Source organism: Oerskovia enterophila (assembly GCF_001692445.1).
Taxonomy (GTDB): Bacteria; Actinomycetota; Actinomycetes; order Actinomycetales; family Cellulomonadaceae; genus Oerskovia; species Oerskovia enterophila.
Genome location: NZ_MAQA01000002.1, coordinates 115,344 through 171,513, shown reverse-complemented (window position 1 = coordinate 171,513; position 56,170 = coordinate 115,344). Strand labels below are relative to the sequence as shown.

Annotated in this window: 53 protein-coding genes (2 of these 53 only partly in view); 11 read left to right on the top strand and 42 right to left on the bottom strand. The window is 72.6% G+C overall.

The genetic code is table 11. The annotated features are described in order from the left end of the window. The 16 genes from nuoN to OERS_RS01510 form a co-directional block, all read right to left on the bottom strand. A protein-coding gene (gene nuoN / locus OERS_RS01585) for an NADH-quinone oxidoreductase subunit NuoN (protein WP_068623811.1) crosses the window boundary here: on the bottom strand, window positions 1-1,487 show its 5' portion. It extends 304 nt beyond the left edge of the window; 1,487 of the gene's 1,791 nt are visible here — the first part of the coding sequence; its start codon is at window positions 1,485-1,487; the stop codon falls past the left edge of the window. Further along, window positions 1,484-3,049 carry an NADH-quinone oxidoreductase subunit M gene (locus tag OERS_RS01580; protein ID WP_068623809.1) on the bottom strand — a complete coding sequence of 522 codons (1,566 nt, stop codon included), beginning with the start codon at window positions 3,047-3,049 and terminating at the stop codon, window positions 1,484-1,486. Before OERS_RS01580 ends, nuoN begins: the two co-directional genes overlap by 4 nt. 7 nt (window positions 3,050-3,056) lie before the next feature. After that, complete coding sequence (gene nuoL, locus OERS_RS01575) at window positions 3,057-5,126, bottom strand: NADH-quinone oxidoreductase subunit L (protein ID WP_082848797.1); 2,070 nt, start codon at window positions 5,124-5,126, stop codon at window positions 3,057-3,059. A gap of 10 nt (window positions 5,127-5,136) precedes the next feature. Then, window positions 5,137-5,436, bottom strand: coding sequence for an NADH-quinone oxidoreductase subunit NuoK (nuoK, locus tag OERS_RS01570; protein ID WP_056649827.1), 300 nt, complete (start codon window positions 5,434-5,436; stop codon window positions 5,137-5,139). Between the two features lies 1 nt (window position 5,437). Further along, entirely contained in the window at window positions 5,438-6,265 is an 828-nt protein-coding gene (locus OERS_RS01565; protein ID WP_056649825.1) for an NADH-quinone oxidoreductase subunit J, read from the bottom strand. Beyond that, entirely contained in the window at window positions 6,262-6,930 is a 669-nt protein-coding gene (gene nuoI / locus OERS_RS01560; RefSeq protein WP_056649822.1) for an NADH-quinone oxidoreductase subunit NuoI, read from the bottom strand. Before nuoI ends, OERS_RS01565 begins: the two co-directional genes overlap by 4 nt. Further along, entirely contained in the window at window positions 6,923-8,356 is a 1,434-nt protein-coding gene (gene nuoH, locus OERS_RS01555) for an NADH-quinone oxidoreductase subunit NuoH (RefSeq protein WP_068623808.1), read from the bottom strand. Before nuoH ends, nuoI begins: the two co-directional genes overlap by 8 nt. Beyond that, window positions 8,353-11,091, bottom strand: coding sequence for an NADH-quinone oxidoreductase subunit G (locus OERS_RS01550; RefSeq protein ID WP_068623806.1), 2,739 nt, complete (start codon window positions 11,089-11,091; stop codon window positions 8,353-8,355). The genes nuoH and OERS_RS01550 overlap by 4 nt, the downstream gene beginning before the upstream one ends. After that, window positions 11,091-12,425: an NADH-quinone oxidoreductase subunit NuoF gene (gene nuoF, locus OERS_RS01545; RefSeq protein WP_056763259.1), complete on the bottom strand. Its 1,335-nt coding sequence runs from the start codon at window positions 12,423-12,425 to the stop codon at window positions 11,091-11,093. The genes OERS_RS01550 and nuoF overlap by 1 nt, the downstream gene beginning before the upstream one ends. A gap of 11 nt (window positions 12,426-12,436) precedes the next feature. Further along, window positions 12,437-13,300, bottom strand: coding sequence for an NADH-quinone oxidoreductase subunit NuoE (gene nuoE / locus OERS_RS01540; RefSeq protein WP_068623804.1), 864 nt, complete (start codon window positions 13,298-13,300; stop codon window positions 12,437-12,439). Then, complete coding sequence (locus OERS_RS01535; RefSeq protein WP_056649810.1) at window positions 13,297-14,658, bottom strand: NADH-quinone oxidoreductase subunit D; 1,362 nt, start codon at window positions 14,656-14,658, stop codon at window positions 13,297-13,299. The genes nuoE and OERS_RS01535 overlap by 4 nt, the downstream gene beginning before the upstream one ends. After that, window positions 14,655-15,377, bottom strand: a complete 723-nt coding sequence (locus OERS_RS01530) for an NADH-quinone oxidoreductase subunit C (protein ID WP_139107617.1) — start codon at window positions 15,375-15,377, stop codon at window positions 14,655-14,657. The genes OERS_RS01535 and OERS_RS01530 overlap by 4 nt, the downstream gene beginning before the upstream one ends. Window positions 15,378-15,448: 71 nt before the next feature. Next, complete coding sequence (locus OERS_RS01525; protein WP_056649804.1) at window positions 15,449-16,000, bottom strand: NuoB/complex I 20 kDa subunit family protein; 552 nt, start codon at window positions 15,998-16,000, stop codon at window positions 15,449-15,451. 25 nt (window positions 16,001-16,025) lie between these two features. Continuing rightward, window positions 16,026-16,388 (bottom strand): NADH-quinone oxidoreductase subunit A, encoded by a 363-nt coding sequence (locus OERS_RS01520; protein WP_056649801.1) that lies wholly within the window; start codon window positions 16,386-16,388, stop codon window positions 16,026-16,028. A 151-nt stretch (window positions 16,389-16,539) separates the two neighbouring features. After that, entirely contained in the window at window positions 16,540-17,871 is a 1,332-nt protein-coding gene (locus OERS_RS01515) for a geranylgeranyl reductase family protein (RefSeq protein WP_056763152.1), read from the bottom strand. 287 nt (window positions 17,872-18,158) lie between these two features. Further along, complete coding sequence (locus OERS_RS01510; protein ID WP_068623800.1) at window positions 18,159-18,854, bottom strand: demethylmenaquinone methyltransferase; 696 nt, start codon at window positions 18,852-18,854, stop codon at window positions 18,159-18,161. A gap of 32 nt (window positions 18,855-18,886) precedes the next feature. On the opposite strand from OERS_RS01510, the gene OERS_RS01505 reads away from it, so the two are divergent. Continuing rightward, window positions 18,887-20,299 (top strand): isochorismate synthase, encoded by a 1,413-nt coding sequence (locus tag OERS_RS01505; protein WP_083201135.1) that lies wholly within the window; start codon window positions 18,887-18,889, stop codon window positions 20,297-20,299. A gap of 168 nt (window positions 20,300-20,467) precedes the next feature. Continuing rightward, the gene (locus OERS_RS01500) at window positions 20,468-21,001 is read left to right on the top strand and encodes a hypothetical protein (protein WP_139107614.1); all 534 of its coding nucleotides are present in this window, start codon (window positions 20,468-20,470) and stop codon (window positions 20,999-21,001) included. Between the two features lie 300 nt (window positions 21,002-21,301). Here the strand turns inward: OERS_RS01500 and OERS_RS01495 are convergent, their stop codons facing one another. From OERS_RS01495 to OERS_RS21370, 5 genes are all read right to left on the bottom strand, one after another. Then, window positions 21,302-22,897 carry a S1C family serine protease gene (locus OERS_RS01495; protein WP_068623796.1) on the bottom strand — a complete coding sequence of 532 codons (1,596 nt, stop codon included), beginning with the start codon at window positions 22,895-22,897 and terminating at the stop codon, window positions 21,302-21,304. Between the two features lie 113 nt (window positions 22,898-23,010). Further along, on the bottom strand, window positions 23,011-24,828 hold the full coding sequence (menD, locus tag OERS_RS01490; protein ID WP_068623794.1) for a 2-succinyl-5-enolpyruvyl-6-hydroxy-3-cyclohexene-1-carboxylic-acid synthase: 1,818 nt from the start codon (window positions 24,826-24,828) through the stop codon (window positions 23,011-23,013). After that, window positions 24,825-25,826 carry an o-succinylbenzoate synthase gene (locus tag OERS_RS01485; protein ID WP_409365913.1) on the bottom strand — a complete coding sequence of 334 codons (1,002 nt, stop codon included), beginning with the start codon at window positions 25,824-25,826 and terminating at the stop codon, window positions 24,825-24,827. The genes menD and OERS_RS01485 overlap by 4 nt, the downstream gene beginning before the upstream one ends. A 109-nt stretch (window positions 25,827-25,935) precedes the next feature. Next, entirely contained in the window at window positions 25,936-26,544 is a 609-nt protein-coding gene (locus OERS_RS01480) for a TetR/AcrR family transcriptional regulator (RefSeq protein WP_082618361.1), read from the bottom strand. After that, window positions 26,544-26,684 carry a hypothetical protein gene (locus tag OERS_RS21370; protein ID WP_157516322.1) on the bottom strand — a complete coding sequence of 47 codons (141 nt, stop codon included), beginning with the start codon at window positions 26,682-26,684 and terminating at the stop codon, window positions 26,544-26,546. Before OERS_RS21370 ends, OERS_RS01480 begins: the two co-directional genes overlap by 1 nt. Before the next feature lie 54 nt (window positions 26,685-26,738). Between OERS_RS21370 and OERS_RS01475 the strand changes: the two genes are divergently transcribed. Beyond that, complete coding sequence (locus tag OERS_RS01475) at window positions 26,739-27,704, top strand: 1,4-dihydroxy-2-naphthoyl-CoA synthase (protein WP_068623864.1); 966 nt, start codon at window positions 26,739-26,741, stop codon at window positions 27,702-27,704. A gap of 49 nt (window positions 27,705-27,753) precedes the next feature. On the opposite strand, the gene OERS_RS01470 is transcribed toward OERS_RS01475, so the two are convergent. Continuing rightward, the gene (locus OERS_RS01470; RefSeq protein WP_068623792.1) at window positions 27,754-28,002 is read right to left on the bottom strand and encodes a hypothetical protein; all 249 of its coding nucleotides are present in this window, start codon (window positions 28,000-28,002) and stop codon (window positions 27,754-27,756) included. 174 nt (window positions 28,003-28,176) lie between these two features. Between OERS_RS01470 and OERS_RS01465 the strand changes: the two genes are divergently transcribed. Continuing rightward, window positions 28,177-28,848 carry an RBBP9/YdeN family alpha/beta hydrolase gene (locus tag OERS_RS01465; RefSeq protein ID WP_082848768.1) on the top strand — a complete coding sequence of 224 codons (672 nt, stop codon included), beginning with the start codon at window positions 28,177-28,179 and terminating at the stop codon, window positions 28,846-28,848. On the opposite strand, the gene OERS_RS01460 is transcribed toward OERS_RS01465, so the two are convergent. Then, complete coding sequence (locus tag OERS_RS01460; RefSeq protein ID WP_068623791.1) at window positions 28,841-29,857, bottom strand: DUF3048 domain-containing protein; 1,017 nt, start codon at window positions 29,855-29,857, stop codon at window positions 28,841-28,843. The two genes, OERS_RS01465 and OERS_RS01460, sit on opposite strands and share 8 nt — an antisense overlap. Window positions 29,858-29,985: 128 nt before the next feature. Between OERS_RS01460 and OERS_RS01455 the strand changes: the two genes are divergently transcribed. Beyond that, complete coding sequence (locus OERS_RS01455; protein ID WP_068623789.1) at window positions 29,986-31,218, top strand: AMP-binding protein; 1,233 nt, start codon at window positions 29,986-29,988, stop codon at window positions 31,216-31,218. Between the two features lie 10 nt (window positions 31,219-31,228). Beyond that, the gene (locus OERS_RS01450; protein ID WP_056649771.1) at window positions 31,229-32,098 is read left to right on the top strand and encodes a 1,4-dihydroxy-2-naphthoate polyprenyltransferase; all 870 of its coding nucleotides are present in this window, start codon (window positions 31,229-31,231) and stop codon (window positions 32,096-32,098) included. Here OERS_RS01450 and OERS_RS01445 read toward each other — a convergent pair. After that, a complete protein-coding gene (locus tag OERS_RS01445) occupies window positions 32,095-32,397 on the bottom strand; it encodes a DUF4229 domain-containing protein (RefSeq protein WP_082848769.1) in 303 nt (100 codons plus the stop codon). The genes OERS_RS01450 and OERS_RS01445 overlap by 4 nt on opposite strands. 141 nt (window positions 32,398-32,538) lie before the next feature. Here OERS_RS01445 and OERS_RS01440 point away from each other — a divergent pair, with 141 nt between their 5' ends. After that, window positions 32,539-33,045 (top strand): PLD nuclease N-terminal domain-containing protein, encoded by a 507-nt coding sequence (locus tag OERS_RS01440; RefSeq protein WP_068623784.1) that lies wholly within the window; start codon window positions 32,539-32,541, stop codon window positions 33,043-33,045. Between the two features lie 47 nt (window positions 33,046-33,092). Here OERS_RS01440 and OERS_RS01435 read toward each other — a convergent pair whose 3' ends face one another. The 7 genes from OERS_RS01435 to OERS_RS01405 all read right to left on the bottom strand — a co-directional run bounded on the left by OERS_RS01435 (window position 33,093) and on the right by OERS_RS01405 (window position 40,239). After that, window positions 33,093-34,388 (bottom strand): LCP family protein, encoded by a 1,296-nt coding sequence (locus tag OERS_RS01435; protein WP_248948277.1) that lies wholly within the window; start codon window positions 34,386-34,388, stop codon window positions 33,093-33,095. Between the two features lie 150 nt (window positions 34,389-34,538). Next, window positions 34,539-35,504, bottom strand: coding sequence for a c-type cytochrome biogenesis protein CcsB (ccsB, locus tag OERS_RS01430; RefSeq protein WP_068623782.1), 966 nt, complete (start codon window positions 35,502-35,504; stop codon window positions 34,539-34,541). Further along, a complete protein-coding gene (gene resB, locus OERS_RS01425; protein ID WP_082848770.1) occupies window positions 35,501-37,411 on the bottom strand; it encodes a cytochrome c biogenesis protein ResB in 1,911 nt (636 codons plus the stop codon). Before resB ends, ccsB begins: the two co-directional genes overlap by 4 nt. Further along, on the bottom strand, window positions 37,411-38,184 hold the full coding sequence (locus OERS_RS01420; protein ID WP_056763251.1) for a cytochrome c biogenesis CcdA family protein: 774 nt from the start codon (window positions 38,182-38,184) through the stop codon (window positions 37,411-37,413). Before OERS_RS01420 ends, resB begins: the two co-directional genes overlap by 1 nt. A gap of 69 nt (window positions 38,185-38,253) precedes the next feature. Continuing rightward, a complete protein-coding gene (locus OERS_RS01415) occupies window positions 38,254-38,898 on the bottom strand; it encodes a TlpA family protein disulfide reductase (protein WP_082848771.1) in 645 nt (214 codons plus the stop codon). 52 nt (window positions 38,899-38,950) lie between these two features. Then, entirely contained in the window at window positions 38,951-39,640 is a 690-nt protein-coding gene (locus OERS_RS01410; protein ID WP_056649749.1) for a histidine phosphatase family protein, read from the bottom strand. 92 nt (window positions 39,641-39,732) lie between these two features. Continuing rightward, window positions 39,733-40,239, bottom strand: a complete 507-nt coding sequence (locus tag OERS_RS01405; RefSeq protein WP_068623779.1) for a MarR family winged helix-turn-helix transcriptional regulator — start codon at window positions 40,237-40,239, stop codon at window positions 39,733-39,735. Between the two features lie 216 nt (window positions 40,240-40,455). Here OERS_RS01405 and OERS_RS01400 point away from each other — a divergent pair, with 216 nt between their 5' ends. Beyond that, a complete protein-coding gene (locus OERS_RS01400; protein ID WP_056649743.1) occupies window positions 40,456-41,007 on the top strand; it encodes a YceI family protein in 552 nt (183 codons plus the stop codon). A 162-nt stretch (window positions 41,008-41,169) separates the two neighbouring features. Here OERS_RS01400 and OERS_RS01395 read toward each other — a convergent pair whose 3' ends face one another. Both OERS_RS01395 and OERS_RS01390 read right to left on the bottom strand, forming a co-directional pair. Further along, window positions 41,170-41,874, bottom strand: coding sequence for a redox-sensing transcriptional repressor Rex (locus tag OERS_RS01395; protein WP_068623777.1), 705 nt, complete (start codon window positions 41,872-41,874; stop codon window positions 41,170-41,172). A 95-nt stretch (window positions 41,875-41,969) separates the two neighbouring features. Further along, a complete protein-coding gene (locus OERS_RS01390) occupies window positions 41,970-42,329 on the bottom strand; it encodes a glutaredoxin family protein (RefSeq protein ID WP_322788275.1) in 360 nt (119 codons plus the stop codon). A 105-nt stretch (window positions 42,330-42,434) separates the two neighbouring features. Here OERS_RS01390 and OERS_RS01385 point away from each other — a divergent pair, with 105 nt between their 5' ends. Beyond that, on the top strand, window positions 42,435-43,244 hold the full coding sequence (locus tag OERS_RS01385; protein ID WP_068623773.1) for an HAD family hydrolase: 810 nt from the start codon (window positions 42,435-42,437) through the stop codon (window positions 43,242-43,244). A gap of 155 nt (window positions 43,245-43,399) precedes the next feature. Here OERS_RS01385 and OERS_RS20460 read toward each other — a convergent pair whose 3' ends face one another. Both OERS_RS20460 and OERS_RS01380 read right to left on the bottom strand, forming a co-directional pair. Next, the gene (locus OERS_RS20460) at window positions 43,400-43,498 is read right to left on the bottom strand and encodes a 30S ribosomal protein bS22 (protein WP_003792170.1); all 99 of its coding nucleotides are present in this window, start codon (window positions 43,496-43,498) and stop codon (window positions 43,400-43,402) included. A gap of 221 nt (window positions 43,499-43,719) precedes the next feature. Next, complete coding sequence (locus tag OERS_RS01380; protein WP_248948275.1) at window positions 43,720-44,916, bottom strand: acetoin utilization protein AcuC; 1,197 nt, start codon at window positions 44,914-44,916, stop codon at window positions 43,720-43,722. Between the two features lie 273 nt (window positions 44,917-45,189). Here OERS_RS01380 and OERS_RS01375 point away from each other — a divergent pair, with 273 nt between their 5' ends. Further along, entirely contained in the window at window positions 45,190-46,566 is a 1,377-nt protein-coding gene (locus OERS_RS01375) for a TrkH family potassium uptake protein (protein WP_056649729.1), read from the top strand. A gap of 72 nt (window positions 46,567-46,638) precedes the next feature. Continuing rightward, entirely contained in the window at window positions 46,639-47,310 is a 672-nt protein-coding gene (locus OERS_RS01370; protein ID WP_056649726.1) for a potassium channel family protein, read from the top strand. Between the two features lie 170 nt (window positions 47,311-47,480). Here OERS_RS01370 and OERS_RS01365 read toward each other — a convergent pair whose 3' ends face one another. The 7 genes from OERS_RS01365 to OERS_RS01335 all read right to left on the bottom strand — a co-directional run. Then, window positions 47,481-48,065 carry a hypothetical protein gene (locus OERS_RS01365; protein ID WP_068623771.1) on the bottom strand — a complete coding sequence of 195 codons (585 nt, stop codon included), beginning with the start codon at window positions 48,063-48,065 and terminating at the stop codon, window positions 47,481-47,483. A gap of 196 nt (window positions 48,066-48,261) precedes the next feature. Beyond that, window positions 48,262-48,993, bottom strand: coding sequence for an ABC transporter permease (locus OERS_RS01360; protein WP_056650029.1), 732 nt, complete (start codon window positions 48,991-48,993; stop codon window positions 48,262-48,264). A 95-nt stretch (window positions 48,994-49,088) separates the two neighbouring features. Next, entirely contained in the window at window positions 49,089-49,865 is a 777-nt protein-coding gene (locus OERS_RS01355) for an ABC transporter ATP-binding protein (RefSeq protein ID WP_068623769.1), read from the bottom strand. Continuing rightward, complete coding sequence (locus OERS_RS01350) at window positions 49,852-50,505, bottom strand: TetR/AcrR family transcriptional regulator (protein ID WP_068623767.1); 654 nt, start codon at window positions 50,503-50,505, stop codon at window positions 49,852-49,854. Before OERS_RS01350 ends, OERS_RS01355 begins: the two co-directional genes overlap by 14 nt. Window positions 50,506-50,731: 226 nt before the next feature. Further along, window positions 50,732-52,792 carry an Ig-like domain-containing protein gene (locus OERS_RS01345; protein WP_068623765.1) on the bottom strand — a complete coding sequence of 687 codons (2,061 nt, stop codon included), beginning with the start codon at window positions 52,790-52,792 and terminating at the stop codon, window positions 50,732-50,734. Next, a complete protein-coding gene (locus tag OERS_RS01340) occupies window positions 52,789-55,065 on the bottom strand; it encodes a glycoside hydrolase family 127 protein (protein WP_068623763.1) in 2,277 nt (758 codons plus the stop codon). The genes OERS_RS01345 and OERS_RS01340 overlap by 4 nt, the downstream gene beginning before the upstream one ends. Before the next feature lie 170 nt (window positions 55,066-55,235). Next, window positions 55,236-56,170 carry the final stretch of an immunoglobulin-like domain-containing protein gene (locus OERS_RS01335; RefSeq protein ID WP_083201134.1) on the bottom strand. It continues 1,861 nt past the right edge of the window, so only the last 935 of its 2,796 coding nucleotides appear in the window; its start codon lies off the right edge, out of view; the stop codon is at window positions 55,236-55,238.

Genomic DNA, 56,170 nt, shown 5'->3' with positions numbered 1-56,170 from the left:
AGGGCGAGCGGCCAGGCCCCCACCGCGACAGCGGCACCGAATGCCGTGAACTTCGCGATGAAGCCCGCGGTCAGCGGGATGCCGGCCATCGAGAGCAGGAACAGGGCGAACGCCCCCGCGAGCCACGGGCTCCGCTTGCCCAGCCCGGCCCACTCGGTCAGGTGCGTGGCCTCGCCGAGGATCGCTCCGCCGTCGGGCGCGGGGAGGTCCCCCGCTCCCCCGGCCGCAGACCCTGCCGTCCCGCCAGCACCCACCGCGGCGAGCACCGGGCTCTCCACGGCGGCCTGAGGCTGCGGCGACCTCTCGCGCACCAGCGTCACGACCGCGAAGGCCCCCACGGTCGCCAGACCGTACGCGAGCAGGTAGAACACCACGGCCCGGACGCCGAACCCGCTCAGCTCGCCGAAGCCCACGAGCGCCACCAGGAGGAAGCCGGCGTGCGCGATCGACGAGTACGCGAGCAGGCGCTTCATGTCGGTCTGGATCACACCGATGACCGACCCGACGACCATGGTGAGGATCGCGACGACCCACAGCGCGACCACGAGCTTCTCCTGGAGGTCCTGCGGGAGCGCCGAGCCGATCAGGTAGAGGACGCGCACCAGCGCTCCGAACGCGGCGGCCTTGGTGCAGGCTGCCATGAAGCCCGTGATGGGCGTCGGGGCGCCCTGGTAGACGTCGGGGGTCCACGAGTGGAACGGGGCCGCACCGATCTTGAAGAGCAGGCCCGCGAGCACCATGACCAGGCCCAGGAGCACCAGGCCCGTCATCCCGTCGAGGCCGCCGCCGTTCAGCAGGGCCGCGCGCACCTCGGCGAGCCGCACCGAGCCCGCGAAGCCGTAGACGAGCGCCACGCCGAAGATGAAGATCGCCGACGCGAAGGCTCCCAGCAGGAAGTACTTGAACGAGGCCTCCTGCGACAGGAGCCGACGACGGCGCGCGAGCGCCGTGAGCACGTACAGGGGCAGGGAGAGCACCTCGAGCGCGACGAACATCGTCAGCAGGTCGCCCGTGGCCGGGAAGATCATCATCCCGCCCACCGCGAACAGCACGAGCGGGAAGACCTCGGTCTGCTCGAGGCCACGACGGCGGGCGAGGTCCTCGTACGCCGAGCCGGGGACGGCAGCGGCCGTGGGCGCGAACGCGTCCTGCCCGGTCGAGGTGCGGTCGGCGATCACGAGCGTGGCCAGCAGTGCGAGGACCACGACGATCCCCTGGAGCGCCAGGCCGAACGGGTCGATCACGAGCGACCCGCCCAGCACCTGGATGCCGTTGAGCTCCTGCACGTCGTCCCAGAGCAGGACGATCGTCGCGAGGGCCCCGACGAGGGCGCCCAGGGCCAGGACGACCTGGACCGCGCGGCGGTGCCGGTCCGGCACGAAGGCCTCGACCAGGACGCCCAGGACACCGGCCCCCAGGACGACGATCACGGGGACGAGGTAGGCCCAGTCGATCGTGGGGGCCACGAAGGCGGCTGCGGTGCTCACGAGTCGCTCCCTTCAACGCTGAGGAGTTCGGGGTTCGGGGCGGGATCCTCGAGCCCGACGGCCGTCATGGTCGCCTGCGCGGGCTCGCGCACCAGGTCGAGCGCCGGCGCCGGGTAGAAGCCGAGGACCAGCAGGGCCACGATCAGGGGCGCGACGACCCACTTCTCACGAGCTCCCAGGTCCGCGGTCCCTGTCAGGGCGTCGGGCGTCCGGCCCGTGAAGACCTTCTGGTAGGTCAGCAGCACGTACAGCGCCGCGAGGACCACGCCCACGACCGCCACGAGCGCCGCCGGGTGGCTGCGCGAGAAGGTCCCGACGAGGACCATGATCTCGGAGACGAACGTCGACAGGCCCGGCAGCGAGAGCGCCGAGAGGCCGGCCACGAGGAACGTCCCCGCGAGGACCGGGGTGACCCGTTGGAGGCCGCCGTAGTCGGTCAGGCGCTGGGAGCGGGTCGGGTGCCGCGCGATCAGGAAGCCCGCCAGGAGGAAGAGCGCCCCGGTCGAGATGCCGTGGTTGAACATGTAGAACGACGCTCCGGAGATGCTGAGCGACGTGAACGAGAAGATCCCCAGGACGATGAACCCGAAGTGGGACACCGACGTGTAGGCGATGAGCCGCATGACGTCGGTCTGGCCGATCGCCATGAGTGCGCCGTAGAGGATCGAGACCACGGCCAGCACCACGATCACGGGCGCGGCCCAGCGGCTCGCGTTCGGGAACAGCGGCAGGCACAGCGTCAGCATGCCGAACGTGCCGACCTTGTCCAGGACGCCCACGAGCAGCGTCGACGTGCCCGCGGGGGCGTGCTCGGCGGCGTCGGGCAGCCAGGTGTGGACCGGGAAGAGCGGCGCCTTGATCGCGAACGCGAGGAAGAACGCGAGGAACAGCAGTCGCTCGGTGCTCACGGGCAGCGGGTTCGCCGCCAGGTCGTCGACCAGGGTCTGGGTCAGGAAGCCCTGCTCCCCGCCCGGCCCGTTGAGGTAGAGCGCGATGACCCCGACGAGCATGACGAGCCCGCCCGCGAGCGAGAAGAGCAGGAACTTCACCGCCGCGTACCGCCGCTGCGCCCCGCCCCCGAACCCGCCGATCATGAAGTAGACCGGGATCAGCATGGCCTCGAACAGGACGTAGAAGAAGAACACGTCGCGGGCCACGAAGACCGCGACCATGAACGCCTCGAGGAGGAGCACCAGGCCCAGGTAGTGGCGGAGCTTGGCGAGGTCGCCGTCCTGCTCACGCCATGCGGCGAGCACCACGAGCGGGACCAGCAGCACCGCGAGCCCGACCAGCAGGAGCGCGACGCCGTCCGCGCCGACCGCGTAGCTCACGCCGAGCTGCGGGATCCACGCGTGCGTCTCGGTGAGCTGGAACGTGCCCGCGTCCGCCGTGTCGAACGCGCTGATCGCGAGGCCGAGCAGCACGAGCTCGGCGAGCGCGAAGACGACCGCGACGGTCCGCAGGTGCTTGCGCGCGGAGGTCGCGCCCAGCCCCCAGACCGCGGCCGCGCCGACGAGCGGCAGGACGATCAGAAGTGTCAGCCAGGGAATCTCGGTGGTCATCGGTCCCTCAGCTCCCTGTTCCGGTGGTCACGGCGAGGACCACCGCGACGATCACGATCAGGCCAGCGAGCATCGTCGCCGCGTAGGACCTGACGAATCCGTTCTGCATGCCGCGCAACTTCTCCCCTGTCGCTCCGACGAGGCCGGCGAGGCCCATCCAGCCGCTGTCGACCATCTGCCGGTCCCCGTAGACCAGGGATCGTGTGAGGTACTGCCCGGGCCGCATGAAGACGGCCTCGTTGACGTCGTCCTGGTACAGGTCCCGGCGCGCGGCCCGCGTGAGCGCCGACCCGTGCGGAGGCACGATCGGCACGCGGGAGACCGCGTACTGGCGCCAGGCCAGCAGCACGCCCACGAGGACCAGCAGGAGGGTCAGGGTGATGAGCGCCCAGACCGGCAGGACCGGTTCCGCGTGCTCGGCGTGGCCCGTGACCGGCGAGAGCCAGTCCACGAACCCGTTGCCGATCGCGAGGAGCCCGCCGAGCGCGACCGACCCCACCGCGAGGACCACCATGGGGATCGTCATGAGCGCCGGGGACTCGTGCGGGTGCTGCACGGGGCCGTCGGTCGAGAGGTTGCCCGTGGGGTTGCCCGACCCGTCGTTCCAGCGCTTGTGCCCGTGGAACGTCATGAAGAACAGGCGCGACATGTAGAACGCCGTGATCCCGGCGCCCAGCAGCGCCACGCCGCCGAAGACCCACGCCCGCCACTCCTGCCCGTCGATCGGGACGAACGCGGCCTCGATGATCTTGTCCTTGGACCAGAACCCGGAGAACGGCGGGATGCCGAGGATCGCGAGCCAGCCCAGGCCGAACGTGACCCAGGTGACCTTCATGTACCTCGACAGCGCGCCGAAGCGCCGCATGTCCACCCCGTCGTTCATGCCGTGCATGACCGACCCCGCGCCGAGGAACATCCCGGCCTTGAAGAAGCCGTGCGTCACGAGGTGGAAGATCGCGAACGCGTACCCGATGGGCCCCAGGCCCGCCGCGAGGATCATGTAGCCGATCTGGGACATGGTCGAGGCCGCCAGGGCCTTCTTGATGTCGTCCTTGGCGCAGCCGATGATCGCGCCGAACAGGAGCGTGACCGCACCGACGATGACCACGACGAGCTGCGCCGTCGGCGCCCCCTCGAACACGGGGGCCGAGCGGACCACCAGGTAGACGCCCGCGGTGACCATGGTCGCCGCGTGGATGAGTGCCGAGACGGGCGTGGGGCCCGCCATGGCGTCCCCGAGCCAGGCCTGGAGCGGGAACTGGGCCGACTTGCCGCACGCGGCCACCAGGAGCGCCAGGCCGATCGCCGTCAGCAGGGCCGTGCCCGCCGCAGGGGCGTCGGCGAAGACCGTCGCGAAGTCGACCGCCCCGAAGCCCGCGAACATGAGCATGAGCGCGACGATCAGGCCCAGGTCGCCCACGCGGTTCATGATGAACGCCTTCTTGGCCGCGACCGCGTTGGCCCGCTCGTGGTTCCAGAACCCGATGAGCAGGTACGAGGCCAGCCCCACGCCCTCCCAGCCGACGAACAGCAGCAGGTAGGAGTCCGCGAGGACCAGGATCAGCATGGCCGCGACGAACAGGTTGAGGTAGGCGAAGAACCGGCGCTTGTCCGGGTCGTGCTCCATGTACGCGACCGCGTAGACGTGGATGAGCGTGCCCACGAACGTCACGAGCAGCACGAACGTCATGGACAGCGGGTCGATCCGCAGCCCCACGCCCACGTCCAGGCCGCCCGCGGCGATCCAGTCGAAGAGCCGGTGGTCCACCACCCGCTCGTCGGCCGGCAGGCCGAGCATCGAGAAGAACACGACGAGGGCGACGACGAACGCGCCGCCCGACATCAGCACCCCGAACCACGCGCCCCAGCGGTCGCTGCGCCGCCCCGCGAGCAGCAGGATCGCGGCACCCAGGAGAGGCAGCAGGATCAGCAGCGGGGCCAGCAGGAAGGGGCCGGGCACGACCGTCGAGGCGGGCACGATCTCCTGGGTCGCGAGCGTGGCCGGCAGGGTCGCCGGCAGCAGCGCGCCGAGCTCACCGACGTGCGGGAGGGCTGAAAGCAGAGTCACCGTTGGCATGCCTGCCCTCTCAGTTCTTCAGCAGGTTGACGTCGTCGACCGAGGCCGAGCGGCGGGTACGGAAGATGGCCACGATGATCGCGAGCCCCACGACGACCTCGGCCGCGGCCACGACCATCACGAAGAACGCGATGACCTGCCCGTGGAGGTCGCCGTGCATGCGCGAGAACGTCACGAACGTGAGGTTGGTGGCGTTGAGCATGAGCTCGATGCCCATGAACACGATGATCGCGTTGCGGCGCAGCAGCACCGTGGTCGCGCCGATCGCGAACAGGATCGCGGCGAGGATCAGGTAGTTGGTCAGCTCCATGTCAGCGTTCCTCGTCCTCGTCGGTGCCCGCGGCCAGCTCGGGGAACCTGCGGCCCGTGAGCTCGGGCTCGTGCTCGACCAGGACGTCGCGCTCGGCCGCGAGGATGCGGTCGGCCGACCTCTCCTGGCCGCGGATGCGCAGGATCCGCGAGACCGAGTGCTCGATCGGGCGGCCCTGCGGGTCGAGCGCGGGAGTGTCCATGGCGTTGTTCTGGGCGTAGACGCCCGGCGCGGGCAGGGGGGTGAGGAGCCCGCCCTCGGCGAGAGCTGCGACCTTGGCGTCCGAGACCTGCCGCTGCCCGACGCGCGGCACGAGCCGGCGGCGGTGGGTCAGGACCAGCGCGGCGATGGCCGCGGTCACGAGCAGGATGCCGACGACCTCGAGGGCGAACACGTAGTCCGCGAAGAGGATGCGGGCCAGCGCGACGGGGTTGGTCTCCGCGTTCGCGGCCGTGAGCCCGACCGAGGGCGGGAACGTCGCCTGCGCGATCACGCCGACCAGGACCGAGCCGAGCCCCAGGCCCAGCAGGATCCCGATGAAGCGCTGGCCGCGGATGGTCTCGACGAGCGAGTCCGAGGCGTCGACGCCCACGAGCATGAGCACGAACAGGAAGAGCATCATCACGGCGCCCGTGTAGACCACGATCTGCACGACGCCCAGGAACGCGGCCTCCTGCGCGATGTAGAGGATCGCGAGGCTGATCATGACGAACACGACGCAGATCGCGGCGTGCACGGCCTTGCGGGCGAACAGCAGGCCGAGCGCGGCCAGGACCATGAGGGGGGCGAGGACCCAGAACAGGACGACCTCTCCCCCGCTGACGGTCACCGGACCACCTTGCGGACCTCGGGGCGCCGGGCGGCGGCGGGGTCCACGACGGGAGGCAGGGTCGGGTCGTCGGGCCGGTGCTCGCGCACCCAGTCGATCTGCTCGGGCACGGGCCCGGTCACCTCTCCCCGGTAGTAGTCGGTGTCGGTCGTGCCCGGCACCATGGGGTGCGGCGCGGCCAGCATGCCCTCGCGCAGCGGCGCGAGGAGGTCTTCCTTCTCCCAGATCAGCCCTTCACGGGTGGGTCCGGTGAGCTCGTACTCGTTGGTCATGGTGAGCGCCCGGGTGGGGCACGCCTCGATGCACAGCCCGCAGAAGATGCAGCGCAGGTAGTTGATCTGGTAGACGCTGCCGTAGCGCTCGCCGGGCGAGCGGTGCGCGCCGTCGGGCAGCGCGGAGTTGTCCGCGCCCTCGACGTAGATCGCGTCCGCGGGGCACGCCCAGGCGCAGAGCTCGCACCCGATGCACTTCTCGAGCCCGTCCTCGTACCGGTTGAGCTGGTGACGCCCGTGGTAGCGGGGCTTGGTGGGCACCTTCTCGAACGGGTACTGCTCGGTCACGGTGGGCTTGAACATCGAGGAGAACGTCACCCCGAACCCGGCGACGGGCGCGAGCAGCCCGCCGAGCCCCTTCCTCTGCGGGATCAACGACTCGTAGTCAGCCACGGGGGACCTCCTCGTCCTGGGCGTCGGGTGCTGCGGGACCGTCCCCTGCGGGCGGGCTGCCCTCGGGGACCAGGCGCCGTGCCCGACGCGGCGCGCTGGGCAGCGTCTGGCCCGGCAGCGGCGGGACGGGGAAGCCGCCCGCGAAGGCGTCGAAGGGCTCGGGTGCCGCTGTGCTGCCCTTGCGGTAGGGCGAGGTGCCCGACGGCGCCGCTCGCCCGGCTGCGTCGGCGTCGGGCACCTTCTTCTGCGGCCACAGGAAGATCGCGGCGATCGCGACCACCCCCAGGACGACGGCCGCCACGAGGATCGCGCGGTTGTCGACGTCGCCGAAGCGGATCATGCCCTGGACGACCGAGAGCACGACGATCCAGGCGAGCGCGGCCGGGATGAGGACCTTCCAGCCGAACTTCATGAACTGGTCGTAGCGCAGGCGCAGGAGCGTCCCGCGGACCCACACGAACACGAACATGAAGGCCCAGACCTTGACGAGGAACCAGAGGATGGGCCACCAGCCCTCGTTGAACATGCCGTCGTTGATCGCCGACAAGGGCCACGGCGCACGCCAGCCGCCCAGGAAGAGCGTGGTCGCGACCGCCGAGACGTTGATCATGTTGATGTACTCGGCGAGGAAGAACCACGCGAACTTCATGGACGAGTACTCGGTCATGTAGCCCGACACCAGCTCGCCCTCGGCCTCGGGGAGGTCGAAGGGCAGGCGGTTGGTCTCGCCGATCATCGCGATGATGTAGATCACGAAGCTCGGGACGAGGATGAGCGCCCACCAGACCTTGGTCTGGGAGTCGACGATCTGCGAGGTCGACATCGAGCCGGCCATGATGAAGACGCTCACCAGGGCCAGGCCCATCGCGAGCTCGTAGCTGATGACCTGGGCCGTCGAGCGGACCGCGCCCAGCAGCGGGTAGGTGGAGCCCGACGACCAGCCGCCGAGCACGATCCCGTACACGCCCACCGAGGCGCACGCCAGGATGTAGAGCACCGCGACGGGGAAGTCGGTGAGCTGCGCGGGTGTCGAGTAGTCGGTGAACGGGATCGTGACGTTCGGTCCGAACGGGATGACCGCGAACGTCAGGAGCGAGCAGAACACCGCGATCATGGGCGCGAGGATGTAGACGAACTTGTCCGCCGCGGTGACCGTGAGGTCCTCCTTGAGGAGGAGCTTCATGGCGTCCGCGAGCGACTGGAGCAGGCCGAACGGCCCGTGCACGTTGGGGCCGGGACGGACCTGCATCCGGGCCACGACCTTGCGCTCGAACCAGATCGCGATGAGCACGCTCGTGAGCAGGAAGACGATGATCAGCACGGCCTTGACCAGGTAGGTCCAGCCGTTGTCCTGGGAGAAGTCGGCCGAGATCCCGGGCACGCCCGGGGTCTCGGTGACCAGGGCGAGGTTCAGCAGGCCGCTCATGATGCTCCCCCGTCGGTGGGCTGGACGGACTCGCCGGGCCGCGAGGCTCCGGCAGCGGGCTCGATCCGTACGAGCGCGCCCTGGGCCACGCCGAGCTCACGATGGACCTGCGAGCCCTCGGAACCGAGCGGGAGCCAGACGACGTGCTCGACCATGTCGGTGATCACCACGGGCAGCTCGATCGATCCGCGGTCGGTCGACACCCGGACCACGTCCCCCTCGAACAGGTCCGCGGCGGCCGCGGTCGTCGCCGACAACCGGGCCACGGGCCGCTTGGCCGTACCCGCGAGGAAGCGCTCGCCGTCCTGTCCGCGCGCGGCGTCCAGGAGCAGGCGCCACCCTGCGAGCACCGCGGTGCCCGGGGCGACCGCGGGTGGTTCTGCGGCCGCGACGTCGGGGGCCGCGGGGCGGTCTCCGTCCCAGGAGCCGAGCTGGTCGATCTCCGCCCGGACCTCCTCGGTCGTGCGGGCCCCGAGCACGAGGCCCGCGGCGTCGGCGAGCGCGTCGAGCACGCGGTGGTCGGGCATCGCGGTCGTGGCGAGCGCGGCCTCGAAGGTCCGCACGCGCCCCTCCCAGCTCACGAACGCGCCGGCCTTCTCGACCGGCGGCGCGACAGGCAGCACCACGTCCGCGAGCGCCGTGACGTCGGAGGCACGCACCTCGAGCGAGACGACGAACCCTGCGGCCCCGAGCGCCCGGAGCGTGTGCGCGGGGTCGGGCAGGTCGTCGGAGTGCAGACCGCCCACGAGCACGCCGCCGAGCTGGCCCACGGACAGCGCGTCGAGGATCTCCCCCGTGCTGCGGCCGGGCGTCTCCGGGAGGTGCTCGACGCCCCAGGCGACGGCCACGTCGACCCGGGCTGCGGCGTCGGGCACGGGGCGTCCGCCCGGGAGGAGGGCCGGCAGCGTGCCCGCCTCGACCGCCCCGCGCTCCCCCGCGCGACGCGGGACCCACGCGAGGCGTGCTCCCGTGCTCGCGACGAGGCGCAGGAGCGCCGAGTACCCGCCGGGGACGCCGGCGAGACGTTCGCCGACCAGGACCACGGCCCCGGGCCGGGCGAGCGCGTCGCGGAGGGCCGAGACCTCGGCCGGCTCCTCGACCGACTCGGGGGCGTCGGGGCCCACGGCCCCGTCGTGCCCGAACAGCGTCTGGGTCCCGGTGGCGAGCACGTCGAGCCACTCGGCCTCGGTGCCCGGGGCGGCGCGCAGGAGCGTGGCGTCGAGGCGCTGCACGCCCCGGCTCGCGAAGGGGGCCAGCGAGAAGACCCGCAGGCCGTGCTTCTGGACGCCCTTGCGCAGGCGCAGGAACGTGACGCCGGCCTCCTCCTCGGCCTCGAGCGCCACGAGGAGCACTGCGGGCGCGTGCTCGATCTCGTCGAACGTCACGCCCAGTCCGGTGCCGGCGACCGCGTGGGCGAGGAAGTCCGCCTCCTCGGTCGAGTGCACGCGGGCGCGGTGGTCCACGTCGTTGGTCCCGAGGACGACGCGGGCGAACTTGCCGTACGCGTACGCGTCCTCGACCGTGAGGCGACCCCCGGGGAGCACCCCGACGCCGCCTGCGGCCCGCGCCTGCGCGAGGCCGGTCGCCGAGACCTCGAGGGCCTCGGCCCAGCTCGCGGGGCGCAGCTCGCCACGCGTGACCCGGCCCTCGGCGTCGACCTCGCGGTCGCGCACGAGCGGGTGGGTCAGACGGTCCGGTGCGTCCTGCCACGCGAACGCGAAGCGGTCCTTGTCGGTGATCCACTCCTCGTTGACCTGGGGGTCCTCGCCCGACAGGCGCCGGAGCACCACGCCGCGGCGGTGGTCGATGCGGATCGCGGACCCGCACGCGTCGTGCTCGCCCACGCTCGGGGTCGAGACCAGGTCGAACGGCCGCGACCGGAAGCGGTACGCGGCCCCCGTCAGGGCGCCGACGGGGCAGATCTGCACGGTGTTGCCGCTGAAGTACGAGGCGAACGGGCGCCCCGACTCGTCCTCGAGCGCGGCCCCCACGGGGGCCTCGAAGCCGGCCTGCGCGCCGTACGGCAGGGAGCCTGCAGGGGCCGCGGGCTCGGACTCGCCGTCGGCGAAGCCCAGGACGCGCGCGTCGAACCGTCCGATCTGCTGCTGCGCCCCACGCTTCTGCAGGTCGATGAACGCGTCGCCCGCGATCTCCGCGGAGAACCGGGTGCAGCGCTGGCACAGCACGCAGCGCTCGCGGTCGAGCAGGATCTCGGTCGAGATCGCGATGGGCTTGGGGAACGTGCGCTTGACGTCGACGAACCGGCTCGTCGCGCGCCCGTTGCTCATGGCCTGGTTCTGCAGGGGGCACTCGCCGCCCTTGTCGCAGACCGGGCAGTCGAGCGGGTGGTTGATGAGCAGGAGCTCCATGACCCCGTGCTGCGCCTTGTCCGCGACCGCCGACGTGTGCTGGGTCTTGACGACCATCCCGGGCGTGGCCTCGAGCGTGCAGGAGGCCTGCGGCTTGGGCATGGGGCGGACGTTGCCCTCGCGGTCGGGCGTCGCGACCTCGACCAGGCACTGTCGGCACGCGCCCGCGGGGGCGAGCAGCGGGTGGTCGCAGAACCGCGGGATCTGGATGCCGACCTGCTCGGCGGCACGGATCACGAGCGTGCCCTTGGGCACGGCCATCTCGATGCCGTCGATCGTGAACGTCACCTCGTCGCGACGCGCGGGGGGCTGGGCGCCCCCTGCCGCCGCGGCGGGCGACGTGCCGGCGGACGTCGTGGTCGTCATCAGTGCGCTCCTGCCGTCAGGGCCTGCGGGGCACGCCGGGGCGTGTAGTCGAACAGTGCGGCGGCCGACGGGTCGAACGGGCAGCCGCGGCCGGTGATGTGCGCCTCGAACTCCTCGCGGAACAGCGCGATGCTGCTCGTGACGGGCGACGTCGCGCCGTCGCCGAGCGCGCAGAACGCACGGCCGAGGATGTTGTCGCACGTGTCGAGCAGGACGTCGAGGTCGCTCTCGGTGCCCTCGCCGTGCTCGATGCGGCGCAGGATCTGCTTGAGCCAGTACGTCCCCTCGCGGCACGGCGTGCACTTGCCGCACGACTCGTGGGCGTAGAAGTCCATCCACCGGCTCACGGCCCGCACCACGCACGTGGTCTCGTCGAAGATCTGCAGGGCGCGCGTGCCGAGCATCGAGCCCGCCGCGGCGACCGACTCGTAGTCGAGCGGGGTGTCGAGGTGGGCGTCGGTGAACAGGGGCGTCGAGGACCCGCCGGGCGTCCAGAACTTCAGGCGGTTGCCGCCACGGATCCCGCCGGCCATGTCGAGCAGCTCGCGCAGCGTGATGCCGAGCGGTGCCTCGTACTGCCCTGGGCGCACGACGTGCCCCGACAGCGAGAACAGCCCGTGGCCCGACGACCGCTCGGTCCCCATGGACCTGAACCAGTCGGAGCCCTCGTTGACGATCGCCGGGACGCTCGCGATCGACTCGACGTTGTTGACCACGGTGGGCCGCGCGTACAGGCCCGCGACCGCGGGGAACGGGGGCTTGAGGCGCGGCTGGCCGCGCAGTCCCTCGAGCGAGTCGAGCAGCGCGGTCTCCTCGCCGCAGATGTACGCGCCAGCGCCCGCGTGGACCGTGACGTCCAGGTCGAAGCCCGAGCCCTGGATGTTCTTGCCCAGGTACCCGGCCGCGTAGGCCTCCTCGACGGCCCGCAGCAGGCGGCGGTACACGTGCAGGACCTCGCCGCGCACGTAGATGAACGCGTGGTCGCAGCCGATCGCGTAGGACGTGATGGCCACGCCCTCGATCAGGAGCTGCGGGCTCGCGAGCATGAGCGGGATGTCCTTGCACGTGCCGGGCTCGGACTCGTCGGCGTTGACGACGAGGTAGCGGGGCCCGCCGTCGGGCGCGGGCAGGAAGCCCCACTTCATGCCCGTCGGGAACCCTGCCCCGCCGCGGCCGCGCAGGCCCGAGTCCTTGACGACCTGCACGACGTCCGCGGGCGGCTGCGAGAGCGCCTTCGCGAGGCCCTTCCAGCCCCCCTGCGCGACGTACGCGTCGAGCGTCCAGGAGCGCTCGGCGTCCCAGGTCTCGCTGAGGATCGGGGTCAGCGGGTCGATCGTCTGCTCGCTCACGGCTGCTTCCCCTTCGAGGCGTCGGGCGTGGCCCCCGTGGCGTCGGCGGGCGTGGTGGGCGTGCGCTCGGCGGAGGACTGCTCGTGCCCGACGGCGGAGGCGCCCGCCGCGGTCGTCTCACCCGCGACGGCGGCCGACTCGGGCTCCCGCCCGGTGGCCGGCTCGTCGACCTGTTCCGGAGCTGCCCCGCCCGGTGCGGTCCAGTCGTGCTCGCGCGCGAGCCGTAGCCCGGCCAGCGTGGGTTCGCCTGCCCCGACCCCCTCGTCGGCGCGCCCGTCCGAGAACCCGGCGAGCACGCGGCTCATCTGCTTGAAGCTGCACACCGAGGCGGCGCCGCGCGTGGGGGCGACCTGCTCGCCCGCGCGCAGGCGGTCCGCGAGCTGCGTGGCCCCCGCCGGGGTCTGGTTGTCGAAGAACTCCCAGTTGACCATCACGACGGGCGCGTAGTCGCACGCCGCGTTGCACTCGACGCGCTCGAGCGTGATGGCGCCGTCCTCGGTCGTCTCGTCGTGCCCGACCCCCAGGTGCTCGGAGAGCTCGTCGAAGATCTCGTCGCCCCCCATGACCGCGCACAGCGTGTTGGTGCACACCCCCACGGTGTAGGTGCCGTTGGGGTGGCGCTTGTACTGCGTGTAGAAGGTCGCGACGGCCGACACCTCGGCCGCCGTGATGCCGAGCTGCTCGGCGCAGAACGCGATGCCGTCGCGCGAGACGTACCCGTCCTCCGACTGCACCAGGTGCAGCATGGGCAGCAGCGCCGAGCGCTTCTGCGGGTACCGGGCGATGATCGCCGCGGTGTCCTGCGCGAGGCGCGCGTACGTCGCCTCGTCGTATCCGGACCTGTGAGCCTCGAGCGTCATCGGTCCACCCCTCCCAGCACCGGGTCGAGCGAGGCGACCGCGACGACGACGTCGGCGACCTGGCCGCCCTCGCACATCACGGCGACCGCCTGCAGGTTGTTGAACGAAGGATCACGGAAGTGCGCCCGGTAGGGGCGCGTGCCGCCGTCGGACACCAGGTGCACCCCGAGCTCGCCGCGCGGGTGCTCGACCGACTGGAAGACCTGGCCCACGGGGACCCGGAAGCCCTCCGTGACGAGCTTGAAGTGGTGGATCAGGGCCTCCATCGAGGTGCCCATGATCTCCCTGATGTGGTCGAGCGAGTTGCCCATGCCGTCGCTGCCGATCGCGAGCTGGGCGGGCCAGGCGATCTTCTTGTCGCCGACCATGACGGGCTGGCCTGCCGTGGCCTCGAGCCGCTCGAGGCACTGCTCGACGATGCGCAGCGACTGGTAACACTCCTCGAGCCGCAGCACGACGCGCGAGTAGCAGTCGGCGTCGTCCGAGGTGGGCACGTCGAAGTCGTACGTCTCGTAGCCGCAGTACGGCGCGGCCTTGCGCACGTCGTACGGCAGCCCGGTCGAGCGGAGCACGGGCCCCGTGATCGCGAGCGCCATGCAGCCCGAGAGGTTGAGGTGCCCCACCCCGACCAGGCGGGACTTGAAGATGGGGTTGGCGAGCATGAGGTCGCCGAGCTGGGCGAGGTACCCGCGGATCAGCGGGTCGGCCTTGCGGATCTGGGCCACGACGTCCGGCGGGACGTCCTGGACCACCCCGCCCGGGCGCACGTACGCGTGGTTCATGCGCAGCCCCGTGACGGCCTCGAAGATCCGCAGGATCTCCTCGCGGGCCGTGAACGAGATGGTCATGACCGTGGTCGCGCCCATCTCGTTGCCGCCCGTGCCGAGGCACACGAGGTGGGACGCGATCCGGTTGAGCTCCATCATGAGCACGCGGATGATGCTCGCCCGCTCGGGGATGTCGTCCGTGATGCCGAGGAGCTTCTCGACCGCGAGGCAGTAGGCCGTCTCCTGGAACAGGGGCGCGAGGTAGTCCATGCGGGTGCAGAACGTGACCCCCTGGGTCCACGTCCGGAACTCCATGTTCTTCTCGATGCCCGTGTGGAGGTAGCCCACGCCGCAGCGGGCCTCCGTGACGGTCTCGCCGTCGATCTCGAGCATGAGCCGCAGCACGCCGTGGGTCGACGGGTGCTGGGGGCCCATGTTGACGACGATGCGCTCCTCGCCGAGCTGGGTCGCCTCTGCCGCGATGTCGGCCCAGTCGCCGCCCGAGGCCTCGTAGCTGGGGATCGACGCGTCGAAGTCGCCGTACGGCGCCTTCGTGGCGTGGGGTGTCGCGTGCGGTGTGGTGGGGCTCACGAATACGACCTCCTCTGGTCCGGCGGGGGCACCGTGGCGCCCTTGTACTCGACCGGGATGCCGCCGAGCGGGTAGTCCTTGCGCTGCGGGTGGCCCGGCCAGTCGTCCGGCATCTCGATGCGGGCCAGGGCCGGGTGGTCGTCGAAGACGATCCCGAAGAAGTCCCACGTCTCGCGCTCGTGCCAGTCGTTGGACGGGTACACCGACGTGGTCGAGGGGATGTGCGGGTGCGCATCAGGCACTGCGACCTCGAGGCGCAGGCTCCGCCCGTGCGTGACCGACGTCAGGTGGTAGACGGCGTGCAGCTCGCGGCCCACGTCGTGGGGGTAGTGCACCCCGCTCACGCCCATGCTCAGCTCGAACCGCAGGTCCTGCTCGTCGCGCAACGCGCGGGCGACCGTGACGACGTGCCGCGGCCGGACGTGCAGCGTGAGCTCGGCGTGCAGCCCCGGCGGGTCGACGACGACCTGCTCGACGGCGTCCTCGAACCGTACGCCGGCCTCGGCGAGCACCTCCGCCAGGACGTCCACGGCCTCGTCGAACCACCCGCCGTAGGGGCGAGCGCTCGGTCCGGGCAGCACCACGGGGCGCACCAGACCGCCGTAGCCCGAGGTGTCCCCCGAGCCGTGGGCCCCGAACATGCCCGTGCGGACCTCGACGACCTCGAGCGGCTCGCGCCCACCCGAGCCCGGTCCCGCCACGAGCTCCTCGCCGGGCACGTCGCCCTGCGCGACCTTCTCCCGCTGGACGGCGTCGGCCGGGCGGCCCGTCGTCCCGTCGTCGGTGCTCGTCACCGCAGCAGCCCCTTCATCTGGAACGTCGGGGTCGCCTCGAGCGCCGCGGCCTCGGCCGCCTTGGCCGCCTCGCGACGGTTCACGCCCAGCGGCTCGGCCTGGATCTGCTCGTGCAGCGCGAGGATCGCGTTGATGAGCATCTCCGGGCGCGGCGGGCAGCCGGGCAGGTAGATGTCGACCGGCACGATGTGGTCGACCCCCTGGACGATCGCGTAGTTGTTGAACATCCCGCCGCTCGACGCGCACACGCCCATCGACAGCACCCACTTGGGCTCGGACATCTGGTCGTAGACCTGGCGCACCACGGGCGCCATCTTCTGGCTCACGCGGCCCGCGACGATCATCAGGTCGGCCTGCCGCGGCGAGGCCCGGAAGACCTCCATGCCGAAGCGGGACAGGTCGAAGCGCGACGCGCCGGCCGCCATCATCTCGATGGCGCAGCACGCCAGGCCGAACGTCACCGGCCACAGCGACGCCTTGCGGAAGTACCCCGCGAGGTTCTCCACGCTCGTGAGCAAGAAGCCCGAGGGAGCCTCTTCGATCCCCATCTGCGTTCTCCCTATCTGGTTCCGGCTAGTCCCACTCGAACCCGCCACGGCGCCATTCGTAGACGAACGGCACCGTGATCAGGGCGAGGAAGCTCAGCATGGCGACGAGCCCGAAGGTGGCCAGGACGGTGAAGTCCACCGCCCACGGGTAGAGGAAGACCACCTCGATGTCGAAGATGATGAAGGTCATCGCGACGAGGTAGTACTTGATCGGGAAGCGCCCTCCGCCGATCGCGTGCGGGGTGGGCTCGATGCCGCACTCGTACGCGTCGAGCTTGGCGCGGTTGTATCTCTTGGGGCCGATCACGGCGCTCGCGGCGACTCCGCCGAGGGCGAGCACGGCTCCGATGCCCATCAGGACGAGCACGGGCACGTAGGGGTTGGTCATCGGTCTGCTCTCCGGGGGGCGCGCTGGGGCATGTCGGGAGTGCTGCCGCCGGGCGTCCGCGCGAAGCTGCGGGCACCCGGGTCTGACGGGGGTAGGGGTGGTGACTGCGTGAACAGCGGTGACGGCCTCTTTGCCGCCTCACCAAGGTTTGTCATGCCGATGGCACCACCCTCGTCAGTCCCGCGATGACCCGGTCGACGACGTCGCCACCACGAGGTTCGTAACAGTCGGACAACAGCTTGAGGACGAAGCGCATGACGAGCGGCCGCGGCAGCCCGTACCTGGTGCACAACCGCATGATCTCGGGGTGCTCGATGAGACGCACGAAGTACCGGCCGAGCGTGTAGTAGCCGCCCAGGTCGCGGCGCATGATCTCGGGGTAGGTCGCGAGCGTGCGCTCGCGCGCCGCGTCGGTGCTGCGGGCCCGCGACTGCGCCACGACGTCCGCTGCGACGCGCGCGGCCTGCATCGCGTAGGCGATGCCCTCGCCGTTGAACGGGCTGACCATGCCGCCCGAGTCACCGACCAGCACCACGCCGCGCGAGTAGAGGGGCTTGCGGTTGAAGCCCATGGGCAGGGCCGCACCGCGGACGGGTCCGGTCTGGTTCTCCGGGGTGAACTCCCACTCGGCGGGCGCGTTGGCCATCCAGCGGGCGAACAGGTCCTTGTAGTCCACGTTCGCGGCCGACTGCCGGGCCGGGGTCGAGTTGACCGAGCCGAGCCCCACGTTCGCGGTGCCGTCGCCGAGCGCGAAGATCCACCCGTAGCCGGGCAGGAGGTTCGACTTCCCTGCCGGCCCGTCCCAGAGCTCGAGGTGGGACTCCATCCAGGCGTCGTCGTGGCGCGGGGTCTTGAAGTAGGTCCGCACCGCGACGCCCATGGGGCGGTCCTCGCGCTTCTCGAGCCCCAGGGCGAGCGCGAAGCGGGACGAGACGCCGTCCGCGGCGATGACGACGGGGGCGCGCAGCTCGTACTCGTCGCCCGCGCGGCGCCCGTTCTCGTCGAGCGGGCGCGCCGTGACACCCACGACGCGGCCCGTGCGCTCGTCGAGCAGGGGGCCGGTCACGTTGGTGCGCTCGAGCAGCTTGGCGCCCGTGCGCTGCGCGTGCTCGGCGAGCGTCTGGTCGAGGTTCATGCGCGAGCGTGCGAGCCCGTAGGACGGGTAGGCCTTGAGCTCGGGCCAGGGCAGCTCCCACGAGCGTCCGCTCGCGACGACGCGCAGGCCCTTGTTGCGGATCCAGCCGTCCTCGGCGCGGGTGGGGACGCCCATGCGCACGAGCTCGCCGACGGCCCGCGGGGTCAGCCCGTCGCCGCAGATCTTGTCGCGCGGGAAGGAGGCCTTCTCGAGGAGGAGGACGTTCAGGCCCGCCGAGGCGCAGTAGTGCGCGGCCGTGGCCCCTGCTGGGCCCGCACCGACGACGATGACGTCCGCATCATCATTCCTGTCACGCACGTTCTCACCTCGCTCGGCAAGCTCGAACACACCTCGGAAAGCCCCTTGTGAAGTCGCTCACAATGGACATCGCCACTCTAGTCACAGACGCGGGCGGATGTGTAGCAAGGCAACCCTTCCCTGGTGACCGAACCGCCAGGTCAGGCCGCGGACGCGCCGCGCCCCGGCCCGCGCGCACGGCGGGCGACGGCGGAACGGGGCACGGCAGAGCAGTCGACGGCGGGCCCGGCGGGGCCCGCCGGCCGGAGCAGCAGCGCGCGGGGCACGCCGGCCGGAGCAGCAGCGCGCAGAGCGCGACGGCCGGCGCAGGGACCCGCTCAGGCGGGGCGCACGGCCCGGTGCAGCGCGACGAGGCCGCCGCTCAGGTTCCGGTAGGCAGCGCCCTCCCACCCGGCGTCGATCATGAGGTGCGCCAGCTCGGGCTGCGCGGGCCAGTCCTGGATCGACTCGACGAGGTACTCGTACGAGCTCTTCTCCTTGGTCACGAGCCCCGCCATGACCGGCAGCATCTTCATGAAGACGCCCGTGTAGAGCGCGCGGAAGGGCTTCCAGGTGGGGCGGGAGAACTCGCAGATGACGATCCGACCCCCCGGGCGTGTCACGCGCAGCATCTCGCGCAGCGCGGCGTCGGTGTCCACGACGTTGCGCAGGCCGAACGAGATGGTCACGGCGTCGAACGACTCGTCGGCGAAGGGCAGCGCCGTGGCGTCCCCCGCGACGAACGGCAGGTCCGGGCGCCGGCGCTTGCCCACCTGGAGCATCCCGACCGAGAAGTCGCACGGCACGACCTCGACGCCCTCGTCCGCGAACGGCTCGCTCGACGTGCCGGTGCCGGCCGCGAGGTCCAGGACGCGCTCGCCCGGCAGGGCAGCGACGGCGTCGACCGTCTGCTTGCGCCACCGCCGGTCCTGCCCCAGCGAGATGACGTCGTTGGTGAGGTCGTAGCGGGAGGCGATCCCGTCGAACATCGAGGCGACCTCGGTGGGCTTCTTGTCCAGGCTTGCTCGCGACATGCGCCCATCGTTTCACGCCTACGCTGGACACGATGACTGCGCACGCTCACCCCCGCAGGGACGCCGACGACCTCGGCGCCCCTCCGGCGGGGTCCCCCCGCCCTGGCTCCACCGACTTCCCGGCCGCACCCCGCCTGGTCGTGCGGACGACCCGCCTGCCCGAGGGGCTGCCGGGCGACCTGACGGCCCTGCTCGACCTCCTGCCCGACGCGCGCCCCCTGGCCTGGGTGCGGCGCGGGGACGGGATCGTGGGGTGGGGCGAGGCGCTGCGCCTCGAGGCGTGGGGTCCCGGACGGTTCGCCGACGCCGAGGCGGCCTGGCAGGAGGTCCTGGGCGCCGCCGTCGTGCACGACGACGTGGACCTGCCCGGCTCGGGACTGGTCGCGTTCGGCTCGTTCGCGTTCGACGACGCGTCCGGCACGGCCGGGGACGCCCGCCCGGGCGGGACGATCGTGGTGCCGCGCGTCGTCGTCGGGCGCCGTGGCGGGCCCGAGGGCACGGCCTGGGTCACGAGCATCACCCAGGGCGACGCCCTGCCCGACGACGTCGCGTCCGTCCTCGACCCGGCCCGCCGCGAGCGCGTGGCCGGGCCCGGCGCGGTCACGACCGTGGACGGCTCGCTGAGCGCCGAGGACTGGACCGAGGTGGTCGCCGAGGGCGTCGAGCGCATCCGGCGCGGCGACCTCGAGAAGGTCGTGCTCGCACGCGACGTGCTGGCCACGGCCGAGCACCCCGTGGACCCCCGCTGGATGCTCCGCCGCCTCGCGGTGGCCTACGACGCGTGCTGGACCTTCTCGGTGGACGGCATGGTCGGCGCGACCCCCGAGCTGCTCGTGCGCAGCGAGAAGGGGCTCGTGACCTCGCGCGTGCTCGCGGGCACCATCCGCCGCTCGGGCGGCGCCGAGGCGGACGACGACTCGCTGCTGCGCGCCGCGCACCTCGCGCGCTCGTCCAAGGACCTCGAGGAGCACGAGTACGCCGTGGCGTCGGTCGCCGACGCGCTCGCCCCGTTCTGCTCGTCGATGAACGTGCCCGACGCGCCGTTCGTGCTGCACCTGCCGAACGTCCTGCACCTGGCCTCCGACGTCACGGGCGTGCTCGCGGCCGGGACGGGCGGGTCCCCCGCCCCGACGAGCCTCGCGCTCGCGGCCGCGCTGCACCCGTCGGCCGCCGTGTGCGGGACCCCGACCCTCGCCGCGCGCGACCTGATCCGCGAGATCGAGGGCATGGACCGCGCCCGCTACGCGGCCCCGGTCGGGTGGTTCGGCGCCGACGGCGACGGCGAGTGGGGCATCGCGCTGCGCTCGGCCGAGCTGTCGCCGCAGGACCCGCACCGGGTGCGTCTCTTCGCGGGCTGCGGGATCGTCGCAGCCTCCGACCCGGGAGCCGAGCTCGCCGAGTCCGAGGCCAAGCTCGAGCCCATGCGGTACGCGCTCGGGGGCTGAGCGCGGCCGGTCGACCAACGCGCACACCACCCGTGGCAGAGTCGGACCCCTCGGGCTCTGCTGGTGGTTTTGGTGAGTTACGCGACGTATAGCCCGTTCGACGGACATCTCCGGACAACGCCCAGGTCGGCCTGTTAAATTCGCCCGGTGCCCGATGCGACGATGACGATGACTCTGGATCCCACGCAGCGCGACGTCACCGTGCGCCGCGCCACGACCGCGGACCGCGAGGACCTCTGGCTCCTGGTGCTCCGCCTGCAGCCCGACGCGCCGGACCGGGCGACCTACGACCGCGTGGTCGGGCCCCTGCTGCGGGCGCTCGACACCCTCCTGCTGGTCGCCCAGGACGCCACGGGGGTCGTCGGCTATCTCCTCGCGAGCCAGCGCCTGACCTTCAGCGGGAACGGCGCGGTCGTCGAGATCGACGAGATCGCTCTCGCCCCCGAGGCCGACCAGTGCCTCGTCTCGGCAGAGCTGATCGGCGCGGTCGAGGCGTGGGGCCAGGAGCAGCGCGCGACGCGTGTCACGCTCGCCGACGTCCTGCCCCGCGAGACCGCCGAGGAGCTCGGGTTCGCCACGACCGAGGTCCGCTCCACCAAGGCGCTCGACCTGCTCGACGCCGACCCCGTGCTCACCTCGCCCTGGGACGGCCCGGCCGTGCCCGCGAGCGACCCCGACGAGGCCCTGCCGGTCCGCGACTGACCTCGTCGCCCGAGGCGGCACCGCCCTCGGCAGGTCGGGCGGGCCCCGGTGGATCCGCCGTCCCGGCCGAGCCCGGACACGACGACGCCCGGTCCGTGCGGAGAACCGCACGTACCGGGCGTCGGTGCCGAGGGACACCTGCAGGGGAACAGGGCCACGCCTCGGCTCGGTCTCGCCGGTCACGGGGGACGCGTCCCGGCGAGACCGTGAAGGACCGCAGCGGCACCGGCTCACGTCGGTGGGCACAGGGGGGAGGTCCCCACCGGTGCAGCCGGTACCGCCGGGTCCGGCCTGTGGTGCTCAGCCCTGACCGTTGAACCAGTCGAAGGGGTTGGGCACGTTGTTCGGGCTGGTCTGGTCGGACCCGTCCTGACCGTTGCCCGGGACCTGGCCCGAGCCGTCCTGGCCGCTCGAGCCCTGGTCGGAGCCGGAACCCGAGCCGGTGCTCTCCTCGGTCGGCTTGGCGGCGAGCGTCACGTCGACGTCGATCGCCTTGCCGTCGCGGACGACCGTGAGCTTCACGACGTCGCCGGTCGCACGCTCGCGCACGAACCCGGTCAGGGACTCGGCGCCGCTCACGGCGGTGTCGTCGATCGCGACGATCACGTCACCGACCTCGAGCCCGGCCTCCGCGGCCGGGGAGCCCTCGGAGACCTGCTTGACCTCGGCGCCACGGCGCGTGACGCCGTCGGCCGTCGCGGTCGCGTCGGTCATGCTCACGCCCAGGAACGCGTGCTCGGCCGTGCCGCTCTCGATGAGCTGCGCGCTGATGTTCTTCGCGAGGTTCACCGGGATGGCGAAGCCCAGGCCGATCGAGCCGGACTGGCTCGACGTCGTCGCGATCGACGAGGTGATGCCGATGACCTCGCCCTGCGCGTTGAACAGCGGGCCACCGGAGTTGCCCGGGTTGATCGCGGCGTCGATCTGGATCGCGTTGGTGACCACGGTGCTGCCGCCGTCGGCACCCGAGGCGGCGACCGGGCGGTCGAGCGCGGAGACGATGCCCGTCGTGGCGGTGTTCGCGAGGCCCAGCGGGTTCCCGACGGCCAGGACCGACTCGCCGACCGTGACGTCGTCGGAGTCGCCGAACGACGCGGGCGTGAGGTTGCTCGGCGGGTCGACCAGCTTGACGACCGCGAGGTCGGTCGTCGGGTCGAGCCCGACGATCTTGGCCTCGTAGAGGCGTCCGTCGCTCAGCGTCACCTGGACGGTGTCGCCCTGGGCGCCCTCGACGACGTGGTTGTTGGTCAGGACGTGGCCCTCGGTGTCGATCACGACACCCGAGCCCTCGCCGCCGCCCGAGGCCGTGGTGACCTGGATCGAGACGACGGACGGCGCGACGGCGCTCGTCACGGCCTGCCAGTCCGGGTTCTCCGACGTCGAGCTCGCCACGGGGACCGTGGTGTTCTCCTTGTTCTCGCCGACCGAGGCCAGCGAGCTGGGCGCGGAGCCCGACCCGTCGAGGACGCTGAGCAGGCCAGCGGTCCCGGCGCTCGCGAGGACGGCCGCCGCGGCGGCCGCGCCGACCACGGGGATCCAGGTCCTGTTCTTCTTCGAGGCGGCCGGTGCTGCCTCGGTCGCGACCGGGGCGGGCGGCATGCCTGCCGCGGAGTACGCGGTGCTCGTGGGCGCACCGTACGGTGCGTGGGGCGAGTGCTGGGCCGGGGCCGGCTGCGCGGGTGCCACGTGCGGCGCCGGCGGCGCGGGCACGGGGGCCGGGTGCGGCGCGGCGAACTGCTGCGTGGGCTGCGCCTGCGGGGCCGGAGCCTGCGGGGCGGCGGGCGCCTCGGGCGTCACGGGAAGCTGCTGCGTGGCCTGCGCCTCGATGCGCTGCGTGTCGCCGTCGCGGGGGGCCTCGGGCTGGGGGACGTTCGACTGCGGGGTGTTCTCGGTCATGGGGTGTTCCCTCCTCGTTCTGTCTGAGGACTACTTCACACCCGGGCGCTGAAACACTGCTTGAACGTTCCTGTGAGTTCGCTGCGAGTTCCTGACGACGGCTGGGAGACCTCTCAGGCGCCCTCGGACGGCGCCGCGCCACCCGGCAGGAGCTCCGGCGGCACGGCCCGCAGGACCGCGTCCCGCACGTCGGCAGCGAGACGGGAGCCCTCGGTCCGGCGCGCACCGCGCCCGACGCGGACCTCGAGCACCTCGACGCCCCGGGGCCGTCCCGCGAGCGCCTCGCGCAGCCCCTCGACGTCGGTCAGGAGCCGGTGCCGCACGCCGTATCCCGCGCACAGCGCCGCGAGGTCGGCCCCGTGCGGCGTCGCGAAGACCCGCTCGAACGCACGGCTCGTCGACGGTTCCTGCTCGGCGAGCGCCCCGTACTCGAGGGTCGCGAAGATCGAGCCGCCGTCGTCGTTGACGACGACGACCTGGAGGTCCGCGGCCGGTTCGAGGGGCCCCCGCAGGAGCCCGCCCGCGTCGTGCAGGAACGTGAGGTCGCCGACGAGCGCGCGCGTGCGACGCCCCGAGCGCGCCGCGACGTGGGCGACGCCGGTCGCGGTCGAGACCGTCCCGTCGATGCCCGCGAGGCCCCGGTTGGCCAGCACGAGCGGCGAGGCTCCCCAGTCGGCGACCAGGTCCAGGTCACGCACGGGGTTGCTCGAGCCGACCACGAGCACGTCTCCCGGCCCGCTCGCCTCGGCGACGGCCGCTGCCACGGCGAGCGCCGTCGTCGGGCCGGGGGCCGCGGCGCTCGCGGCGACGACCTTGCGCGCCGCCTCGCCCGCGCCGCGCCACGCGTCGAGCCAGGCACGGTCACCCGCGTGCTCGGTCCACCACCCGGCCGGGACGCCGGGCAGGACGACGTCCGCCGCGCGGGCGGCGTCGGGCCAGGGCGCTGCGCCGGGCGCGACCACGAGCACCTCGACGTCCTCGCGCGCGAGGAGCTGCTGGACGGGCCGCGAGAGCGTCGGGCGGCCCATGACGACGACGCGCTCGACACGACCGCCGAGCACGCCCAGGACGAGCCGGTGCGCCGCGACCGCGTGCGTCCCGGCCGCGGCCCCGGACGAGGCCTCGGCGAGCAGCGGCCAGCCGCGCGCCTCGGCGAGGCGCCGCGCGTCGTCCCCTGCCCCGTCCCCGGCGACGAGCACGGTCGCGGGGCCGGGATCGAGCGGGTACGGCCCGACGACGTCGCTCACCTCCCCGACGAACGTCCGGAGCGCGTCGGCCCGGGTCTCGCCCGGCACCTCCCCCGGCCCTGCCGACAGCAGCGCTGCGAGCTCCGCGGGGGGCGCGAGGGGCTCGCGGAACGCGACGTTCAGGTGGACCGGGCCGGGGTACCGCGAGCGGGTCCCGCGCGCGGCCGCGAGCGCCCGCACCAGGACGGAGCGTAGGTCGCGGGCCTCGCCCGGGCGACCGTCGGGGGCCGGGACGTCGACCGTGTGGCGCACCGCTCTCCCGTAGAGACCCACCTGGTCGGTCGTCTGGTTGGCACCGGTGCCGCGCAGCTCGTGCGGGCGGTCGGCCGTGACCAGGACGAGAGGCACCCCGGTGTGGTGGGCCTCGAGCACCGCGGGGTGCAGGTTGGCGGCCGCGGTGCCCGACGTCGTGACCACGGCCACGGGGCGCAGGCGGTCCGGACCCTCGGTGATCGCGGAGCCGCGCGAGAGGCCGAGCGCGAGGAAGGCCGCGGTGCGCTCGTCGATCCGCACGTGGAGGGTCAGCCGTCCGGCAGCGTCGGCCGCGGCGAGCGCGTACGCGAGCGCCGCGCTGCGCGATCCGGGGGACAGCACCACGTCCGTCACCCCGTCGGCGACCAGGCCCTCGACGATCTGCCGGGCCGCAGCCAGGGAGGGCGGGAGGACAGGGCGGTCGCCGCTCACGCTGCCGCTCCGTCGAGGAGGGCGCCGACGCGCTCGTACCGAGCGGTCCACCGCGCCCCGGTGGCAGGGTCGGCAACGGCGCGGGCGAGCGCCCGGGTCGACGGCTCGGGGCGCCGTACGGCGATCTCCCCGCCCACGGGCAGGAGCGGCTCGTCGACCACGTCGTGGGCCAGGAGCTGGGACGTCGCGAGGCCGCACGCGTACGGCAGGTCCGGCAGGGCGGCCGCGAGCGCGAGGCCCGCCGCGAGGCCCACCGAGCTCTCGAGGGCCGAGGACACGACGACGGGGAGGCCGACCTGCTCGGCGAGGTCGAGGCAGGCCCTGACCCCTCCGAGAGGCTGGACCTTGAGGACCACGACGTCCGCGGCCTCGGCACGCAGGACCTCGAAGGGGTCCTCGGCACGGCGGATCGACTCGTCGGCCGCGACCGGGACGGAGACCGCACGCCGCACGGCCGCGAGCTCGGGGACGCTCGCGCAGGGCTGCTCGACGTACTCGAGGCCGCCGGCCGCCCGGTCGAGGAGCGGGATCCGGTGCAGGGCCTCGTCGAGCGTCCAGGCACCGTTGGCGTCGACGCGGATCCGGCCGCCCGGGCCGAGCGCGTCGCGGACGGCCTCGAGTCGCGCGAGCTCGTGGTCGACGGGCTCGACCCGACCGTCGGGGCCTCGCTGGGCGACCTTGACCTTGGCGGTCCGGCAGCCGTCGGACGCCAGGACGATCCCGTGCGCGCGCTGCGGGTCGGTCGCGGGCACCGTGACGTTGACAGGCACGCTCGACCGCACCGGCGCGGGCCACCCGAGGTGCGCGGCCTCCCGGGCCGCACGCAACCACGCGGCGGACTCGGCGTCGTCGTACTCCCAGAAGGGCGAGAACTCGGCCCACCCGGCCTCTCCTCGCACGAGCAGCCCGTCCCGGACGTCCAGGCCCCGGAATCGGGTGCGCAGGGGCGTGGACCAGGCGACGACCGGCGGGAGGGGAGGTGTGGGGGGCACGGTCACAGGTTATCTCCGGAGGCCGGCCCGGGCCGTCCGATGGTGCCCCAGGGCCACGGAGGCGCCGGAGCGACGGAGGCCCGTCAGGCCTGGGGCCCGACCGCGGGCGGACGGGTCAGGCTCCCCCGAGCAGCTCGGTCACGCACTCGACCGCGAGGTCGCGCACGGCACGGCCCTCGCACAGCGCGGTCACCGCGGCGCCGTCCACCACCGCGATCAGCAGGACCGCGGAGAACCGCGCGCCGAGCTGGGCGAGCAGCTCGTCGATCACGACGTCGAGCTCCCCCCGTCCCTGCGCGAACGCGGCGGCCAGGACGGGGCTGCGCCCCGCGCTCACGACGTGCTCGTAGAAGCCGAGGAGCTCGCCGTGGTCCCCCGGGGGCAGCACCGCGTCGACGAGCAGCAGGGCACGCGAGCGCGTGCTCAGGGTCTCGACGCCGCCCTCGGCGACCAGCTCGGTCACCGAGTGGCCGATCGCCTGGGCCCGCTCGGCCCAGCCACGGACGATCTGCTCGCCCGCCGCACCGAGCAGGTCGTCGAGCCCCGTGAAGTAGTAGGTCGTCGCGGCGAGCGGGACGTCGGCCTGAGCGGCCACCGAACGGTGCGTCACGGCCGCGGGGCCGTCCCGCAGGATGAGCTCGGCCGCGGCCGAGACGATGCGGTCGCGTCGCTGGGTGCCGCGGGCCTGCCTGCGGGGGACGTGCTTCTCGGACTCTGGAGCCATCAGTGACTTCCTCCGGACAGGTTGAGGCCGTCGGTCCCGCGTACGGCGGGGACCAGCGGCAGGATCTTGAGCACAGACGTGGCTTCACCGAAGTACACGATCGCGAGCACTGCCGTCAAGATCTCGCCGATCCCACCCACACACCGTAGGCCACACCGACGGTCGACGACTCACGGGCGGCTAGGGTGGCCGTCGTGAGCAGCATCCCCGCACAGGTGTCCGAGACGTTCGATCCCCAGGCCTGGCGCACCGTCGCCGGCTTCGAGGGACTCACCGACATCACCTACCACCGTGGCGTCGAACGCGGCCTGGTCGACGGTGAGACGCGCGAGCGCGACCTCCCGGTCGTCCGCGTCGCGTTCGACCGGCCCGAGGTCCGCAACGCGTTCCGCCCCCACACGGTCGACGAGCTCTACCGGGTGCTCGACCACGCGCGCATGACCTCCGACGTCGGGACGGTCCTGCTCACGGGCAACGGCCCCTCGGCCAAGGACGGCGGCTGGGCGTTCTGCTCGGGGGGCGACCAGCGCATCCGCGGGCGCGACGGCTACCGGTACACGACGAGCGAGGACGCCCAGACGGCCGACGCGATCGACCCCGCCAAGGCCGGGCGGCTCCACATCCTCGAGGTCCAGCGCCTCATCCGGACCATGCCCAAGGTCGTCATCGCCGTGGTCAACGGGTGGGCCGCCGGGGGCGGGCACTCGCTTCACGTGGTCGCGGACCTGTCGATCGCGAGCCGCGAGCACGCGCGGTTCAAGCAGACCGACGCCAACGTGGGCTCGTTCGACGCGGGCTACGGATCGGCGCTCTTCGCCCGGCAGGTCGGGCAGAAGCGTGCCCGTGAGGTCTTCTTCCTCGCCCGCGAGTACTCGGCCCAGGACGCCTACGAGTGGGGCGCCGTGAACGAGGTCGCGGACCACGCCGACCTCGAGAGGCTCGCGCTCGAGCACGCGCGGATCATCGCGACCAAGTCGCCCCAGGCGATCCGCATGCTCAAGTTCGCGTTCAACCTGGCCGACGACGGGCTGGCGGGCCAGCAGGTCTTCGCAGGGGAGGCCACGCGGCTCGCGTACATGACGGACGAGGCCGTCGAGGGGCGCGACGCGTTCCTCGAGCGCCGCGACCCGCAGTGGGACGACTTCCCGTACTACTTCTGACGGGTGCCGGCGGTCTGACCGGTGCCGGCGGGGCGCGCTGTGCGCCGCGTCAGCCCGTGATGAAGCCGCTGAGCAGCCCGACGATCCCACGGCCGGCGAATGCCGCGGTGACGGCCAGGCCGAACAGCAGGACGATCGACGCGACGACGGGTCCGATCGACCCGGCCGGACGCGCGCCGTCCTCGTCGTCGTCCTCCTCGGCACGCAGCACGGGCCGGGCAGGGGCGATCGAGGGCGGGAACGGGGTGACCGTGGACGTGGGCTCGAACGGGCTCTGGGTGGGGTTGATCGTTGCCATGCCTCTACGTTCCCGTGGGGAGGGGTGCAGGCACATCGGTCCAGCGGCTCGACCTGCGCACCCGCCGGTCCACCTCAGGGGTGAGCGGGCCGTCCTCCCCGAGGAGGAGGGGCCACGCGGCATCCTCCTCGATCCGTCCGGAACATCGCTCCGACCTGCGGCGTTGCTCAGGGCATGACTCATCGCACCGACGCCGCTGCCGCCACGCACCCGACCGTCCAGGAACCGGCCGCCGGCACGAGCCCGACTCCCCCGGCGACCAGGATCGTGGTGGTGCACGGCCTGGGCGCCACGGCCGTCAGCCACTGGTTCGGTGCGCTCCAGGAGCGCTACACGCCGTACGGGATCGAGGTCGTGGTCCCGGACCTGCCCGACTCGCAGGCGCCCGACCTCGACACGTGGCTCTCGCGGCTGGCCGAGGTGGTCGGGGCGATCGACGAGCGCACCGTCCTGGTGGGTCACAGCCTCGGCTGCGTCAGCATCCTCCAGCACCTCGCCGCCCGCGACGACGACTGGCGGCTCGGCGGTCTCGCGCTCGTGGCCGGCTTCGTGGAGCAGGTCCCCGGCATCCCCGAGGTCGACCACTTCGTCGCCCGCGAGACCGACCCGGCGGGGATCGCTGCCCGCACCGCGCGTCGGCTCGTCGTGAGCGCCGACGACGACCCGGTGGTCCCCCGGCGGCTGACCGAGGACCTCGCCCGGGGCCTCGACGCCGACCTGATCGTGGTCGACGGCGCCGGGCACTTCCTCGCGCGCGGCGGCTTCGACCGGCTCGCGGTGCTCGAGTCGGTGCTCGACGGGTGGACGCTCACCGGCTCGGCGACCGGGCGACCCGCAGTCAGCTGACCGTCCAGCTCCCGCCCGCGCGCGGGACGAGCTCGACCCAGGTGACGCCCTGCTCGAGGAGGATCGGCTCGCCGTCGGGCCCCGTGAGGACGAGCGGCTCGTCGACCGAACCCTGCGACCACGTCACGGCGACGTGCTTCCCACCGCTGGCCACGAGCCCCTCGCCCGAGCCCACCAGCAGCGTCTCCGGCACGGCCGTCCCGGCCGGGTCCTTGAACTGCGTGTCGCGGACCTCGACGCCGAGCACCACGACGTTCTGCGCCGAGAGCCGCGTGCCGTCGGACGACACGGCCGGCGTGGTCCCCTCGTTGCGCAGGAAGGCCGCCTGCTCGGCGTCCCAGACCCACTGGGCCCTGCTCGCGAACGTGAGGGTCACGTCGAGCAGGCTCAACGGTGCACCCGTCGTGGTCGCGGTGCCCTGACCCGGGACCCGGACGTGCCGGAGCTGGGTCGGGGGCGCCGTGCGGTCGCCGTCGGCCTGCGCCCAGAAGTCGGCCGGCGTCCCGAACAGGTTGTGCGGGGCGCGCTTGCCCTTCTTGAGGAAGAACCCGTCGTCGCCCTCGTCGTGCACGATCGTCTGGATACCGGCATCTCGGACGGCTTCCACGAACGGGGGCTGCCCACCGCTGAAGGCGAGCACGCCGCGCGTCGGCCCGACGATGGCCGGGTCCATGGGACGCACCGAGCGGACGGGACCGACCATCTCCGGGGACTGCGAGTGGTAGACCGCCACGAACCGCGTGATGCCGCCCTCGACCACCTCCTCCCACACCATGTCGGCCTGCTCGAGGCCCGTCTGGGGGCGCGCCTGCGGCAGGTTCTCGATCTTGACGGCGAGCGCAGGACGGTCGTCGACCGCGTCGGAGGGGACACCGGTGAGCGGCCAGGCCGGAGGGACCGCGGGGTCGGGTGGGCCCGCCTTGTCCGACTCAACGGTTGCCGGGACGGTGCTGGTCGGGGCGTCCGCGGGCCCCCCGCTGCACGCCGCGAGCACGAGCACGCCCACCATCAGCGCCCCAGCCCGCCCGAGGCTCCGTCCGACCTGCCCTGGCGTCCTTGCCGTCACGGTTCCCTGCCCTTCGCCCTGCTCCGGTCCACGGTCCCTCGTCACCCTACGACCCGATCTACGCTGGACGGATGTCACGCGCCGATGGTCCCTCCGACGCCCTCGCCCTGCGTGCGGCGGTCGCCGACGCCCTCGCAGGGCGCGGTCCCGCGGTCGCCCCGGCACCGCTCGCCTTCACCGGGCCGCTGCCCGAGGGCACGGCCCTGGTGCTGCAGACCTCGGGCTCGACCGGTCTGCCTCGCGAGGTCGCGCTGAGCGCGAGCGCGCTCGTCTCCTCGGCGCGCGCCACGCACGAGCGTCTGGGTGGGGACGCGCAGTGGTTGCTCGCCCTGCCGCCGACGCACGTCGCGGGGCTCCAGGTGGTCCTGCGCTCGGTGGTCGCCGGGACCCCGCTCGTGACCGCCGACCTCGACGCCCCGTTCTCGCCCGCGGGCTTCGCCGCGGACGCCGCGCGCATGGACGGCGAGCGGCGCTACGTCTCGCTCGTCCCGACCCAGCTCCACCGCCTCGTGCACGCCCAGGGGACCGCGGACGGAGAGGCCGCGCTCGCCGCGCTGCGCTCGTTCGACGCGATCCTCCTCGGCGGGGCCGCGGCCCCGCCCGCGCTGTTGGCCGGGGCCCGCGCGGCAGGGGCCAGGGTCGTGACGACCTACGGGATGACGGAGACCTGCGGGGGCTGCGTGTACGACGGCGTCCCGCTCGCGGGCGTGCGGGTACGGGTCGTCGAGCGCTCGTCCGGGCAGGTCCTGCCTCCGGGGGACGCGGGTGTCGTCGAGATCGGCGGGCCCGTCCTCGCGACGGGCTACCTCGGTGACGAGGCGCTCACGGCCGAGGTGTTCCGGCGCGACCCCGACGGCTCGCGCTGGCTGCGCACCAACGACCTGGGCTCGCTCTCCCCGGACGGCTCGCTCACGGTCCACGGCCGGGCCGACGACGTCGTGGTCTCGGGCGGGGTCAACGTCGCCCCGGCCGCGGTCGAGGCCGTGCTGGCCGGTGCGCTCTCGGGCGAGGACGGGATCGGCGAGGTGTGCGTGGTCGGGATCCCCGACCCCGAGTGGGGGCAGGCGGTCGTCGCGGTCGTGACCCGCGGAGGCTCGCCCCGTGCGACTCCTGGCCCCGAGGGCGAGCCCGACGCCGAGCTGCTGACCCGGGCCCGGCACGCGGTCGCGACTACGCTGGGACCGCCCGCCGCACCGCGGTACCTGCTCGTCGTGGACGACCTGCCGCGACGAGGCCCGGGCAAGATCGACCGGGCGGCCGTGTCCGCGCTCGCCGCCCGCACCGCACCTCGCACCACCCACTGATCGGAGCACCATGGCCACCTCTGCCGAATGGGTCGCGGGCGCGCGCCTGCGCACCCTCCCCGCGGCGGCCGCACCCGTCCTCGTCGGCTCCGGAGCCGCGGCACAGATCGACGCGTTCGCGTTCTGGCCCGCGCTGCTCGCGCTGGGCGTCGCGCTCGCGCTGCAGGTCGGCGTGAACTACGCGAACGACTACTCGGACGGGGTGCGCGGCACGGACGTCGACCGCGTGGGCCCCATGCGGCTGACCGCGTCGGGGGCCGCGCTCGCCTCACAGGTGCGCAACGCGGCCTTCGTGTGCTTCGGCGTGGCGGCGGTCCTCGGTCTGGGGCTCGTGGCCCTCACGGGCCACTGGTGGCTGCTGGCCGTGGGAGCCGTCGCGATCGCCGCGGCCTGGTTCTACACGGGAGGCAAGAATCCCTACGGCTACCGCGGTCTCGGCGAGGTCGGGGTCTTCGTGTTCTTCGGGCTCGTCGCGGTCCTCGGGACCACCTACACGCAGGCCGGCCGCATCACCTGGGTCGCTGGTGTGGGCGCCGTGGCCGTGGGCCTGCTCGCGTGCGCGCTGCTCATGATCAACAACGTCCGGGACATCCCCACCGACGTGCTCGCCGGGAAGCGGACAGTGGCCGTGCGGCTCGGCGACTTCCGGGCGCGGCGTGCCTACGTCGCGATGATCTGGGTGCCGATCCTGCTGGCCGTGGTGTGCGCGTTCGCCGCACCGTGGTCCCTGCTGGTGCTGCTCCTGCTGCTGCCCGCAGTGCTGCTGACCCTCCCGGTGCTCGCCGGGGCGCGTGGCCCCCTGCTGGTCCCGGTCCTCGCGGGCACGGGCATGTTCGAGCTCGGGTACGGGGTGCTGCTGGGACTGGGGCTCGCGCTCTAGCCGTCCGTCCCGCGGGCGTGCGTCTCGTCGGAGGCCGCGTCGACCGCGGCGTCCTCGAACGCGGCGTCGTCCTCGACCGCCCGCGAGAACTGCTCACCGGTCGCCCGGCGGTGCGCGGCACGGTCCGCGAGGTACTGCGCAGCGCGCTCGCGCGGGCCCCGCAGCGTCAGGTAGGAGACCAGCAGGGCGAGCACGGCCGCGAGGACCGCGCACACGACCCAGTGGCCGAGGCCGAAGGCGTAGAGCACGACGAAGAGCACCCCGAAGATCGCGAGGCGCAGGGCGGAGTAGATGACCATGGGCACCCCTCCAGGGTAGGCGCCCCGCGGAGCCCGGGGCGACACGCCTCACGACGCACGGGAAGGCACGCGCGCGCACCCCCGGGAGCCCCCGGGCCGCAGCCTGGACACGTCCTTGCCCCGGACGCATAGGCTGGGGGCATGTCCCGCGTCCTGCTGACCCTGCTCGCCGTAGGCCTCGCGGTCTACGCCCTCTCCGACTGCGCCACGAGCGAAGAGCACGACCGGAGCGGGATCCCCAAGGGACTGTGGATCGTGATGATCATCTTCCTGCCGTTCGTCGGTCCGCTCGCCTGGATCTTGGTCTCCCGCACGCAGCGCTCGCGTCACGCCGCCGCGGGCGGCGCCGGCTCGCCCCGCCGCCCGGGGGCCGGAGGAGCACGGCGCCGCAGCAGCGGACCGGTCGCTCCTGACGACGACCCGGACTTCCTCTGGAAGCTCGAGCAGCAGCGTCGTCGCGAGGCGCGCGACGAGGGTTCCGCGTCCGGGTCGGGGACTGCGCCGGGCGCGGCTCCTGGCCACGCCCCCGGTGCGGCCGACCGCAAGGACGAGCGCGAGCAGGAGCCGCGATCCCCGGGCAAGGGCTCGACGGGCGAGACGGACAGCGCGCCGGACGCGCCGTCGTCGGGCAGCAACGACCCCTCCTAGCAAGGAACCAGCCCGCACCGGCTACGTCGCCAGGAGCCTCACCGCGATCAGCACGTCTCCTGGGCGTCGGCCGACGTGATCGCCTCGCCCGGCAGCCGGTCGGCCAGAGGGTCGACCGGCGCGTCGGGCGAGGGCGTCGTCGTCGCGCCGTCGACGGGTGGCACCGTGGCCGAGTCAGGTGTCGGTGGGTCGGCGGGCGCCTCAGGCACGACCGGCTCGTCGGCGGCCAGGCGGGCCCACACGTCTGCGGCCTCGTCGCTCAGGACGACGCGAGCGGGGTTCGACGGCTGGGGACCCGACGGGATCGTCAGGAACGTGACCGCGTCCGCGCGCACCGAGCGGAGCGAGAACGCAAGCCCCTTGAGGTCCACGCCCCCGCTGATCGTGAGCGAGCTCGTCGCGGCGTCCAGGAACCTGATCAGGCTCGGGAGGTCGGTCAGGACGTTCTTGCTCAGCACGGACTTCGTGAGCGCCGCGAGCAACGCCTGCTGGCGACCCATCCGGTAGGTGTCCGAGCCGTCGCTCAGCCCGTGCCGTGCGCGCGCGAGGGCGAGCGCCTCGGCGCCCGACAGGACGTGGTTGCCCGCGGTGAGGTGGAGGTTGGAGTCGTCGTCGTTCATGTCCTCGGGGATGCAGATGGGCACGCCGTCGAGCGCGTCCACCATGGTCTGGAACCCCGCGAAGTCGACCACCAGGAACCCGTCGGTCCGCACCCCGCTGATCTGCTCGACGGTCATCTGGGTGCAGGTCGCGGCCGAGGCGAGGTCCCCACCGGCGTCCCAGCCCCTCGAGAACGCCGAGTTGAACATCGCGCTGGACGATGCCTTGGTCGTCCCCCCGCCCGTGACCGTGCACGCAGGGATCGGGATCATCAGGTCACGCGGGACCGAGACGAGCTCGACGCGCGACCGGTCGGCCGAGACGTGCAGGAGCATCGTCGTGTCCGACCGCATACCTGCCTCGGCACCTCCGATCGACTCGTTCACCCCGGACCGGTCGTCCGAACCGATGAGGACGAGGTTCACGGGGAGCCCTGCAAGGGGGTCCTCGGGGTCCGGGGTCGCGACGGGCGGGCGGGACTCCTCGGGTGCGACGAGCTCCTTGGTGTCCACCTGGTCGACGTTGGCGAGCGACTTCACGACGAGCGCCGCGGCCCCCGACACGCCGAGAGCCAGGACCGCGGTCGTCACGAGGGCGACGACGCGCAGCCACCGGTGCTCACGACGCGCAGCCGCGTGGCGGACCTGCCCGCGCACCACGCTGTCCTTCGGCAGGGAACCCCCGCTCGCGCCCGCCTCAGGGTCGCCCTCGGGCCACGTCCGCCCACCACGTTCGCTGGTCACGAGCGCCGACTCTAGCGAGAGCACCTGTGAGGACGAGGCAGCCACGGCGCGGGCCGTGTCGAGATCCGGTGAAGGCCGGTGGATACACGACAGGGTCGTCCCGCTCGGCGGGACGACCCTGCGTGCCCCGGGCCGCCCGGGGCAGGCCTGCTACTCCTGGGTCGTGATACCCGAGTACGAGTGCTTGCCGTTGAAGATCAGGTTGACGCCCGTGAAGTTGAACAGCACGCACGCGTAGCCCACGATCACGAAGTAGGCCGCACGTCGTCCGGACCATCCACGCGTGGTGCGGGCGTGCAGGTAGGCCGCGTAGACGACCCACACGACGAAGCTCCAGACCTCCTTGGGGTCCCAGCCCCAGTAGCGGCCCCAGGCGTGCTCGGCCCAGATCGCGCCACCGATGATGGTGAAGGTCCACAGGACGAACGCGACCGCGTTGAGGCGGAAGCTCAGCGCCTCGAGCTGCGCGGGCCGGGGCGTGGTGTCGAGCCAGCGCCAGGCGGGATGCCCCAGGAACGCGTTGCCGTTCTCGCGCGAGTCGCGCAGCAGCTGGATCACCGACATGACGAACGCGACCGTGAAGATGCCCGTGGCGATGATCGCGACCCCCACGTGGATCACGAGCCAGTAGGACTGGAGCGCGGGCTGGACGCCCGTGGCGTCGAGGAAGAACGAGTTCTGGGCGACCACGAGGAACAGCACCGAGAGGCCCGTGACGAACGCGCCGAGGAAGCGCACGTCGCGCCGCAGGCTCACCCCGAGGAACACCGCCATCGCGACGAACGCGCCGACGAGCGTGAACTCGTACATGTTGGCCCAGGGCGCGCGGCCGGCGGCGATCCCGCGGGTCACGATCGCGGCGAGGAGCAGGATGGTGCCGAGCCACCCCGTCGAGATGCCGATGCCCGCGGCCTTGCGCGAGACGGGCTTGGCGGGGGTCGCGACCGCGACCCTGACGGGGGCGTCGGCGTCACCGGAGGCGTCGGCGGCGGCCGGCTCGGCGACCGGTTCCTTGGCCCCCAGCCGGGACAGGTCGATCGCGAAGGCGATGAACGCGACCGTGAGCGCGGTCGCCGCCGCCCACACCAGGTCGGAGCTCAGCTCGGCAACGGTCATCGGTCAGCCTTTCGTGGTCGGTCGGCGCGAGCCGGCCCGGTGGTTCGGGTGGAGGACCCGCCGCGTGCGGCGGGTCGTTCGTCGGGGGGTTCGGTCGCGTGCTCGATCCCGGGGAGCGACTCGACCACGCGGTCGACCTCTCCCTGGAGTCCTGCGTCGTCGCCGCGGGCGAGCCCCGCGACCGTGACGACGGTACGCCGCGCGGACGTCTCGCCGTCGGGCACCTCGTCGCTCCACACACGCAACCACACGCGGCGGCGCGGTGTGAAGAGCGAGACGGCCAGCCCGCCGAGCGCGCCGAGCGCGAACACGAGGATCCAGACGAGCGCCGGGTCGTGCCGCATGTCGAGCGCCACGTAGCGCGCGACCGGCCCCTCGGCGAACGTCAGGGTGCCCAGCCCGTCCGGCAGCTCGACCGTCTCGCCCGGCGCGACGAGGACCTGGACGCGGCCTCCCGTCTCGTCGACCGACGCCGTGAGCGTGTCGGTGTTGAGGCGGTAGACGTTCTGCGGCAGCCCGTCGTCGAGGCCCAGGTCGCCCCGGTAGACCTCGAGGACCAGCAGCGGGTTGGCCGGCTGCGGGAAGATCGAGCGAGCCCCGTCCTCGGTGACCTCGGCTGTGGGCAGGAAGTAGCCGACGAGGCCGATCTGGTCGAGCCCGGGCGAGGTGTCGGGCACCTTGATGACCCCGCGCGAGGTGTACATGGTGTCCTCGGGCAGGAACGGGACACGGCCTGCGAACGCGACCTGCCCGTCGGCGTCGTGGATGGTGACCTCGGGTGCGTAGCCGTTGCCCTGCAGGTAGATCTTGGCCCCGCCAGCCACGATCGGGTGGTTGACCTTGATCTGCTCCTCCTGCGAGGAACCGTCGGGGTTGCGCACCGTGACGTTGGCCGTGAAGTCGCGCGACTGCGCGAACGCGACCTGGTCCATCGCGAACTCGGCGTCGAACGAGTCGAGGGTCATCGAGAACGGGACGAGCGAGCTCGGCCGGAACAGCGAGCCGTTCTCGAACGTGTCGTAGTCGACGACCGCGTTCGCGAACCCGCGCCCCTCCGTGATGATCGCCTGCCCACGGAAGTGCAGGAGCTGTCCGGTCGCGACCGAGACGAGCAGGCCCAGGAGCGAGAGGTGGAACAGCAGGTTGCCGGTCTCGCGCAGGTAGCCGCGCTCGGCGGCGACGGTCCGTCGTTCGGGCAGCCCGCGGGCCACGTCGGCCGGCTCGGTCGAGACGTCCACGCGGAACGTGGGCAGCCGGCGGAACCGGCCGCGCAGGTGCGCGGCGGCCGCCTCGACGACCTCGTCGGGAGTCGCCGTGCTCGTGGTCTCGGCCTTGGCGGGGAAGCGGTCGAACCGTCGCGGGGTGCGCGGCGGGCGGTTGCGCACGGCCTGCAGGTGCGCCTTGGTGCGCGGCAGGATGCAACCCACCAGGGAGACGAACAAAAGGATGTAGATCGCGGAGAACCACACCGACGCGTACACGTCGAAGAAGCCCAGCCGGTCGAGCCACTCCCCCGTGCGCGGGTTGTCCTGGAGGTAGGTCAGGACCGCGGCCGGGTCCTGCGGACGCTGCGGCAGCACCGAGCCAGGGACGGCCGCGACGGCCAGCAGCATGAGGAGCATGAGCGCGACGCGCATGCTCGTGACCTGGCGCCAGACCCAGCGCAGGGAGCCCTGGAGGCCGAGCGAGGGGAGCTGCGGCGTGCCGGCCTCGCCGCTGCGCGCGGTTCCGGCAGTGTCCGGGGTCGCGGCGTCGGGTCCGGTCGCGCGCGGGGCGCGCTTCGAGCTGCCCGACGGCGTCGCTCGCGTCTCGGCGGGCGCCTCGCCCTCGGAGGGGCGAGCCTCGGGCTCGGGGTGGCTGAACGCGTCGTCGATGCCCTCGGGGCGGTAGAGGTCCTTGTCGCTCATCAGATCACCGTCTCGAAGCCCGTGATGAGCCCGCCGAGGCGCGAGGTCCAGGTGCCCCAGACGCCGGTCACGAGCGCCAGGCCGATGAGGATGAGCATGCCGCCTCCGATGCGCATGATCGCGAGCCGGTGGCGCCGCAGGAAGGCCACGGCCTTCTTGGACCGCTCGAGGCCGATCCCGATGAGCAGGAACGGGACGCCGAGGCCCAGGCTGTACGCGATGCCCAGGATCGCCCCGCGGCCCGCGGTGGCCTCGTCGAGCGACAGCGCCATGACGGCGGTGAGCGTCGGGCCGATGCACGGGGCCCAGCCCAGGCCGAACACGATGCCCAGCAGGGGGGCTCCCCACAGCCCCGCGGTGGGGCTCAGGTGCAGCCGTCGGTCGCGCTGGAGGAACGGCATGGCACCCATGAACGCGAAGCCCATGAGGATCACGAAGACCCCGATGACGCGCGTGATGACGTCCTCCCACTGCTTGACGTGCACGCCGACCGCACCGGCGGCGACCATGAGCAGGACGAAGACGAGCGTGAAGCCGGCCACGAAGAGCCCGACGCCGGTGGCGACCCGCCACCGGCCCGGGGCGCGCACCGTCCGGACGGCAGTACCGCCACCCCCACCGCCGCTGCCGCCTGCCTGGCGCGACGTGGCGCCGGCGTTGGCCGCGGCGAGCCCGCTCACGTACCCGACGTACCCGGGGACGAGCGGCAGCACGCACGGGGACGCGAAGGACACGAGCCCCGCGAGGAGCGCGACGGGCACCGCCAGCAGCATGGAACCGCTGAACGCCGTGGTGGCGAACGTGGTGCCGACGTCACCGGCGAAGGAGAGAGGGTTCACGGGTCAGGCGTCCTCTGCGAGGACGTCGTCGACGAGCCCGGTGAGGGTCGAGCCCTCGGCACGACCGATGATGCGCGCGGCGACGCGCCCCTCGCGGTCGAGGACGACCGTCGTGGGCACCGCCTGGATGGGCACCGAGCCCTCGAGCGTCGCGATCGCCTCGCCGCGCGTGTCCTCGATCGAGGGGTAGGGCACCTCGAACGTGCGCTCGAACGCGAGCGCGGCGCCCGCGTCGTCGGTGCTGTTGATCCCGAGCAGGCGCACCCCCTGGTCCGCGCGGTCGTTCGCGAGCGCGACCAGGTCGGGTGCTTCGGCCCGGCACGGCGCGCACGACGCGTACCAGGTGTTGAGCACGACGACGTCGCCGGCCCACTCGCTCGTGTCGATCGCGTTGCCCTCGAAGTCCGTGCCGGTCAGGACGACGGGGTCGTCACGGTCCGACACGTCCCACGTCTTGACCGAGCCGTCGCCCGAGACGTAGCCCTGACCCACGACGTCGTCGGGGCTCGTGGCGCCCGACTCCTGGGCGCAGCCCGTGAGGACCAGGCCGAGCGAGACGATCGCGACGGGGACGAGAGCAGGACGACCGGCGGTGCGACGCCCGGGTGCGGGCGCGCGACCGTGCCGGGCACGGAAGGGGTGGATCATGGCAGCACTGTCTCCCACCTGCCTGGGCACAACCTGAGAAACCCCTGGTGGGTCACGCTCCGGAGACCTTCGCGGCCCCCGGCAGCAGGTCCGCGACCGGCTCGGTGTAGTGGATCCCGACGAGGCGGTCGCCGTCGAAGCGCAACGAGGTGAGGGACGCGAGCGAGCACTGACGGTTGCGCGGGTCGTGCCACAGGCGCTTGCCCTCGAACGCCAGGCGCGAGATCCAGATGGGGAGCTGGTGGCTCACGAGCACGACCTCGCGCCCCTCGGCCTGCGCGCGGGCGTCGTGGATCGCGGCGTGCATGCGCGCGACCTGCTCCTTGTAGGGCTCGCCCCAGGACGGGCGCAGCGGGTTCCAGAGGTAGGGCCAGTGCCCGGGGTGGCGCAGCGAGCCGTCGCCCACGCCGAACTTCATCCCCTCGAAGTGGTTGCCCGCCTCGATGAGCCGCTCGTCGGTCCCGAGCGGCAGGCCGAAGGCCTCGGCGACGGGCGTCGCGGTCTCCTGCGCGCGCTGGAGCGGGGACGCGATGACCAGGGCGACGTCGAAGGGCTCGTGCGCGCCGTCGTCGGGCAGTGCGGGTGCGCCTTCCGCGGGCTTGCCCGACAGGTGCCCCGCGACGCGACGCGCCATGGTGTGCCCGAGCTCGGAGAGGTGGTACCCGGGGATTCGCCCGTAGAGGATGCCGTCCGGGTTGAAGACTTCACCGTGACGCATGAGGTGGACCGTGGTTGCAACCATGCCGACCAGTCTCCCAAAGATCTGGCGCGCGCGGTGCACGTGCCCGGGGTGCTCCGGGCCACACCTCGCCGCCCGGCGCGCCTGGGTCTTGGCTACTGCTCGTGCGGCTCCACGACCCGGCACGCCTCGGCGACCGCTTCCATGGCCTCGCCGAGGTTGCGCAGCTGCGCCGGGGTCAGGACGTCGACCAGGTAGCGACGGACCGCGGTCACGTGGCCCGGGGCCGACGCGACGAGCTCGGCGTACCCCGCCTCCGTCATGACGCAGTTCACACCCCGTCCGTCGCCCACGCTCGCGGCGCGACGTACGAGCCCGCGCTGCTCCATGCGGTGGACCGTGTGGGTCACGCGGCTGCGGGAGCGGGCCAGGCCGTCGGCCAGCGCGGACATGCGCAGGGTGTGGTCGGCCGCCTCGGACAGGCGGACCAGGAGCTCGTACTCACCGAGGGTCAGGCTCGAGAGGTCCTCGTGCTCCCTGCTGAGGGCTTCGACGAACCGCGCCGAGCCGTCGAGGAACGAGCGCCAGTAGCGCTGCTGGTCGTCGTCGAGCCAGGAGGTGTCGTGCACCGTGGTGGCGTGCTGGTCCTGCTGAGCCGTCATCTCTTCCTTCATCCGTCACGCCCCCTCCGTGTGAACAACGGCCCCATTCTCCCATCGTCGGGGGTGGTGGCCGGTCCAGGGAGAACTCGTGCCCTCCTCGGGGAATAGAGGGCGGGGGGCTTGCGTTGATGCGTTCGTATGAAGTTGAATCTTCAACTAATGGCACGTCGACGGCGCGCCTGACGCAAACGCAACTCGACCTCTCAGGAGACACCCATGGCCACGAACCTTCCTTCCGGACTGACCGCAGGCACCTACGCGATCGACCCCTCGCACTCGCAGGCGACCTTCACGGTCCGCCACGCAGGAATCTCCAAGGTCCGCGGCTCGCTCGCGATCGCCGACGGCAACATCACCATCGGTGACGACGTCGAGTCCTCCAACGTGGTCGCCGCGATCGACGCCAAGTCGGTCAACACGGGTGACGCGGGCCGCGACGGCCACCTCCAGTCGGCCGACTTCTGGGACGCCGAGAAGAACCCGACCTGGAACTTCGTCTCGACCGCCGTCGAGGCCGACGACGACGACTTCGTCATCGCGGGCGACCTGACCATCAACGGCGTGACCAAGCCGGTCAAGCTCGAGACCGAGTTCACGGGCACCGCCGTCGACGCCTACGGCAACTCGCGCGCCGGGTTCGAGGCCGAGACCGAGATCTCCCGCAAGGAGTTCGGCCTGACCTGGAACGTGGCCCTCGAGGCCGGTGGCGTGCTCGTCGGCGACAAGATCAAGATCGCGCTCGACCTCTCGGCGATCAAGCAGGCCTGAGCCTCTCGCCCCCGAACCGGCCCCCGCGTCCTGACGCGGCCGGTACGCCAGGAGCCGGCGACCCGTCACGGGTCGCCGGCTCCTGTGCTGTCCGGGCGAGGTGCGCACGGGCCCGACGGCGGGACGCGCCCCCGCGGTCGGCTCGCCACCCGTCGGGGCGCCCTAGGCTCCGGCGCCCTCGTCGTCGTCCTCGTCCGCACCGGGCTCGCCCGAGGGGCGGTTCGCGAGCGCCCGGGCCTGCGCGTGGAAGGCCAGGATCTGCAGCTCGCTGCCCACGTCGACGGACCGCACGATCACGTCGTCGGGCAGCTGGAGGGCGCGCGGCGCGAAGTTGAGGATCTCGCGGACCCCCGCCTCGACGACGCGCTCGGCGACGTCCTGCGCGACGTGCGCGGGCGTGGCCAGGACGACGATCGTGACGTTCTCGCGGGCGATGACCTCCTCGAGCGCGTCGACGTGCTCGACCACGAGGCCCGCCGCCTCGGTGCCCACGACCGAGGGCGACGCGTCGAGCAGGGCCGCGACCTCGAAGCCACGGGTCCCGTAGCCCGAGTAGTTCGCGAGCGCGTGGCCCAGGCTACCGATACCGATGATGGCGATCCGGTGCTCGTCGGTCACGCCCAGCGCCGACGTGATGTAGGTCGCGAGCGAGTCGACCACGTACCCGACGCCGCGCGTCCCGTACGACCCGAGGAACGACAGGTCCTTGCGGAGCTGTGCGGAACCGACCCCGGCCAGCTCGGCGAGCTCGGTCGACGACGTGGTCTCCACGCCGCGTCCCTCCAGGTCGCGCAACGCCCGCAGATAGGCGGGCAGGCGTGTCACCGTCGCGCCAGGAATGCCGGTGTCCCCCAGGGTCTCTGCCACTCGTACCACCCATACCTCGTCATGTCGTCGTCGTTGACGACCTCGCTGTGCTGCTTTCTCGGATCATCTCAGGCTCTGGGCCCGAACGCGGAACGTCAGCCGCTGACGCGCCGCCGGGCGATCGCCTTGGCGAGCCGTGCGCCGTCGACCTGCCAGAACCCTTGCTGGACCCCGTCCACGGTCACGACCGGGACGTAGTCGCCGTACTCGGACGCGAGCGCACCCGTCGGGTCGTCGTCCACGTTGACCTCGGCCCACGTGACCTGCTGCTCGGCGCACACCGCCTCGACGATCTCGCGGGCCGTGTCGCACAGGTGGCACCCGTCGCGCCCGTAGAGCACGACGCGCGGAGGGTCGGCCCGGGGAGGAGCGGCCGGGGCGAGCGCCTCGGCCACTGCCTCGGGTCCTGCGGCTCGACCTGTGGCATGTCCGGCGGCGGGTTCTGCGGTGCTCACTCCCCCAGCCTACGCATCCCGGACAGAAGGTCCGGCCGGGCACCCGGCATCCTGAGGCGCGCGGGTCGTCGGCGGGGGGCGGTGGGCGCCGATAGAGTGGACGGCATGCCGACGTCTGCACCTGGGTCCACCCATCCGACGGCGGCCTTCTTCGACGTCGACAACACCATCATCCGGGGCGCCAGCTCGTTCCACCTGGCCAGGGCGCTGTACCAGCGCGGCTTCTTCTCCACCCCGGACCTCGTGACGTTCGCGTTCCACCAGGCCCGCTACCTCCTGCTCGGGGAGAACAAGCGCCAGATCGACCAGGTCCGCTCCCGGGCCCTCGACCTCATCGCCGGCCGGTCGGTCGCCGAGGTCGTCGCGATCGGCGAAGAGGTCTACGACCAGGTCCTCTCCCTGCGGATCTTCCCCGGGACCCAGAAGCTCCTGGACGAGCACATCGCGGCCGGCCACCAGGTGTGGCTCGTGTCCGCGACCCCTCTGGAGATCGGCCAGCTCATCGCCCGGCGGCTCGGGGCCACCGGGGCGCTCGGCACGGTCGCCGAGCACGAGGACGGTCTCTACACGGGCCGCCTCGTGGGCGACATGATGCACGGCCGGGCCAAGGCCGCGGGCGTGCGCGAGCTCGCCGAGCGCCACGGGATCGACCTCCCGGCCTCCTATGCCTACGGCGACTCGCTCAACGACGTCACCATGATGCAGGCCGTGGGCCACCCGTGCGCGATCAACCCGGACACGCGGCTGCGTCGCCACGCCAAGGACGTCGGGTGGCCCATCCGCGAGTTCCGCGGCAGGCGCCGACGCGTCGCGAACCGCGGGCTCAAGACCGCGAGCTGGGCGGGGGCGGCCTGGGTCCTCGGGCTCGTCATGCGCTCGATCCAGCGCTCGCTCAAGGGCCGCACGGGCCTCTGACCCGCCGCTCCCCGGCCCGGCGGCCAGCAGGGACCCGACCATCCGGGGCCCGCGGCAGTCCTGGAGCCCGCGACGATCCCGGGCATGCGAAGAGCCCGGCACCCCTGAGGGGTTCCGGGCTCCTGCGGCAACCGGCGCGTGAACGCGCCGCGCTGCTACTTCTTGTTACGACGCTGGTGGCGCGTCTTGCGAAGCAGCTTGCGGTGCTTCTTCTTGGCCATACGCTTGCGGCGCTTCTTGATGACGGAGCCCATGGGTCCTCACAATGCTGGATCGGTGTGCGATCGGGATCGCCCCGATCATGGTGGTCCACGGCTGATCGGGAACCGACCAACACGAGAAAAAGTCCGTCCCTTAGCCTACCTGCTCCCAGGCTGTCGCCAGAAATCGAGCGAGGGTGACGTCGTCGGGCGGGGGGCGGGACACCCTGGCGGGCGCTCGCCCGCCGCCCCGTTCCGGGGCTCCCCGAACCGCCTCAGTCGAAGTGCGCGTCCAGTCCCAGCAACGGGAACACGGCCTTGCGCGTCGCGACGACCGCGCGGTCGACCTCGTCCTCGGGGTCGTAGCCCCGCCCCCACGACGTGAACGCGACCTCGCCGTCCCCCATGAGTGCGGCAGTCTCGCGATGAGCGACCGCGGTGATGTGGTCGCGCCACGCGACCGGCACGGGCGTGGACGGCGCCACGGGCGCGTGGACGACCTCCGCGACGACGTTGGACCACGCGAACGGGACGACCGACGTGACCGAGTAGCCCCCGCCGCCCAGGGCGACCCAGCGCCCCTCGGCGAGCTCGTGCGTCAGCTCGTGGATCCAGCGCACGGCCGTGCGCTGGGCGTCGATGCTCACGTCGAGATCGCTCAACGGGTCGTGGCCGTGCGCGTCGCAGCCGTGCTGGGACACGACCACCTGCGGCCGGAACGCGCGCAGGACGGGCGGGACCACCGCGTCGACGGCCCGCAGCCAGCGCGAGCCGTCGGTCCGGCGCGGCAGGCCGAGGTTGACCGCGGTGCCCGACGCCGTGGCACCACCCGTGTCCGTCGCGTGGCCCGTGCCGGGGAACAGCGTCGCGCCGCTCTGGTGGACCGAGACCGTCAGGACGCGCGGGTCGTCCCAGAAGATCGACTCGACGCCGTCGCCGTGGTGCGCGTCGAGGTCGACGTACGCGACGCGCTCGGCGCCGTCGTCGAGGAGGCGCCGGACCGCGGCCGCGGCGTCGTTGTAGATGCAGAAGCCGGACGCGGCCCCGCGCTGGGCGTGGTGCATGCCGCCCGCGATGTTCACGGCGTGCAGCGCGTGCCCCGACCAGACCGCGCCCGCGGCCTCGTACGAGCCCGACAGGATGCGTGCCGCGGCCTCGTGCATCCCGGCGAAGACCGGGTCGTCCTCGGTGCCCAGCCCCAGCGCGGCGTTCTCCACCCCTTGCTCCGAGGCCGCGTGGACCGCGGCGACGTAGGCCGGGTCGTGCACCAGGTCGAGCACCTCGTCGGTGGCGGGCGACGTCCCGACGACCTCGACGCCCGGGGCGTCGAGCAGGCCCAGCGCGCGCACCAGGCGCATGGTCAGGTCCAGGCGCGTCGGGGACATGGGGTGCCCGTGCCCGAAGTCGTACCCCAGCAGGTCCGGGCTCCACACGACCTGCGCGACGAACGGCACGGTGTCGGTTCCGGTCACGTGCGCTCCTCGGTCGGTGGTCCTCGTCCGGACGGCGGGTGCGCCGTCGCACGGCCCGTACCGCGGCACGCGACGGTGTCGGCGGCAGGCAGGAAACACGGTAGCGCCCGCACGGCCCGACGGCGCCACGCGGTTCAGCCGGTGGGCAGGGGCCGTCCTGTGGCAGAGTTGGGCGACACATCGGCACGCACGGCGACCGGACGACCCCGCAAGGGCCTCCCCCGCCACCCGTCCACCCGGACGAGGACGCACGGACAGCGAGACGGAGGACCGATGCCCCAGGGGGTTTCCGGGCGCTTCTTCGCAGGACGAGAGCTGGTCGACCGCCTCGCCCGCCACTCCCCGGCCCGCCTCGCGGTCACGGTCTTCGCGGCGGTGATCTCGCTCTTCACGCTGCTCCTCATGGCCCCCTGGGCCACGACGTCCGGGAAGTCGGCGCCGCTGATCGACGCGCTCTTCACCGCGACGTCGGCCGTGTGCGTCACGGGCCTCGTGGTCGTCCCGACGGGGACCTACTGGTCCACGTACGGGCAGGTCGTGATCCTCGTGGGCATCAAGATCGGTGGTCTGGGCGTCATGACGCTCGCCTCGATCCTCGGCATGGCCGTCTCGCGGCGCATCGGCCTGACGCAGAAGCTGCTCACGGCCTCGGAGACCAAGACGACCCGGCTCGGCGAGGTCGGTTCGCTCGTGCGCGTCGTCATCATCACCTCGACCAGCATCGAGCTGCTCATCGCGCTGCTGCTCCTGCCGCGCTTCATCGTGCTCGAGGAGACGTTCGGCGAGGCCGCCTGGCACGGCCTGTTCTACGGGATCTCGGCGTTCAACAACGCGGGCTTCATCCCCACGGCCGAGGGCCTGACCCCCTACGTGGGCGACTGGATGCTGCTCATGCCGATCATCATCGGCGTGTTCATCGGCTCGCTGGGCTTCCCCGTGATCCTCAACATCATGCGCAACCGGCGGCGCGCCTCGAAGTGGAACCTGCACACCAAGCTGACGCTCACCACGAGTGCCGTCCTGGTCGTGGTGGCCGTTGTCCTCTTCGCGGCGTTCGAGTGGACCAACGCCAAGACGCTCGGCCCGCTGAGCCTCAACGAGAAGATCCTCGCGTCGCTGTTCGCCGGGGTCATGCCCCGGTCCGCGGGCTTCTCGACGATCGACATCAACGGCATGCACGAGTCGAGCTGGCTCATCACCGACGCGCTCATGTTCGTCGGTGGCGGCAGCGCCTCGACGGCGGGCGGCATCAAGGTCACGACGCTCGCGGTCATGCTGCTCGCGATCGTGTCCGAGGCGCGCGGCGACCGCGACCTCGAGGCGTTCGGTCGGCGCATCCCGCGCGAGACCCTGCGCCTGGCCGTGGCCGTGTCGTTCATCGGCGCGACGGCCGTGCTCGTCGCGAGCCTGCTGCTGCTCGAGATCACGGGCTGGACCCTCGACGTGATCCTCTTCGAGACCATCTCGGCGTTCGCGACCGTGGGCCTCTCGACGGGCGTGACGGCCGACCTCCCGACCGCCGGCAAGTACGTCCTCGTCGTGCTCATGTTCATCGGCCGCACCGGGACCATGACGCTCGCGGCGGCACTCGCGCTGCGCGACCGGCGCCGCGTGATCCGCTACCCCGAGGAACGCCCGATCATCGGCTGACCCCGCCCCCTGCTCCCCCTGGCGCGGTCCCGGCTCACGGCCGGCCCGCCTCTCCCGACGAAAGGTCCCCAGGTGCCCGACAAGAAGGCCCCCGAGAAGAACGCCGGCGTGCTCGTGATCGGGCTCGGCCGGTTCGGCTCCGCGATCGCCGCGACCCTCGACCGGCTCGGCCAGGACGTGCTCGCGGTCGAGCGCTCGCCCGAGCTCATCGCCCAGTGGTCGGGCCGCATCCCCCTCGTCGAGGCCGACGCCTCGAACCCCACCGCCCTGGAGCAGCTCGGCGCGCGCGACTTCCCGGTCGCGGTCGTGGGTGTGGGCACCTCGCTCGAGGCGAGCGTGCTCATCACGGGCAACCTGGTGGACCTGGGCACGCCACAGATCTGGGCCAAGGCCATCTCGGCCGAGCACGGGCGCATCCTGCAGCGCATCGGTGCGCACCACGTGGTGTTCCCCGAGGCCGACGCGGGCAGCCGCGTGGCGCACCTGGTCTCGGGCAAGCTGCTCGACTACATCGAGGTCGAGGACGGCTTCACGATCGTCAAGATGCGGCCACCCAAGGAGACGCAGGGCTTCACGATCGAGCAGACCAAGGTCCGCGACCGCTACGGCGTGACCATCATCGGAGTGAAGTCGCCGGGCCAGGACTTCGTGTACGCCGAGCCGACCACGCGCATCTCCGCGAACGACCTGCTCATCGTCTCGGGGCACGCGGAGCTGCTGGAACGGTTCGCGGCGCGTCCGTAGCCACGCACGGGGCCCGCGTTCCCCACCGAGCGATCAGCTGTCAGAAGCCCACCGGGGTATGTCCCGGTGGGCTTCTGACGACTGATCGACGTCTCGTCGTCCGGGTCACGTGCCGGGCGCCGGCGGACCGTTCCTGGGGCCACGAGGGCCCGCAGGCCCGACGGCGCCGCTCAGCTCGCGCGCGTCCGGCGCCGTCTCAGGGCCGCGCCTCCCGCGACGAGGCCACCGGCGATCGCCAGGGTGCCCACGACCGTGACGCCCGTGGAGGCCAGCGGGCCGGGGACCTTGCCGGGGGTCCCGCCCTCGGCGGTCGTGCCGTTGCCCGTGGTCGTCCCTCCGCCCGTCCCGCCGCCGTCCGTGCCGCCGACGGCGCTGCGGACGTCGAACGACGCGGACCGGACCGAGGCCCCGCTCACGGGGTCGGTCACCACGACGTAGTGGGGTCCGGCGACCGTCGAGAGCGGGATGGTCGTGGCGAGCTCGATGGTCCCGTCGGCGCGCGCCGTCACGGTCCCGAGGAACGTGGGTGTCGAGTGGAGGTGCACGTCGTACGTCACGAAGGGCACGAATCCCTGACCCCGGACGACGAGCGTCCCTCCCGGGACGGGGTTCTCCGCGACCGTGTCGACCGCGGAGAGCGTGGTGATCCCCGTGATGCCGACCTGCAGGCTCACGCCCTCCGGTCCGTGGTCCCCGACCGGCACCGGCGGGGCGGCGACCGCGGGCAGCCCTCCGAGGACGATCCCGCCTGCCACGACCAGTCCTGCCACAGCCCCTGCGAACGTGCGGGCTCGAGCCCGCGGGTCCACGATCCGCACTTGCGCACTCCCTTGTCGCCTCGCGCCCCCGAGCGCGCCCATCCTCCCACGTCCTGGGGCCCCTGCGGGCGCCTCAGCGGGTGAGATTCGGCGAACCGTGGTACAGGGCGGCGCCGAGGCCTCCCGGCCAGGCCTACGCGGTCCGGCGCCTCAGCGTGAGCGTCCCCAGGACGATCGCGCCCAGGATGAACCCGACGATGACCGCGACGGCACCGCGCACGTCGGCGAACCCGCCGCCCGCAGCCACGTCCTGGAGCGCCGAGACGCCGTACGTCAGGGGCAGCACCCGGCTGATGGCCTCGAGCACCGCGGGCATCTCGTCCCGCGGCATGAGCAGGCCGCACGTGATGAGCTGCGGGAACAGGATCACGGGCATGAGCTGCACGGCCTGGAACTCCGAGCGGGCGAGCGCCGAGGCCGCGAGCCCCAGGCACGACCCGAGGATCGCGTCGAGCACCGCGACGAGCACGACGAGGCCCACGGGCCCCGCGACGTCCATGCCGCACACCCACACCGCGAACGCCACCACGACCAGGGCCTGCACGGTCGCGAGGAGCGCGAACGCGAGCGCGTACCCGCCCACGAAGTCGCCCTTGCCGAGCGGCATGGTCATGAGGCGCTCGAGCGTCCCCGACTGCCGTTCGCGCAGCGTCGTGACGCTCGTGACGAGGAACATGATGATCATGGGGAACAGCCCCACGAGGATGGGGCCGAACTGGTCCAGGACGGGCGTCCCGTCGAACATCCAGGCGATGAGCCCGAGCAGCACGCACGGCAGCACGACGAGCAGCGCGATGGTGCGCGGGTCGTTGCGGATCTGCCGCAGGACCCGGCCCGCGGTCGCGAGGGTCAGGCCCGGGCTCAGGGCACGGGGTGCGTGCCGCACCGGGGCTGCGCGCTCGCCCTCGCGCCTCGACGTACCCGTCGCGAGCGTCGCCGCTTCCCGTGCGTCGTGCGCGCTCATGACGCCTCCCCTCCGAGGTGACGCGGACTCCTGGCGGCTGCCGCGCCGTCGGGCACGGGGGTCTCCTCCACGAGGCGCAGGAACGCGTGCTCGACGTCGTGGGCGCCCGTGCGCTCGAGCAGGCCCGGCAGGGTGTCGTCCGCGAGCAGGCGACCGTCGCGCAGCAGGAGGAGCCGGTCGCAGCGCGTCGCCTCGTCCATGACGTGCGACGACACGAGCAGCGAGGTCCCGGCGTCACGCAGGCGCGCGAACAGGTCCCACAGGTCGCGGCGCAGCACGGGGTCGAGCCCGACGGTCGGCTCGTCGAGCACGAGCAGCTGCGGGTCTCCGAGCAGCGCGGCCGCCAGCGAGACACGCGAGCGCTCACCGCCCGAGAGCGTGCCGACCCGGCGCCGGGCGTGCCGCGCGAGGTCCACGGCGTCGGTCACGCGCGCGACGTCGCGCGGACCGACGCCCAGGATCGTCGCGAAGTAGCGCAGGTTCTCGGTCACGCTGAGGTCCGCGTAGACGCTGGGCGACTGTGTCACGTACCCGACCTGGCGCCGCAGCACGGGGTCGCCGGCCGCGCGGCCCAGGACCTCGACCTCGCCGCCCGTGATCTGCTGGACCCCGACGAGCGCGCGCATGAGCGTGGTCTTGCCGCTCCCGCTCGGCCCGAGCAGGCCGACGATCTGACGGTCAGGAACCGTGAGGTCGAGCCCGTGCAGGACCGTGGTCCCGCCGCGGTCGACGCGGAGGCTGCGGACGCTGATGACCGGGTCAGTATTCCCCATGTGAGGAATTCTGCTCCTCGGGAGGTCCCGGCGCAAGACCCTCGTCCACGCCCTCGAGATACCGCTGGATCGTCGGGGCGATCGACTGCACCAGCTCGTCGGGGGACATCGACGCCACGGGCTCGAGGCGCAGGAGGTGCCGGGCGACCAGCACCCCGAGCACCTGGCTCGCGACCAGCCCCACGCGCCGCGCCGCGACCTCGCGCGGCAGGAGCGCGGCGACCTGGTCGAACACCGTCCGCTGGAGATAGCGCGGCAGCTCCTGCACGTGCCCGTCGGCCGAGAGCAGCCCGGACAGCACGAGCCGGAGCTGGACCTGCCCGTCGGGCGCGTCCCAGACCGCGAGCACGGTCCGCGCGAGCCGCTCGCCCAGGCCCTCGATCCCCCCCTCGGCGAACCGGCCCGCGAGCGCCTGCGGGTCCGCGCCCGCGGGGACGAGCGAGGCCGCGAAGAGCTCGCCCTTGCCGTCGAAGTAGTGCCGGATCAGGCCCGGGTCCACCCCGGCCGCGCGTGCCACACCGCGCATGCTCACGGCGTCGTAGCCCTTGGCGGCGAACTCCTCGCGCGCCGCGGCCACGATCGACGCCCGGGTGTCCTCGCCCGCGGGCCGTCGGCCCCGCCGCACCGCACCAGCACTCATGCCTCGATTCTGCCCGACGGCGGAGCGCACCCGCGCTCCCGGGTGCGCTGCGGCGTCGGGCGGGAGAGGACGACGACGCCCGGCCCGCCGCGACGCAAGGAGACGTCGCGGCGGACCGGGCGTGGCCCCGGTGCACCGGCCGGCCAGGGCACGGCCCCGGGGCAGCCGCGGGACGAGACAGCACCGCCTCGCCCCGCGGCGGTCATCGGGTCGTCGGGTCAGCCGGTCACCCGCAGTCGAGGGCCGCGTACGGCGCCTCGAACGTCGCGGAGGTGCCGTCGGCGCCGCCCGTGCTCGCGGTGATCGTGACGACCCCGGCGTCGACCGAGCCCGCACGCGTCGCGAACGACTGCGACGCGCTCTTGCCCGGCGCCACCCCGGTGAACGACTTGGACCCGAACGCCGAGCCGACCTTGACGTCGACCGGCACGTCCTCACCGTTCACCGCACGCACCGACACGGCGACCTTGCCCGCCACGCACTTCGCCGAGGCCGAGACCTCGACCGCGAGGTCGGGGTCGGGCTCGCCCAGGGCGGGCAGCTCGATCCGCTGTCGGACCTCCTGGTTGCCCGCGGCGTCGGTCGCCGCGAACTCGATGACCTGCGGCTCCTCGGTCAGGGCACGCGTGAACGGCTCCTGGTAGGTGCCCCAGAACGTGCCCGGCCCCTCCCACTGGATCCGGTCCACGCCCGACCCGGCGTCCGTGGCGGTGAGCGTGACCTCGACGCTCGACCCGAGGTTCTTGACCGTGGCGACCGTGACCGGCGCGGTCGCGTCGACCTTGAGCTCGCGGGTCGCCTCGCCCACGTTGCCCGACGCGTCGGTCGCGCGGGCCGCGACCGTGCGCACCCCGTCCGTGTCGACCGTGACCGGGCCCGTGTACGCGGCCCAGGCACCGCCGTCGACCGAGACCTCGACCGCGGGGGCCGGGTCGCGGTTGTCGCTCGCCGCGACCGTCACCCGCACGGGCTCGACGTACCAGCCCGAGGTCGCCGGACCTGGCTCGACCGACAGGAAGACCGTGGGTGCGATGGTGTCCTCGGCGTCGTCCGGGGCCACGACGAACACGGTCGCCTCGGCCGGCAGGTCGGTCCCCTCGACGTCCCCCTCCACGAAGAAGAGCCCGCCCGCCTCGGCGTAGTGCGACGGCTCGACGGCGTCCCACTCGACTCCCGTGCGGCTGTCGCGCGAGCCGTCCTCGAACGCGGCCGTGACGCTCGACGGCAAGGTCGGCGCGGTGCCCGCGAGGGTCACGACGCTCACGTAGTCGACCTCGGTCACGTCGCCGGGCTCGCCGTCGCGCACGTAGACCGTGCCCTGGACGGGCTCGACGATCCCCTCGGCCACCCCCGTGACGCCGAAGCTGCCCTTCTCGGCGACCTGCTCGGCCGTGACGTCGGCCCAGTCGACAGCGACGGACGCGACGCGCCCGTCCTCGTAGATCGCGTCGACGTCCTCGGGCAGGTCCGGCAGCTCGCCCACGAGCGTGGGGACGTGCACGGGCGAGACGTCGATGGGCGCGTTGGGGTCGACCGGCTCGGGCTCCTCGGTGCCGCCCGTGCCCCACAGCTCCCACTCGGTGACCCCGACGGCCGAGTACGTCGCGACCGTGGCTCCCTTGAGCGCGTTGAACGTCGCCCTCACCTTGGTCGTGGTCACGGGCTCGAAGGTCGTCTCGTTCGGCGCGAGGCGCGCCGTCCCGTAGGCGCTGGGGTTGACGACGTCCTTGTACGTCGAGGTCGCCTCGTCCCAGTACTGGATCTTCCACGACCCCGGGACCCGGACGTTGTCGCCGTTGGCCCCCTCGCCGTCCGACCAGAACGACAGGACCGAGCGGTCGACCCGGACGGGCGCCTCCCACGCGTACTCGAGCCACTGCGTCGCGGGGCGGTTCCCGTCCCACGTGGCCCACGCCTTGTCGTACGAGCCGGTGTGCGCGACCTCTCCGTCGTTGACGGCGTCGATCGCGTGCCAGCTCGCGGTGTAGCTCGCCTCGGGAGTGCCGAGGAGGGCCACGTTGGCCGGAGCCTCCGCGGCGGCCGTCACGGCCGGGAGGGAAGAGCCCACCGCGGCGACCGCGATCCCTGCGCCGCCCAGCGCCCCGGCCCCCACGAGCACTCCCGCGAGCGTCGCCGCCGTCCACCGTCGCGGTCGGGAGAACCCGGCCGCCCCTCGTCCTGCTCGTGCCATGACCGTCCCTCGTCCCGGGGCCTGCAGGCCCGTTGCGTCGTGCCCGTGCGTGCTGTCCGGCGCCGCGTCGCGGCGCCGCCCCTCGTGGGCGCTCACGCGATCTTCGCCTTGCCTGCCGCGACCAGGACCTTCTGGCTGTCGCGGCGCGTCAGCAGGCCCTCGGCCACGAAGGTCTCGGCCGTGCGCTGGACCGTCGCGAGGAACGCCGCACGGTCCACGAACGAGCCCTCGGCCCAGACGACATCGAGGAACGACGTGCCGTTCGCGCGGCGCGCGTTGGCCACGCCCGAGTCGGTGCCCGCGAACACGATCCTGGGCTCGGAGCGCTCGAAGTACATGTGGTAGAGCGCGCTGCCACCCGAGTACGCCGGCTCGAAGGTCAGGTCGCCGAGCTGGAACACGTTGTCCCCGAGCGCCTTGGCCGCGGTGTCCAGGCTCCCGTCGAGCCGCATGCTGGCGTACAGCGAGAGCTTGAGGAACTTCGTGGCCGCGCTGCGGGCCAGCAGGACCACCGGTCCGTAGTGCAGGGCCTGGATCGCCGGGTTGTCGATCGTGGGCTCGACGCGCAGCGAGAGCGGCATCGAGATCTCGACGCGGTCGCCGCTCGTCCACGTGCGGCTCACCGTGACGTAGGTGCCGGGCGCGGCCGCGAGGTCCTGCGCCTCACCGTTGACCTTCACGGTGAACCCGCGCTGGATCCAGCGCGGGACCCGCAGCCGCAGGTCGAGCGGACCCGAGCCGTTGACCACGAGCGTGCTCGCCCCGACCTTGGGGTACTCGGTCTGCTGCACGATCTCGAAGCCCTGCTCGGACCAGTCGAGCGTCGAGGCGACGTAGAGGTTGACGTGCAGCACGGGGTTGCCGGGGGCGTCCTCGGCCGACCGGAAGTAGATCGAGTCGCGGTACTTGACGTGGTTCTCGAGGCCCGTGCCCCCGCAGCACGTGCCCGTGTTGTCGTACTCGCGGCGCGCCCCGGGGTGGACCGGGTACATGTACGTGACCTCGGGGCTCGTCGAGGACTCGGCGTTCTTGCGCGAGCCCAGGATGTGGTTGAGCACCCCGGTCTCGTAGTAGTCCATGTACTTCGGGTCGAGCGTGTGGAAGTAGAGCAGGCGCGAGACCTTGAGCATGTTGTACGTCGCGCAGGTCTCGGCGTTGCGCGTGCCGATGTCCCCCGCGACGGTGTTCGCGGGGCCCCACAGCTCGCCCTCGCCGTTGCCGCCGTGCGCGTAGGTGCGCCCCGGGACGACCATGCCCCAGAAGTTCTTCACGGCGTCGAAGTACTTCTGCTCGTGCGTGTGCGAGTAGACCTTGAGGTAGCCCGGGAACTGCGGGATGTGCTGGTTGGCGTGCTTGCCGTTGAGCGTGTCGGTGCCTGCGGCCGAGGCGTTCACGAGCGCGTTGAGGTCGAACAGCTTCGCGGTCGCGAGGAAGTCCTCACGACCGGTGATCTGGTGGAGGTCGGCCATGACCTCGTTCATGCCGCCGTACTCGCCCGCGATGTAGATGGCCCACATGCGCTCGAGCTGGTCCGCGGGGAGCTTGCTCAGGCGGCTGTGGACCCACTCGCCCATCGACGTGACGATCTCGAGCGCCTGGGCCGAGCCCGTGAGGTGGTAGGCCTCGAGCAGTCCGGCCATGATCTTGTGGCACGTGTAGTACGGCGCCCAGATCTCGCCGTACGGCGCGTACTTCTCGAGCTGGCTGAACTGCCACTCGCCGTACGCGGCGAGGAAGCCCGGGTGGCTGTAGCGGCCCGTGGCCGCGAGCGCGGCCTGGACCTCGCCCAGCCCCGCGACGATCGCGTCGACCTTGTCCTTGAAGACGGCCTCGCCCGTGCTCCCGTAGGCGAGCGCGACCATCGACAGGAAGTGGCCCGCGTAGTGACCGCGCAGCAGGTTCGCGGTCTGGGTGTTCGCGCGGCCCGGGTAGTCGTCAGGACCCCAGGCGTCCTCGTTGGCGTGCCCGAACCCCTCCCACCCGCCGGGGGCGTTGGCCCCCTTGGTGTCGAGCCCTGCGGTCCGACGGAAGACCGCGAGGATCCGGTCGACCGGGTAGGCCCGGGCGAGGTTGAGCGCCTGGTCCTGCGCCCGCGTGAAGACGCTCGGCTCGAGCGTGACCTGCGACATCGAGAACGGCTGTGCCGTCCATCCGTCGAGGGCGACGCTGCGGTCGAGCGACTGCAGGAAGCGCCGGCTGACCGGCGGGGCGGGGTTGACGAACGGTGCCGGTGCGGCGACGGCTGGTGCCGCGACCGCGAGGTTCCCTCCTGCTCCGGCAAGGGTCGCAGCACCGGCTGCGGCCCCGAACGTCAGCGCGCCGAGCCGTAGGACGGATCGGCGCGAGTAGGTCGAGTCGTGCTCTGACATGTCGTGTCACTCCTCATCGAGTTTCGATTCTTCGAGCTGGTGGTGCTGCAGGACCCGACCGCCGGTGGCATCGAGCAGACGACGGGCGCAGGAGGGAAACCTCGCCCACTGCCGGTCAGGCCCTGTCCGGGTCGGGCGGGGGCACGTCGCCCCCGCCCGGCCCGGAAGTGCTAGCCGCAGTCGAGGGCCGCGTACGGCGCCTCGAACGTGGCGGTGACGGGCGAGGCACCCGTCGTGCTCGCGGCGATCGTGACGACCCCGGCCTCGACCGAGCCCGCACGCGTCGCGAACGACTGCGACGCCGACTTGCCCGGCGCCACCCCCACGAACGACTTGGATCCGAACGCCGAGCCGACCTTGACGTCGACCGGCACGTCCTCACCGTTCACCGCACGCACCGAGACCGTGACCTTGCCCGCCACGCACTTCGCCGTGGCCGAGACCTCGACCGCGAGGTCGGGGTCGGGCTCGGGGTCGACGGGGGCCGTCACGGTGACCGTGGCGGTGGCCCGCGTCGTGATCGACGGGCCGAACGACCCGCTGACCGCGAACGTGCCGGCCTGCGCCCAGGACGCGGGGTCGACCGCGTCCCACGTGACCGCGAGGTCCTTGGTCGCACCGTCGCCGTACGTCACGGCGACCGTGGCCGGCAGCACGGGCGCGGTACCCGCGGCCGTCGTGACCGTGACGGGGGCGGCCGAGGCCACGAACGCGTCGGGCTGGTAGTGCGCGAGCAGGCGGTCGTACTCGGCCTGCGTGACCGGGAGCACCGTGCCGTGGCGAGGGCTCACGGGCAGGGTCGCGGGCTCGGACTTGGTCCAGACCCCCGAGTCGAGGTCGGCCGACTCGAACGGGACGTAGCCCTTGCCGCCGTGGTAGCTGGGCTGGTCCATGAAGACGTACCACTTCTCCTCGGTGTTGGACTTGAAGACCGTGGGTCCCTCGCCCGCCGTGAAGGTGCCGCCGTAGCCGTTGGGCTGCCCCACGCCGATGTTCTCGGTGATGAGGTCCCAGCTCGTGGCGCGCAGGTCCGTGGACTTCTCGCTCCGGACCGTCATGTACTTCTCGTCCTTGATGAAGCGGTAGTACGTGTCGCCCACCTTGG

What these genes read in the sequence shown, in the direction of transcription:
- OERS_RS01405 (WP_068623779.1), bottom strand. Translation starts at nt 40,239, where the DNA reads ATGACGGCTCAGCAGGACCAGCACGCCACCACGGTGCACGACACCTCC.
- OERS_RS01550 (WP_068623806.1), bottom strand. Translation starts at nt 11,091, where the DNA reads ATGACGACCACGACGTCCGCCGGCACGTCGCCCGCCGCGGCGGCAGGG.
- OERS_RS01465 (WP_082848768.1), top strand. Translation starts at nt 28,177, where the DNA reads ATGACTCATCGCACCGACGCCGCTGCCGCCACGCACCCGACCGTCCAG.
- OERS_RS01505 (WP_083201135.1), top strand. Translation starts at nt 18,887, where the DNA reads ATGACTGCGCACGCTCACCCCCGCAGGGACGCCGACGACCTCGGCGCC.
- OERS_RS01500 (WP_139107614.1), top strand. Translation starts at nt 20,468, where the DNA reads ATGACTCTGGATCCCACGCAGCGCGACGTCACCGTGCGCCGCGCCACG.
- OERS_RS01520 (WP_056649801.1), bottom strand. Translation starts at nt 16,388, where the DNA reads ATGACCAACCCCTACGTGCCCGTGCTCGTCCTGATGGGCATCGGAGCC.
- OERS_RS01480 (WP_082618361.1), bottom strand. Translation starts at nt 26,544, where the DNA reads ATGGCTCCAGAGTCCGAGAAGCACGTCCCCCGCAGGCAGGCCCGCGGC.
- OERS_RS01580 (WP_068623809.1), bottom strand. Translation starts at nt 3,049, where the DNA reads ATGACCACCGAGATTCCCTGGCTGACACTTCTGATCGTCCTGCCGCTC.
- OERS_RS01495 (WP_068623796.1), bottom strand. Translation starts at nt 22,897, where the DNA reads ATGACCGAGAACACCCCGCAGTCGAACGTCCCCCAGCCCGAGGCCCCC.
- OERS_RS01340 (WP_068623763.1), bottom strand. Translation starts at nt 55,065, where the DNA reads ATGTCAGAGCACGACTCGACCTACTCGCGCCGATCCGTCCTACGGCTC.
- OERS_RS01440 (WP_068623784.1), top strand. Translation starts at nt 32,539, where the DNA reads ATGTCCCGCGTCCTGCTGACCCTGCTCGCCGTAGGCCTCGCGGTCTAC.
- nuoL (WP_082848797.1), bottom strand. Translation starts at nt 5,126, where the DNA reads ATGCCAACGGTGACTCTGCTTTCAGCCCTCCCGCACGTCGGTGAGCTC.
- nuoH (WP_068623808.1), bottom strand. Translation starts at nt 8,356, where the DNA reads ATGAGCGGCCTGCTGAACCTCGCCCTGGTCACCGAGACCCCGGGCGTG.
- OERS_RS01385 (WP_068623773.1), top strand. Translation starts at nt 42,435, where the DNA reads ATGCCGACGTCTGCACCTGGGTCCACCCATCCGACGGCGGCCTTCTTC.
- OERS_RS01445 (WP_082848769.1), bottom strand. Translation starts at nt 32,397, where the DNA reads ATGGTCATCTACTCCGCCCTGCGCCTCGCGATCTTCGGGGTGCTCTTC.
- ccsB (WP_068623782.1), bottom strand. Translation starts at nt 35,504, where the DNA reads ATGACCGTTGCCGAGCTGAGCTCCGACCTGGTGTGGGCGGCGGCGACC.
- resB (WP_082848770.1), bottom strand. Translation starts at nt 37,411, where the DNA reads ATGAGCGACAAGGACCTCTACCGCCCCGAGGGCATCGACGACGCGTTC.
- OERS_RS01355 (WP_068623769.1), bottom strand. Translation starts at nt 49,865, where the DNA reads ATGGGGAATACTGACCCGGTCATCAGCGTCCGCAGCCTCCGCGTCGAC.
- OERS_RS01420 (WP_056763251.1), bottom strand. Translation starts at nt 38,184, where the DNA reads ATGCTGCTGGCGGTGCCCGTCGCGCTCCTCGCGGGGCTCGTGTCCTTC.
- OERS_RS01460 (WP_068623791.1), bottom strand. Translation starts at nt 29,857, where the DNA reads ATGGTGGGCGTGCTCGTGCTCGCGGCGTGCAGCGGGGGGCCCGCGGAC.
- OERS_RS01410 (WP_056649749.1), bottom strand. Translation starts at nt 39,640, where the DNA reads ATGGTTGCAACCACGGTCCACCTCATGCGTCACGGTGAAGTCTTCAAC.
- OERS_RS01375 (WP_056649729.1), top strand. Translation starts at nt 45,190, where the DNA reads ATGCCCCAGGGGGTTTCCGGGCGCTTCTTCGCAGGACGAGAGCTGGTC.
- OERS_RS01400 (WP_056649743.1), top strand. Translation starts at nt 40,456, where the DNA reads ATGGCCACGAACCTTCCTTCCGGACTGACCGCAGGCACCTACGCGATC.
- OERS_RS01455 (WP_068623789.1), top strand. Translation starts at nt 29,986, where the DNA reads ATGTCACGCGCCGATGGTCCCTCCGACGCCCTCGCCCTGCGTGCGGCG.
- OERS_RS01350 (WP_068623767.1), bottom strand. Translation starts at nt 50,505, where the DNA reads ATGAGTGCTGGTGCGGTGCGGCGGGGCCGACGGCCCGCGGGCGAGGAC.
- OERS_RS01450 (WP_056649771.1), top strand. Translation starts at nt 31,229, where the DNA reads ATGGCCACCTCTGCCGAATGGGTCGCGGGCGCGCGCCTGCGCACCCTC.
- OERS_RS01510 (WP_068623800.1), bottom strand. Translation starts at nt 18,854, where the DNA reads ATGTCGCGAGCAAGCCTGGACAAGAAGCCCACCGAGGTCGCCTCGATG.
- OERS_RS01525 (WP_056649804.1), bottom strand. Translation starts at nt 16,000, where the DNA reads ATGGGGATCGAAGAGGCTCCCTCGGGCTTCTTGCTCACGAGCGTGGAG.
- OERS_RS01415 (WP_082848771.1), bottom strand. Translation starts at nt 38,898, where the DNA reads ATGATCCACCCCTTCCGTGCCCGGCACGGTCGCGCGCCCGCACCCGGG.
- OERS_RS20460 (WP_003792170.1), bottom strand. Translation starts at nt 43,498, where the DNA reads ATGGGCTCCGTCATCAAGAAGCGCCGCAAGCGTATGGCCAAGAAGAAG.
- OERS_RS01470 (WP_068623792.1), bottom strand. Translation starts at nt 28,002, where the DNA reads ATGGCAACGATCAACCCCACCCAGAGCCCGTTCGAGCCCACGTCCACG.
- nuoK (WP_056649827.1), bottom strand. Translation starts at nt 5,436, where the DNA reads ATGGAGCTGACCAACTACCTGATCCTCGCCGCGATCCTGTTCGCGATC.
- nuoE (WP_068623804.1), bottom strand. Translation starts at nt 13,300, where the DNA reads ATGACGCTCGAGGCTCACAGGTCCGGATACGACGAGGCGACGTACGCG.